This is a genomic window from Desulfobulbaceae bacterium, from assembly GCA_013792005.1.
Classification (GTDB): domain Bacteria; phylum Desulfobacterota; class Desulfobulbia; order Desulfobulbales; family VMSU01; genus VMSU01.
The window spans coordinates 1-43328 of the sequence record VMSU01000230.1 but is presented as its reverse complement, the minus strand read 5'-3'; the positions used below and the strand labels follow the sequence as shown (position 1 = coordinate 43328).

Below are 43328 nucleotides of genomic sequence, written 5' to 3'. Positions count from 1 at the left end.
TTACAGTCCGGTGAAACCCGAACGTTAAACGCTTCTGGTGAACGATTCACTCAAAAAAAGATGAGAAAATTTACAAAATTAAGTACGCTTGGTGCTGATTACTTTTTATTCAAAGCGCAAACAACAGTGCAAGCCCTGGAGAAGCACAAAACAACAAGGGAATGAGCATTATCGAGTGGCTCCTAATCGTCCGTAACAGCAACAGGAAGCAATGATTACCTCCTTCATTTTCAATAAACTCAAGCAGGCCTGCGCGGATCTGCTGCCCATTGTCCTGGTTATCGCCTTTTTTCAGATTATCGTCTTGAAACAACCGCTGCCGCAAATGGGCGAAGTGCTTTTTGGCGCCCTTCTGGTAGTGCTCGGCCTTACCCTCTTTGTCCAAGGGCTTGAGATGGGTCTCTTTCCCATCGGTGAGGCAATGGCCCACGCCCTGGCCAGAAAGGGCAGCCTCTTCTGGCTCCTCAGCTTCGCCTTTGCCCTCGGGTTCTCAACCACTGTCGCCGAGCCAGCCCTCATCGCTGTCGCTGCCGAAGCAGCAAAAATTGCCAGCGAGGGCGGGCTTATCGATCCAGGCCAGGAGACAATGAACCAGTACGCCTTTGGCCTTCGCATGTCAGTCGCCTTTTCGGTAGGGCTGGCCATCCTCCTCGGTGTGATGCGGATCATTCGCGGCTGGCCCATTCATTATTTGATCATCAGCGGTTATGCTCTCGTCATGCTGATGACCACCATTGCCCCGCAAGAGATCATCGGCATCGCTTACGATGCCGGCGGAGTCACCACCTCCACCATCACCGTACCACTGGTGGCAGCGCTGGGAGTAGGGCTGGCTTCAACCATTCGCGGACGGAGCCCTCTGTTGGACGGCTTTGGCCTGATCGCCTTCGCGTCTCTGCTCCCGATGATCTTCGTCATGGGGTACGGACTCATAATTTTCGGCTAAAAAAGAGGCTCTTGCTGTGGAATTCATACAAGATTTCAGCATAATACTGCTTGCCACCTGCAGGGATGTGCTGCCGATCATCGTTCTGATCACCGGGTTTCAGCTTCTGGTATTGCGCCAACCCATCCCCCATCTGCGCCGTCTTGTTGTCGGTGGAGTATATGTTGTCCTCGGCCTGGCGCTGTTTCTGGCAGGACTCGAAAAGGCGCTTTTCCCACTCGGCAAGATCATGGCAGCCCAACTCTCCGATCCCGCCTTTATCTATGGCGCAAACACCATTGTTTTAGAAGCCGACTGGAAGGCATACGGCTGGATCTACCTCTTTGCCGCCATGATCGGCTTTGCCACCACCATCGCCGAACCCTCTCTCATTGCTGTAGCCTTTAAAGCAAACGAAGTTTCTGCCGGGACCATCAGCCAGTGGGGTTTAAGAATCACCGTGGCAGTTGGAGTCGCCTTTGGCATCAGCTTAGGCACTTTTCGAATTGTCACCGGCACCCCACTCTATCTCTACATCCTGGTCGGCTATATGATTGTCATTTTCCAGACCCTCTTTGCCCCCAAAAGCATCATCCCCTTAGCCTACGATTCAGGTGGAGTCACCACCTCAACAGTCACGGTCCCCTTGGTAGCTGCTCTTGGCCTAGGGTTGTCCGCCACTGTTCCAGGACGAAATCCCGCCCTCGACGGCTTTGGCCTTATTGCCTTTGCCAGTCTTTGTCCAATCATAACCGTCATGGGCTACGCCCAACTGATGCACTGGCTCAGTCAACGAAAAAAATAATCCACGGAGAAAAGAAATGCGCTTTAAACTCATCCTATCCTCAGTCAAGCCTGACATCACAGATAGTATTGTTGATGCGGCTAAAGGAGCTGGAGCCACAGGGGCAACAATCATACCGGCCAGGGGTACCGGTATTAGAGAGGCGAAGACCTTTTTTGGCCTCTCACTGGAGGCACAGACCGATATCATTATGTTTCTTCTCGAAGAACATCTGGTAACAAAAGTCCTCGACACGATCAGAGAGGCGGGGCAATTCCACAAACCCGGCACCGGCATCGCCTTTGTACTCCCTGTCGAACATGTGGTAGGCCTTGAAAGCCAGATGGAAAAATTTAAAGAAGAAGTCAGGGAAAGTTACTTTTAATAAGCCACATTTTCTAGAGGAAGAATATTATGGGAACTGTCAGCACAAAAATCATCCGGGCACGAGACGTGATGCACAAAAACGTTATCTCCATTGACGGCATGGCCACAGCAAGGGAAGCTGCCGCCAAGATGCGCGCTGAAAAAATCTCATCTCTGCTGATCAAAAAACGGCATACCGATGATGCTTGGGGGATTGTGGTCGTTCAGGACTTTGTGAAAGGGGTGATCATTCCGGACCGCTCTCCCAGCGAGGTGAATGTCTATGAAATCATGACCAAACCGATAATCACCGTGCCGGCGGACATGGATATCCGATATGTGGCCCGCCTGATTTACCGGGCCGGCATCCGGCAGGCCCCGGTTGAAGAGGAAGGAAAGATTGTCGGCATGATCTCGCTCTCCTCACTGATTCTTGACAACGATTTCTTTTAGTCCCTGAACAGACAGTCCCCTGCATATCAAATAAAATGAAACGATTACTGCTACTGGCGATAACATGCTTGTCCCTGTTGACCAGCGGCTGCGAAGATGTCGACGTAATGCTGGCCACTGAGGCCGGAATAGATGCCTTTAAGGCCGCAACATTATCTGATGAAGAGGTAAAAAAACTGGCAGCGCAAACTGCGCAGTTTTCCGACAGCGCCAACACCATTGCTACCAGTCAAACGAAGCACTCCCAGCGACTGAAAAAGCTCACTGGCCAACACGTTCAACAGGAAGGTCTTGAATTCGACTTCAAGGTATACGTTAATCCGGAGGTCAATGCCTTTGCTATGGCTGACGGCACGATCCGGATCTACAGCGGACTGATGGAGATGATGAATGATGGGGAACTGCTCTTTGTTATTGGCCACGAGATTGGCCATGTAACAAAAGACCATGTCCGAAAAAAACTAAGAATAGCCTACGCAGCCCAAGCCGTGCGTAAAGGCGCCGCCGCTATCAATAATGAGTTTGGCGTCATCGCCCGTTCTCAGATCGGTGGTTTTGCAGAAAAACTGCTGAACGCTCAATTCTCGCAACAAGAGGAACGGGAAGCTGACGATTACGGACTCTCCTTTCTTGCACAGACTGGACACCAACCAGCAGCAGCCATTTCCGCCTTGCGCAAGCTTGCCACCTTGGGCAACAACCACAGTTTCCTCTCAAGCCACCCTGCTCCGGGCGCAAGGGCAGATCGCTTACAAGCCCAACTCACCCAACAAAAAACAGCAATTGGCCGGACACCCCCTCAACGAAAAAATCTCTGGGCATTTAGCACCGTTACCTTTCCCCCCCGCTGTGGGCTTCTGTGCTTGAATTTTCCAAATAGGGTTGATGGAGTTTGACCGGTGTGCCGCCACGCATGCGCAGATTAAGCATCTCAACCATCACCGAGAAGGCCATGGCGAAATAGATGTACCCCTTGGGGATATGCATATCGAGTCCATCTCCAATCAGCGCCACACCAATTAACAGTAAAAAGCTCAACGCCAGCATCTTGATGGTCGGATGTTTTTCGACAAAGACGCTGATTTTCCCCGCAAAGAGCATCATGAAAAAAACAGCGATAACGACTGCGGCAACCATGACACTGAGCTGGTTGGCCATCCCCAAGGCCGTAATGATGGAATCAAGAGAAAAGACGATATCCAACAGGAGGATCTGAACGATAACCGAAGAAAAAGTCACTCCTACTTTACCAAACGACACCTGACCATTTTCCCCCTCAAGCTTCTCATGGATTTCCATGGTACTCTTCCACAGCAGAAACATCCCCCCTGAAAGCAGGATCAGGTCACGCCCGGAGATCTCATTAGCGAGCAGAGTAAACAACGGCTTGGTAAGCCCCATCAGCCAGGAGAGTGAGAACAGCAGGGCCACCCGGACAAACATCGCCAACCCGAGACCAATCAACCTGGCCTTCTCTTGCTCTTCAGCGGGCAGTTTGCCCGCCTGAATTGAGATAAAAATGATATTATCAATGCCGAGGACGATCTCCAGGGCGGTCAGGGTCACCAAAGCCATCCAGACCTGCGGGTCAGTCAACCAATCCATGCTGTTCTCTCCTTTTGGTTCACTACAGTTAGTGAAAACTATCTTCTCATGCCGAAAGCGACTGCCTCCAATTATCTGCAAAGGCAGCCTTGGCCAAAGACAAAAAAAAACCTTTACCCCCCGGCATAGTAGCCTGGATAAAGGTCTTAAGCGCAAATTTCTCGCCCCTGGCCCAAGGCTCTCAACCGGCATGAGGAGCTGGGGTCGAGGCCTAACAGGTGGTCGATCGTGACTCTCACCTATAGGAAAAAGACTATAAAAAACGGTTGACCAACCTGTCAAGATATTTATCAGAGGATGAATCAACGGCCACTCTAAGGAGAGACCAAGGACGAGCTGATCAATTAAGTATCGGAGAAAGACCCATGATTAATTGGTCAACAATGCCATCATACTGTTTCTGTTCATCGCTCTTGGCATCGGTTTCAATGGATCTAGCCAGTTCGGCCCATGCGGTCAGACCGACATTCAAAAGGACTCCTTTGATGCCGTGGGCAACCAGGGCTAACGTCTTCAAATCACTACTCCTCGCAGCAATTTTCATTTGATCGACTTGTGTTCGTAATGTCTCTTGCAGACCGCTCACCATAGGGTCGAGTTGCTCAGCGCTCACCCCATACGTGGAAACCAGATGCGCCGTGATGAAACCAAGACTTGCCGGCGCCCGTGCCATATCCGTACTGCGCCTATTAAACTGCTCAACTGTTGGCGGTGCAACTGAGGGCAATTCCTGATCGGTTTTCCGCAGCATTCTACTGACAATCAATAAAAAATTATCGTTCACCAGCGGTTTATGTATAAACTCACGAATCCCGACCGCCTTTGCCTTCTCCTCATCAACACTATCGCTATGTCCAGTCAACATAATTACTGGAATATCCGGACGAATCGCTATCATTTTTTCAGCCAACTCAATTCCGGACAATTTTGGCATAGTCTGATCAGTAACCACCAGATCAAATCGCATTGGATCGGCAGCAAAAAGAGCCAGGGCACTCTCGCTATCTATCTCTCCAGTGACCTGGCATCCAATTTTAGAAAGAAGTCGCACCCCCAGTTTAATATTAAGATCAATATCATCAACAAACAAAATATTGGCCTTAATTGGCTCGGTAATCTTCATTGGTTTAACCTCTCCTCGAGAGCCTGCCGCTACCACTTGATTACTAATAGGTAAATAGATTGTAAAAGTACTGCCCGTTCCAATCTCACTGTCAACGGCAATGTAACCGCCATGACTTTTGACAATGCCATGTACCGTGGCAAGCCCAAGGCCCGTCCCTTCCCCCATTTTTTTGGTAGTAAAATAGGGCTCAAAAATTCGACTCATCACTTCTTGCTCAATTCCATGACCAGTATCAGCCACCACGAGTGTTGCATAGACACCAGCAGGGACCTCTGGAATCGTATCCTGACCAATCTCTTCTTCACTGAGCCTGACCTCCAAGACACCACCCGTATCACGCATGGCATGGTAAGAATTAGTGCAAAGATTCATAAGCACCTGATGGATCTGGCTGGCATCGGCCATAACCGGTCGGCACTTAGTGTCAATACTCTGCTTAATTTCTATGGTGACAGGAAAAGTACCAGCTAAAAGCTTAACTACCTCTTTAGTGATATGATGTAAAAACAGCGGTTTCATTCCTTCCTCTACCCCCTTGCTAAAGGCCAGAATCTGCCGGACCAAGGCTGCTGCCCGCTCGGAGGCTTTAAGCACTTCTTGAAGGTTCTGTGCCAACAGGCCCTCTTGGTCAAGATCACCGAGGGTGAGGGAGGTATAACCATGAATGACATTTAACAGGTTGTTAAAATCGTGAGCAATGCCACCGGACAATGTGCCTAATGCTTCCATCTTTTGAATATGATGCTGGTGCTCTTCAGCCTGTTTTCTCTGAGTGATATCCCGAACAAGATAGAGAAATCCAGCAGCTTCACCGTCGATATTTCTGATGGTGGCGCTTACCACCTCGCCGGGAAAGACCACACCGTCCTTTCTTTTGAAATTAATTTCTGCAGGAGACGAGGGCTGCTGACCAGGAGGGACAAAGGGGATGATGCCTTGCTGGCTTAATTCATCAACATGATCATAGATCAGACTGATATCCCGGCCCTGCATCTCTTTATTGGTATAACCAAAAAGTTTTAAAAAGCCATCATTAGTCATCTGGGTAAGATGCTCAAAATTGGCATAAATCATCGCGTCAGGCACGGCATTAAACATCGCCTCAAGCACTCTCTTCTGCTCCAGCATCTCATTCTCGATTGCTTTTTTGACGGTGATATCGCGATTAATTCCCCGGTACCCTGTTAAATCCCCGTGCTCGTCAAATATGGGAGAACCACTGGTTTCCACGATAATTCCGTGGCCCTCATGATGCCGAACAACACATTCAAGACCAAGAAACGGTTGCTTGCTGGCAATAATATCGTCAAAAATTTCGCGGACCTTCTCCACCTCTGACTCATCCAACAAAGAAAACAAGGTCCTGCCAATAATTTCATCGGCTTCATAACCCAACAATTGACCGACTTGGGGGCTGGAAAATATCAACGTCCCCTTGTCATCCACAATCCAAATCCAATCGCTGATATTTTCGATCAGATCCCGATACTGCTCATGGCTGCTTTCCAAACGACACACAGCCTGTTTATTGTCAATGGCCAAGGAGATTGAATCTGCAATCGACCCCAGTGTTCTGAGAATCATTGAGGAGAGAGGGTGCTGAGAGAAAAGGGCCATCACGCCGATCACCTTGCCTGCTAGCATCAAAGGATGGCCGGCAAAGGCCACCATCTTTTCCCGTTTGACCCAGTCCTGATCAACAATTTGCGGATCACCGATCAGTTGATTCGAGAAATAGGGTTGTTTGGCACAAGCTATTGCACCTATCTTATTTTTGGAATCAACCGGCTTGAATCGGGAAGCCCCATCAATTCTGGTATACATTCCGGCGCTGGCCTGCAACTCCAGCATACCCTCATCGGCCCGCATGACCCAAATTCGGGCAAACGCCGCACCCAAATGAGCGACCAGCAAGGAACAGCAGGCATCAAGCATCTCTCTGAAAGCCACATTCCGAGTCAAAGCGGCATTAACTTCAGCCCCCAGGGAGAGCAGTTTGATCTGCTCCTCCATTTTTTTTGATTGCCGCTGGCTTAAATCATCTAATATACGACTCTGCAGCCCGGAGGCAAGCTGGTCGGCGACGGACTTGAGCAGCACCAGCTGGGAGGCAAGATCTTGTTTTTCCTTAAAGCCCAGCCCAAGAACGCCAATGACTCTATCCCCTGAAACCAAGGGTAAGGCAGCAAAGGAGTGCAGGCCGGCATCCTTACATTCCGACAAAGTACACCGGGCATCAGCATGAATATCGTCAGAATAGACCAATTGGCCTTCTGCTGCGAGACCACAGAGACACTGACCAACGGCTTTATACTCGGGCATCATTACTTCCTGCTCAATGATATGAAAATGGTGCATGGCAAGAAGAGAGAGCGCCTCGTCGTACCGCAAATATATAGCTGCGACATCAGAAGAAACTAGGGTGGTAATTTCGTGTAAGGCGTTAGTGGCAAAAAGTTGAGGACTCGTTTTAAGATTAGACAGCCGGCCAAGGGCATTCAAGGTGACCATCTCGGCCATACGCCGCTGGAGCTGCGCTTGTGAGGTCTGCGTCTCAATAAGTTGAGCACCGATCAATCGCCGGTAACTCACCACCACAAAAACAATAAGCCCCAGACTAATAGCAAGCAGAACGTTCTGAACTATACGCAGCTGCCATATTTGAGCAGCGGCTAAGGTTTGCTGGTAGCTCTTTAGCTCGGAAAGCTGCTCATTAACCCCCCAAGACAGTTTGTGAATCTGTGCGTGAAGCTGATGGTCGACATCACTACCATGAACAATTTTGGTCAGTTGGGTTATAACCTGACGCCAAGCCGTCATCCTTGTCTGCAACTCAACGAACAGTTGTTGCCAACCTGTAGCGCCAGCATCAGAAGTATTTTGTGTCCCTGTTTTACCGAAACCACCCGACATGATAAGGATATCTTTCTGGGCACGGTCAAGATGCTGCCACATCGATTGATGCACGTCCGGTTGCATATCCCCGTGATCACCGTCCAAGAACTCATCAAACCTCAGCTGAACGCTCAAGATTTCTCCACCTATCCGTTCAAGCTTGGCAGCAAGTAACAAATTCCGACCCACCACCGTCTGCTCCAGGCGAAAAGCCAGGCCCAAAGACAAGATGATGCCTAAACTGTAAATTACCAACAGCCAATAGGAGTAGGCCGAATAACTGCGCTTAAATCGATCCCATAACATCTCACTCATTGCTTTTCTTATTCTTCCTTTTTAGTTGTTCGAGCAAAGAGGTTTTTGTCGAACCCTGGCTCACAGGCCTAAGAGAGGAGGAAGGTCTCTTACCTGCCGAGGAGAGGGCCGCAAGCAGTGAGGTTTTTGTTTTGGATGGAACTAGTTGCGCCGGGTGAGGAATAGGCGGTGTTGTCTCTTTACGCGCCGCTGGCTCCAGTTCAGCGCCAGCAGAATGGCTCGTTATTGTGGTCTCAGTTTTGGCAAGGGGGGCATAGTCCCTAGGCTCTGAGAGGCCAACAGGCCTTGATTCTGGCGCCTTGGGACTGACAGGATATGAGGCAGGGACATGAGGCTTTGCGGGGTTGACTTTGACTGGTGGGGCAGTGGGCCGCGTTGGCAACGAAGGCATGACATGAAGGGGTGTTGCTGCTGTCTGACCGCGTAATTGATGAAAAATCCCCTTCAGGTAACTGCGGGACTCAAAATCCGGGGCAATCCCAGTCAAGGTTTCCGAGCCACCGATGACCAGAGCACCATCCGGCTGCAAGACCCGGGCGATTTTTTGAAAAAGCCTGACCTTATCTGACTGGTTGAAATAAATTGCCACGTTGCGGCAAAATATCAGATCGAATTTTCCACCCAAATCGGCAAATGGTTTCATTAAATTCATTAACTTAAACTGGGCTAGACTCCTCACCTCATCTCTGATTCGCCAATCCGTGCCAACTTGCGAAAAAAATCTTTTCCGATAATGCAGAGGCAGCCCCCGATCCATCTCAAACTGATTGTACTTCCCGTAACTTGCCTGGGCAATAACCTTGTTAGCGATATCAGTGCCCAGGATATAGATGTCGTACCTGGACAGATCGCCAAACATTTCAATCAAGGTCATGGCAATGCTGTAGACTTCCTGGCCAGTAGAACAGGCCGCACTCCAGACCCTGATAGGTATCTTGCCGGACTGGAACACTTTCTTTCGCCGATCAATAAGATCAGGGATGATCTTGTTGCGCATCAGGTCAAAAGGGGTAGTATCCCGGAAGAAAAAAGTCTCATTGGTGGTCATCGCCTCGACAATCTCATGCACTAACTTGCCGGATTTGTCTGCCTTAGCTTGAGCGTATAATTGCATAAAGGAAGGATAGCCATGCAAACTTAGTAACGGGCTAAGCCTGGTTTCCAAGAGATAGCCCTTATCCTTGTCTAAATGCAGGCCTGAGACATCAAAGACCAGTTTAGAGATGAACTGTGTTTCTTCGGCACTGATTGATTTCATCTCAATCCCATAAATTATATGTTGTTCAAACGCCTGCTCTACTCATTGCTCAAGGCCCCGTAAACATTCAGCAGCACTGTGAACGTTTACAGTTCCGGGGTTACCTCTGTAGTTTCGGTGCCCCTGGTGAACGACTACAATGCCCCTGTGAACGCCACCTTTATAAGGTTCTGATGATAGCTCGATCAATGGAATCAAGCGGGGCGACGACATCTGCCACTCCGGCATCAATAACTGCCTTCGGCATGCCATAGACCACACACGAGGCCTCGTCCTGGGCAATGGTCAGCGCCCCGGAGGCCTTGGCCACCGTCATGCCGATCTGGCCGTCTGAACCCATCCCGGTCATAACCACGCAGGTCAATTTTGACCCGTATTCCCGCGCTGCTGAGCGAAAAAGGTAATCAACCGCAGGTTTGCAATTGTTCTCAGGAGGATCATCGGTGATGCGGATAATTTTGTCCAAGCCCACGCTGCTGGCCACTTTCATCTGTTTCCCGCCTGGGGCGATATAGACCGTATTAGCCACAACCGTTTCACCATTTTCCGCCTCTTTGACCTTGAGTTGACACTTATCATCAAGACATTTTGCCAGGGACGCGGTAAACATCGGCGGCATGTGTTGAACCAGAAAAATTGGAACACCAATATGTGCTGGTAGCTTGGGCAGCAGGATATTCAAGGCATTTGGCCCCCCGGTTGAAATACCGATGGCCACGGCCTGTGATTTTTCTGTCCGATTGGCCGCTCGCGTCGAAACGGCTAATATCTCCTTAGTCTGCAAGGCCGCAAGCGCAGCGCCAGACTTCTTGACCATGCCCTTAGTCCCCATCTTCCTTTTCAAGATAAGGCGCTGCTCAAAGATAGAGATAAATTTCCGCAGATGCGTAGTAAGTTCCCTGATATTATCTGCTGGAGTAGATGCATCAGGCTTGGTAATAAAATCAAAGGCCCCCAGGGTCAGAGCCTGCATGGTAATGGCGCTGCCTTTTTCCGTCTTTGAACTTAACATCAAGCAATCCACATCCAACCCCTGCTCGTTAATGGCGACCATCAGTTGCAATCCGTTCATCACCGGCATCTCAACATCTAAGGTGATCAGGTCAGGCTTTAAAGTTTTAATGCGGGACAGGGCAATGGCCCCGTTATTGGCCGACCCTACGACCTCGACATTGGGGAAGGTCTTTAAGATATCGCAAACAACTGTTCGATAAAAAATCGTATCATCCACGACCAACACTTTAATGGGCATTTAAAAATCCTTATTTTGCTGATGCTCAGCGATTGTCGTACCCGGCATTGCTTACACACCACCTCTGCCAGGCTCTTATAATAAGAAACTCATCTTCTTTCCTGGATCCAACTATTCTCACCTCATCGTCTCACCTCGAACGGCAAACACTTCGACCCAGATTCAAACGTCACCTGAGAATTATTAACAGCCTCCTCATACTGTAAATTGGTTAACCATGCCCTGCAACTGCTCAGAGAGTTTACTCAACTCGTTGGCGTTTTGCTGGACCTGCGAACTGGAGTTACTGATCTCATTGGCAGACTCATTGACATCGGCAATCTCTTGGGCCACCTGGCCCGCTGCCTGACTGGTCTGGGTGACATTGATGTTAATTTCGCTTATGCCTTGTGCAGTTTGGTTGATATTTTCGGAAATATCACCGGTAGCGATATTCTGCTGGCTGATAGCTGTAGAAATTGAGTTGATCAGGCCGTCAACGAGGTTGATTGAAGCCACCACCTGGTTAATATCGGCAACAGTGACGCCGGTTGCCTTCTGGATACCATTCAGCTTCTGGCTGATGTCGCCGGTGGCATCTGCGGTCTGCTGAGCCAATTCTTTGATCTCGTTGGCAACTACCGCAAACCCCTTACCTGCTGCCCCGGCCCGGGCCGCTTCAATGGTGGCGTTTAAGGCCAAGAGGTTAGTCTTATCAGATATAGCCTTGATGGTCTCGGTCACCAGGCCAATGGCCTCAGCCGCCTGACCTAAATCATTAATCTGATTCGCCGCTCTCTGAGTCAGATCAACTGCGGCGCTGGCTGAGTTTTTGGCCTCGTTGGCATTATTTACAACATTGTTGATGTTGACGCTCATCTCTTCAGCCGCAGCCGCCACCGTACTGACATTGGTCGAAGCCTGCTCCATAGAGGCAGCCACCGAATGCATGTTGGAAGTCATCTCTTCGGCTGCCGCTGCCACTGAATTGGCCTTGGCCACCGTGATCGAAGCGCCAGAAGTCATTTGACTCGCGATGGCGGCCATCTCCGTCGACGATGAGGTTAAGGTCCTGACGCCGTCGCTGATACCCTTAATCATGGCGCTGAGCTTGTCTGCCACCTGGTCAATGGCATTGGCCATCTGACCGATTTCGTCAGCACGATTCATCCTCAACCTGCCGGTCAAAATTCCTTGTCCAATATCCTCTAGCATGGCAACCCCCTTGGCCAAGGGTACCGAGATGCTGCGCGACAGCAAGACCCCGAAGACGATAGCGATAAGTGTTCCCAGTCCTATGGCACAAAGGGAGGTAAACTTACTGCGGGCGGAAGTTGTAATCGCCATAGTCTTACTCTTAGCGGCAACTTTGGTGTTGTGCTCAACAACATCATCTAAAGCTTTGTCTAATTGGCTGAATACCAATCGCTCACTGCCGAACCCTATTTCTCTTGCCTCATCAAGTAAGATGATTTCACCCCGGACATGTTTTAATGCGGTATCAAAATGTGCGCGGATGGCAGCGAGAGTCGGTTTTACCTCCTGACTGAAGATGACGTGGGCTTGATCAGTTTTGCCTTGGGACAACAAGTCATTGATCGTGTGGCCATGGCCGTGCAGCTTCTGGTGATCGGGGGTCATCTCGGAAATAATAGCATTGAACTCAGGGCTATCGGAAGTGAAGGCGAATTGCCATTTGCCAAAGCCGCATTTGGTGGGATCAAGCTGGCCGGTAAACGGTATGCCGCTGGCGATTGCAACTTCTAGAGCGTTAACCCAAAGAATATGGTCCAGCAGGCGTTGTACCAATATTGCTTCCATGGTTTCAATATCATCAAGGCGTACAGTCTTTACCTTGACCACTAGCTTGGCGTGTTCCGTGTGCCATTGGCGGGTCAGGTCAGACACCTTTGCCCATAATTCGGCTTCTTCCTTGCTTTTGGGTAGTGGCTCGTAAAGGTCGCGTCCATCGTTAAACAACTGCCAGCGCTTGACGAGATTATTGACTTCATGCTGCCGGTCCTTGTTGGTAATTGAAGACATGAGCATAGTCCTTTCCGCCGACTTAATGGCATTCATGGCCTCCATCATCCAGCCAAGGCCTTGAATGGCAGGCATTCGGACCTCGGCCACCTCAATAAGGTTCTTCTGGGTGGAGTTGATTCCTATCCAGCCAATAATGCCGACAAGAGCTGTAATAAGAGCAACAATAATAAATGATCCGGTCAGTTTAACAAAAATTTTCACGTAGTTGTTCCTTAAGTAGGATATTTTGGTCTTTAGATTATAGCTAGTTAACTAACAAAACTAGCAGTGATTACGAAATGGAGATCCCTTGCCTTCTCTGTCCTCATGTTCCTAACAGACCAAAACACGACAACTTAAACCTCACAAGATTTCGTCGATATCAAGCAAAGCCAGGAGTTCATGCTTTTCAGTCTGGATCACCCCTTTGAAAAACTTCCCCTGAGAGCCTTTGATATTGGACGGCGGTTTGGAGATGGTCTTTCTGGAGACAGTGACGACCTCTTTCACCTTGTCGACTACGACCCCAATATGCTCGTTGCCAGAACGCACAATAATGACCCGGCTCTCACCGGTTTTCTTAAATGGAGGAAAACCGATCTTCATGCCTTGATCGATCACGGTAACAATCTGTCCTCGCAAATTCATAATCCCCAGCACAAAGTCATCGGCGAGCGGCACCGGAGTAAAGGCAAGATCACCATTAATTTCCTGGACCAGATCAATGTCGATACCACAGAGGGTATCATTTAAATAAAATGTTGAAATCTGAACGTTTTCATCTTGGCTTATTGAAGAAGCCTCTTGTTCAAGCATACCCTTCTCCCATGTGTTGATTGCCGCCCTTCGGCTCCGCTCAGGGACCACCCTTACAAATCGGCTCCGCTCAGCACCGCCTTTGCAAATCAGGTTCCACTCAAGGACCGCCCTTATATTAATCGACTCTGTTCAGGGAGCAATGCACAAGCACCGCTCTCGTTCTCCAAGCAGAGCCCAAAGGAACCAGGGAGGGCGTCCCTTTAAAAGTGTAAGCTGAGAGTTACCAGAACACCCACCTTACACTTTAAACTGATTAACCATGCCCTGCAGTTGCTCGGAGAGCTTGCTCAACTCGCTCGCGCTCTGCTGGACCTGAGAGCTGGAGTTGCTGATCTCATTGGCCGATTCATTGACATCGGCAATCTCTTTTGATACCTGGCCAGCCGCTTGGCTGGTCTGGGTGACATTGGTGTTAATCTCACTCAAACCCTGCGCCGTCTGGTTGATGTTTTCAGAAATATCGCGGGTAGCGACATTCTGCTGACTGATAGCAGCGGTAATGGAGTTAATCAGACTGTCAACTTGATTGATGGCATTCACCACCTCGTTGATCTCGGTCACCGTGGTGCCGGTGGCTTTCTGGATACCGTTCAACTTCTGGCTGATATCGCCGGTGGCGTCAGCTGTCTGCTGAGCCAGCTCTTTGATCTCATTGGCCACGACCGCAAATCCTTTGCCTGCCTCGCCGGCCCGGGCTGCTTCGATGGTGGCGTTCAAGGCCAGGAGATTAGTCTTGTCGGAGATGGCCTTGATGGTCTCAGTGACCAAGCCAATGGCCTCTGCTGCCTGGCCTAAGTTGTTGATCTGATCCGCCGCCCGTTTAGTCAAGGTGACGGCGCTGTTGGCCGAACTCTTGGCCTCAGTGACATTGTTAGAGACATTGTTGATGTTGGCGCTCATCTCTTCGGCTGCCGAGGCCACGGTGTTGACGTTAGTCGAGGCCTGCTCCATGGAGGCTGCCACCGAGTGCATATTGGAGGTCATCTCTTCAGCTGCCGCTGCCACGGCGTTGGACTTAGCCACCGTGGTGTTGGAACCGTTGGTCATCTGGGTGGAGATGGCTGCCATCTCGGTGGCAGAAGAAGAGAGGGTCTTTACTCCATCGCCGATATTACCAATAAGACCTTTAAGTTTCCCTACCATAGCATTCATGGCAGCGGCCAGTTCGCCGACTTCGTCTTGCCGGTTCAGGGCCAAAGTCTGTGAGAGGTCACCGTTCGCCACACTGGTGGTAAAATCAACCCCCTTACGCAAAGGAATGGCAATGGAACGGGAAATGAAAAATCCAAGAAAAATCGCGACAAGTGCACCGGCAACTGCCAGGGAGAGCATCAGCGTCACCGCCTTGTTGGCTACAACTGTATTATTGGCTGCGGTATCCTTGGCGGCTTGAATATTTAGGTCGGTAATCTTGTCAATGAGTTCCTGCACGGCATTAGACGCCTTCATCGCATCCCCTGCCATCAGAGCTTGGGCGCCATCCTTATTCCCGGCCAGGATCATCTCGATCACTTTATCCCTGATCGGCACATAGACCGCCCGCTTGTCCACCAGTTCCTGAAAAATCCTGCGATCATCGTCGTTAATAAAGGTCTTCTCATACTCCTGCTCTGCCTTTCCTAAAGCTTTGGTCAACTCATCGATACGTTGACTAAACTCTTGTCTTTCCGCCTGGTCCTCGGTCAGCAACATATCCCGAAGATTAACCCGAATCCGATGAAAATTGGTCGAAATCGTCACCAACAGTGCTATCGGGACAGTCGTCTTCTCATACAAGAATGTGTCTTGATCATCAATATGGCGAATATTGACGACACCGACCCACCCGATACCACCAGCGATAAGGGCCATCAAAATAAAACTGGAAATAAGTTTCTTGCCTATTTTCATATCATCGAACCATTGCATAACCATTCTCCCATTTTGTTTGAATCGCAAACTGTTAATTGCTGCCGAAGACATGGAGGCCCCGGCAAACCGTTTCTATTTTCAAGAGAACTTCTTCTCTATGGTTTATATAAGATTCGGTAGACAAGCAAAGCACATCCTCCCTTCATTCACCGTGGCATCCGGGCCGCGACACTCTGAATCAGATTATCACGGTCCAACTTCACCTGATACTCGTCGATGCCGACCTTTTTGCCCTTGGCCACATCCTCCTCCCCAGCCAGCGAAGTCAGAGCGATTACCTCAAGATGGCTGAAGCGTGGATCGTTTTTGATCTTAAAAGTCAGTTCAAAACCGTTCATGTTGGGCATCTCAATATCGGTGATAACCAAGCCGATTTCAGTCGCACGCTTTTCCAGAATCGCCCAGGCCTCGACCCCATCTTCCGCCTCAATGACCCGGTACCCCGCATCTTCAATAAAATGTTTTACCTGAGAACGGAAAAACTGAGAGTCCTCAACCAGAAGAATTGACGAAGCAGCCGCTCCCCCTGCCGAGTTGGTGATAGTCGTGTCATGCTGCTGCCAGTCAGGCTTCAAGGCATAAATCACCTCAAAGATATTAACGAGCAGCGTGGTCTTGCCCTGAATGATAGCAGAACCGCTGATGCCGGTCTGGCGCAGAGTTGATTCATCAACCACCAGGTCTACTTCTATGACATCAAGCGGCGGTACCGCCAACAATCCTACCTCATGGCCGCCAATCACAAACAAAAGCACCGCCAGCTTGTCGGACTCTTCCAGCATCTCAACGCTCGCCACCTCTTCCAAGGCAAACACCGGCAGGCTGCCGCCCCGGTACTGAATAACCTTTTTGCCGCCCTTGATCTCGATATCGGAGGTCTTGATCTGCTCCACACGCAAGACTAAGCGTAAGGGGACTGCGCAATGCTCTTCAGCGCCATTCCTGAAGAGCAGGAGCGACTGTCTGGTCGATTCCTCGCTTGCGCCCTTAAGTTCTTGATGGGCCTTTTTCTCGGCATCGGAGAGCGAGCGCAAATCGGCATGACGGGCAAGGCCTGCCACATCCAGAATCAAGGAGACCCGGCCATCACCCATGATAGTGGCGCCGGCATAGACGTCGCAGTTTTTCAAGTGTCGCCCTAAGGGCTTGACTACAATTTCAATAGTGTCGTGGACCTCGTTCACCACCATGCCATACTTGAAGGCGCCAGTCTGCAAAACGACGATACAGATATCGCTTGACCGGCTGCCCCGCCGCTCAGGCATCTCAAGACCTACTGAATGTTCCTCCTTAGCTACCGGCGAAGGGGAGACACTCTCCCCCTCCTGATTGATGAGGCGATCGTCAATCAAGCGCTGCCGCCGGTCTTCACGAATGACACCCAACTTTGCATCAAAGTAGGTTTGTTGCAAGCCAAGCACATTGTTTAACTGAAGTAACGGAATCAACTCACCGCGCAGGGTAAGGACATCCGCTCCGCCTACCTTATCGATCTTTTCACGGATCTGATTGGCCGGGATGCGCAAGAGTTCGCCGACATTGACCTGGGGCAAAGCAAACCTCTGGCCGCAGCTCGACACCAAGAGGCTGGGAATAATGGCAAGCGTCAGGGGCAGCTTGATGCGGACCACGGTGCCTTTGCCGACTTGGGATTGAATTTCAACCTGACCACCCAGTTTGTCCAGATTGGTCTTGACCACATCCATACCCACCCCGCGGCCAGAGACGTCGGTAACCTTCTCGGCGGTGGAAAACCCGGGCAGCATGATCAGGTTCATCTTTTCTGCATCGGTCATGGCATCAAGCTGCTGCTCGTTAATGATGCCTTTTTCAAGGGCCTTGGCGGCCAGCTTGTCAGTATCAAGACCCTTGCCATCGTCTTCAATCTCAATAATAACCTGGCCCGACTCATGAAACGCACGCAAGACAATACGACCGCTGATAGACTTACCATGGTCCTTGCGGTGATCCGGCATCTCAATGCCGTGATCGGCAGAGTTACGCACCAGATGGGTCAGAGGATCACCCAATCCTTCAATAATGGTCTTATCCATCTCCACTTCGTTGCCTTCCAGGGAAAGTTCCATCTCCTTGCCCAGGCTCCTGGCCAAATCACGTACCAACCGTGGAAATTTATTAAAAATATTGCCCACCGGCTGCATCCTGGTCAGCATGATGGTTTCCTGCAGCTCCGAGGTGACCAGGCTGATCCTCTGACCTGCCACCTTAACACTTTGCCGATCTCCCTGGGAGAGGGCCTGCAGGAGTTGATTCCTGGCCAGCACCAACTCGCCTGCCCGGTTCATCAACTGGTCGAGCACCCCGACGCTGACCCGAAGCGAATCGGCCCCGCTTTCCGCAGATTTGACCTTAGTACTGAGCGGCTTCTTACCGAACTGACTATCACTCTCCTGGACAACAGCTCTTTTTTCCGGCCTAATCTCTTCCTGCAGTTGATGATCTACCTCTTTCTGTTCAGGCGGCTCACCCATCGAGACCTCCATGGAGTCAACGGCATCATGTAACTCCGGTTCTCCCTGCCCATTTGACTCCGCCCTTTCAACTATGGAAATCAAGCGGATATCTTCTTTATCCAAATCAAGCACTGTGCCGATCAGATCTTCTTCAATAGCAGAGGCATAGAGGACATACATCGGAATAGCGGAAGAGATTTCAGCCGAATCCAGATCACCAACCGAGGCAATGCCAATCTTTAAATCCAAAACCAACCCCAGACTATCCAGCTGCATCATCAGAGCGAAGGGTGTCTGATTCTTACGCTGCACGTCCCGGATCAAATCAAACTTGAGGATATAGACATTTTTTCCACCACGACGAGCCTGATTCAGATCAAAATCAGTCAGAGTAAATGTGGTCAAAAGATCATCTGCCAGAATCTCCTCGGTCTGAGTCGCCAATCTTTTCTCTTCAGCATTGAGATTGGCCGTGGCCAGAGCCTGCAAGGCCTCGACATGTGACGAGATATCCTTGTCACCACTATGAACCGCATCATTCAACAATTCACCCAGAAAATCAAAGGCCACCAAAATGATATTGACCACATCAGGGATTGGAACCATCTGGTAATTACGGATCATATCCAGCACGTTCTCAATCTTATGAGCAAGCTCCTTGATGGTATTAAGACCAAGGAAACCTGCCCCGCCCTTGATGGAGTGGGCGGCCCGAAACACCTTGTTGACCAAGGCCTCATCTATATTTTCGCCTTGCTGCTCAATCGCCAGCAAGTCGCTTTCAATGGTGTCTAGATGCTCTTTCGATTCCTCGATATACATCTGCAAGGTTTCATCTTCGACTATTGCAGTCATACCGCGCGTACCTCCTTGATTACATTTTTCATAAGAAAACGGCTCAGGAGATGTTGAAGTACTGATTCAACCGCATATTCTTGAGCAATGTAGCAATATCAGCGGAGACATGGATCAACTCCATCGGCGTCCCATTCTTCTTCAAAGAGTTGTAGGTGGCAATCAACAAGCCGATTCCCATAGAATCAAGCATCCTGACTTCGGACATATCAATTATCAACGAGGAAAGACCACCTTCCACAACCCCTTTCAGTTCCTTTTTCAGTTTGTCTACCCCAGAGGCGACAATATCACTGCCGGGTTTGATAGTGACAGAACCACCGTCTTGTACAATTTCACTCATGGCATAATCCTCTTTTTCGTCTTCGTCTATGATATGAAAGGCGATGGCGCACACTGAACCATCGGCCATTTACCCTACGACAGTTCGTCTAGTAGCGAGCGGGCTGACCAGCCCCCTTTACCGACAACACAATTTTATTCCCAGAGGGATTAAACTCAACTGTATCAAAATATTGATGCAATATGGCAAAACCACGCCCACCCTCGTCAGAAATATTTGCCGCCCGGTGCAATGCTTGCTGCCAGTGAAAACCCGGTCCTTGGTCTGTAACCTGTATCACTATCAACGCTTCTCGCCGGGCAAGCTCAAAGGTCACCCTCTTGTTGGGGTCACCCTGCGAGCCATGACGAACGGCATTGGTCAAAGCCTCCCGACACCCTAACACAATTCCAAAGGCAGATTCACAGAGCTCATGAGCATTGAGATATTTCTGTACTTTCTCTGCAACCGAGTCGATTGCCTTAAAAGTCGCGGGCAAAATGACCGTAAAGCCTGTTTTTGTCACTTGAGTCCGAAACACGCTGATATCAATCCCAAGCAGGAGGACATCATCCTCTGCCTTCCGGCCATCAGCAAACATGGTCCTGACAACATCATTCACCGCCTCCTGGCAAGGACAGTCCGTAGTGGCGCTACCGGCAGCCTCAAGCAACTGATACCCTTCCTCCCGGCTCATCGCCCTTCCGGAGAAGGTTTCGATCAAACCATCGGTATATAACATCAATCGATCCCCCTCCCGGACACTAATGACCTGCGTTTCAAAAACCGCATCTTGAAAGACACCAATGACATCACTATTAGCCGGCAACCAAACAGGATCGCCGGCCACCGGCAGATAGAGGATTGGAGGATGGGCGGCATTGACCAGACTGAAGGTCATGTTTTTCTTGTCAAGAATGCCATAGACCGCGGTAAGATGCTGTCCGTCAGTAAAGAGCGTAAGGAGAATCTTATTAATGATCCGAATCGTTTCGGAAGTAGAATAGAGCTGGGATGAATTTTGCCTGATCAGAGCTTTTAATGCTGAAGTGGCAAATGAGGTGCCAAGGTCATGGCCACTGATGTCGGAAACAAAATAACCGAACAGATCATCACTGATTTGCATGACATCATAAAAATCTCCCCCAGCTTCATTCACCGGCAGATAGTAAACCCCAAATTGGGCATCGGAAACAGCATCAGGAGAGACTAAAATGGCCTGCTGGGCATCAAAGATCTGCCGCAGGCGTTTGGACTGCTCTTCAATCACCATTTTATAAGCAGACTGCAACCGAAGATAGTTTTTGACCCGGGCCTGGACCTCAGCCATGTTGAATGGCTTGCAGATATAGTCCCAGCCGCCAATAGAGAGTCCTTTAACGACACTCGCCTGATCGTCAAGAGCTGAAATAAAGATTATCGGGATGTCAATTGTCGCGGCATTGGCCTTCAGCTTATTGCAGGTTTCAAACCCGTCTTCGCCAGGCATCATGATATCAAGTAAAATAAGATCCGGCTGCTCGGCTTCGGCAATCCGGCGGCCGTCTGGCCCATTCATGGCCGAAAGAACGGACAACCCTATCTCTTCCAATATCCCTTTCAACAGCAGGACGTTTAAACTGACATCATCAATGATCAATATCGTATAATTATTGCGCATTTTTTATTCCAGAATCTCAATTCACTTGAGAACTTCAATAATGCCCAGGAGAGAAATTACCCCCTTGAGACTAGAGACAAATCGATAGCTCTACGGCGAAACATGATGAATAGTCGCTATTGCCGCCTGCAAGCTTTTGGCATCAAACGGCTTGGCTGCAATACAATTAACGCCCGCCGCAATCGCCTCTCCATGCTCCTGCCGATCATTCTGGGTGGTGACCATGATGATCGGCAACTGCTCTTTGTTAAATATTTTTCGTAACGCTCGGGTCAGATCGATCCCGGTCATCTCCGGCATATTAAGATCCGTGCAGACAAATCCGACCTGATTTATCTTGAGCCAGTCAAGGGCTACCTCTGGATTGGTAAACAACTCCGACTCATAGCCCAACTCATTCAAGACACTGCGGTAGACACTGAGGATCATCCGCGAATCATCGACAGCACAAACCTTGATGCTCTCTTTGACACCTTGTTGCTTTTGAGAGTCGATGACAACTTGAGCCAAATCGGCATAGCCAGCCTCCAACAGGACCTGGAAAAAAAACGCCCTGATATCCTGATGAGCTTGGGAGGTAAGGTAGTCGATAACCAGATCGACACCAATCTCGTGACGAATGAGGTTAAGGACGATGTTCTTCGACTGACTATCCAAGACGGCCCTCACGACCTGAACTGCCTCCTGGTCCTGATTTCGTACCATATTCCTGATACCAGCGGAGAGAACATCGTCAAGAGTTCTTTCGATAGCCTTGGCTGCGGCTAACCGGATATTGCTTTCCGAGTCAAGAAGTCCGCTGGCCCAGATGTAATCGCCTTTGCGCACCGGCAGATTGGCCAAGGCCTCAAAGGCGGCAAATCTGACATTGGCGTTATGAGGTTGAGTGGTGATCAGCTTACGGATAGGCATGACTGCACTATCATCACCAATTTCCAACAACGCGTTTAAGGAGTGAATCTGCAAATCCGAGTCGGGCGAGGCAAGATTGGCAATCAAAATCGGCACAGCCTTGTTGCCAATGGCGATCAATTTACTCTTACTGTAATTCCGCAAAACAGCGGAGCGTGACTGAAGAGTCTTGTTGAGAATCTCAAGGGCCACGTCATCCTGAATAGCGGCAAAAATATCCAAAATGATCATGTCGATGGCCTCGTCTGTGCCAAGACATTCCACCAGGCGTTGCATGGCGGTTGGTGAAGCTATCTGGCCTAAGGCCTGAATCGCAGGCAAAATCAAAGAATCACTACCTGACAAGATGATTCCGGTGATGGCATTTACCGCGTCAGGACTGCCGATGACGCCGAGAGCTACAATAGCCGCCTTGAGAATAACTGGGTCGGAGTGGCTCGCCAACAGTTGAATGAGTTCCGGCACTGCCTCGCGTAAGCGAATTTTACCGACAAGCTCAATACAGTAGCACATCTCCACACCACGGCAGGAGGTCAAAAGACTCAAGAGGTCTTGGGGCTCATCCAGAACCTTGGCCAGAATGCTTTCCGCGATATCCGAATACTTCTCACGGGCCTGCTGATTTGTCGAGATGAGATACACCAGCATAGCCAAACACATCTGATCGTCACGTCTGTTCAATTCAAAAAGAATCCGACGTTGCGCCCCCTCCTCAAGATGCGAAAAATGTCCCAGAACAATTCGAGCCTTGATCAGGTCGCGACTGTCCAAATTGGCAAGAACTTCTTCCAAGGCATACCGACTATTGACCGCAGTCGTCCGCGTCATTTTTTTCGATTACAGGAAATCATGATCACCCCGCCGCGCGGGCAAATTTCAAGTCAACCAGTTTTTCCAGATCGATGATCTTGCCGACCCCCATACTGTCGAACATATACCGCTGAATCTTATCGAGATCCTCAAGCACCGGATACAGATCGCGCATCGTGATCCCCTGAGGATCTTCCAAAACTTTTTGGATTACCGCTTGCTGCAGACCAAGCGTCTTGTGCGGATCAAGAAACGGCACCGCGATTTCTGCCGCTATAGCCTTATTTTGCTCGGCATATTTCCCTGCCTGCATGAGCAAGGCGGTAAATTCATGGACCGCATCAGGATATTGTTGAATAAACTCATTGCGCATGGCCACTACACAGCAGGGATGCTCGGGCCAGAGCGACGAGGAGATAAATTGCAGATCAGCGATGCCGGCCTTGATCGCGCTTGAGCCAATCGGCTCGGCAACAATAAATCCCCCCACTTCATCATTTTCCTTCATGATCGCAGGCATCTGAATGGGAGGCGCCACCTCGAAGCGAACATTGATTGCCTTGCCGGCGCCCGGCACCCCAGGCTTAAGACCCAAGCCGCTTAAGTATTGATGGGCCAGCAGATGATGGATCGACATCTTGTGCGGGATATTAACAGCCTTATACTTATAAAATTCGGCCTCAGAGGCATAATCCAAGAATGGGGTATTGCGCGAACGGACAAAGATACTACCGTTTTTATGAGCCAGCAGGATCAGGCGAATATCCACCCCAAACCCAAAGAGATCCATGGCGATTGGCGCCAGCACAAAGGCGCCATCAACCTGTCCATTCTCCAGCGTATCCTGGACCGGGTTCCAACCCGCCATACAGAGAGACTCAAGCTCAAAATACTTTGGCGTGACCTCTCCGGTATTAATTTGATGATTTAAAACACCAAGCGCCAAGTGATCGGTAATCTGGATATGACCAATCTTCATTTTGACCTTGCCAGCCACCACCCGAGGTTGAGATTGAATTGTGGCCGTTTCGGTCGTGATCCCGAAGATCTCGTCAATCTTCAGTTTTATCTGCCCTTCATCAAAAGGCTTGGCGATATGGGAATTAGCGCCCGCCTCCATAGCAATCGAGATATTCGTCTTGTCAGCCTGGGCAGTTGCCATGATGAAAAGCACATCTTTATTCTGCTCATCCTGTCGGACATGCTTAAGTAACGCCAGCCCATCCATATTAGGGATGTTCCAGTCAGAGCGGATCAGACCAACCCGATGCTCTTTTAACTTTTCAATGGCATCCAATCCATCTACCGCTACAACAATGTTTTTGAAGCCAATTTTTTGCAAAATATCTGCAATAATTTTGCGCATGAAACCAGTATCATCCACTACTAGAATAGTCATATCCCAGTCTAATTTCATAAAATCTCCTTGCAAGAATGCTTAATATGGAAATCCATTTTCTCCCTTTTATTTCCAAAAAATTATTACACCTATTACCATCAACCGTTAAAATTTAGCGTTATCCAATGAGGGGAAATCCCAGTTACCTTTAATTTAACTAAAGGCTTATTATAGCAGCGCAAGAAAAATTACGTTCAATTTTTTTAAAAAAAATCACGCCCCAACCTCGTAAGAGATCTTTGCTAATGACGACAATGAGACAAGTCCAGCAGGGAGGGACAATCCACACCATAACCTGAAACCAAATCAAGACGACCGCCTACATTGTAACACAAATAGCATCGACTTTTAAAATTCCTGATCCACACGCTCCACTCCTATTGTTGACAATCTCGCAAAAAGTCCGGGGATGGCTAAGCAAAAGGTGCGACATACAAGACGCGGGGTGTCTTTTGTGAGTGAGGCTATACATATGGTATGCCGAACGAGCAAAACCGCCACGCAATTCAGTTCAATCCCCGCTGGTGTTGGACGGGGACGCAGTAGATCGGACTTTTTGCGACACCATCCTTGTTGACAAGGTCATGCGCCTTGACAATAAGGACCTCTTTAGTCTAACGTCGAAACTCGGCAACAAACACCATCTGCAAAACCAGAAAAATACTACGCCGAGCCGAAGTGGCAGATAAAAGTGAACCATGTGCCATCGGTCCAACGCTATTGACCGGCGCATCCCCTCGATCACGAAAGAAAGACATCATGCACTATCTCCATGTAGTTTTCTTCTGGCTCATCCTCGTCTCCGCCATTCCAGTAAATGCTCACAGCGAAAATAGCCCTAATCCAAAAACTCCGCGCCAGGCAAACGACTATCATTGGGTGCCAGGCGTAATTGATATCCGCAGCGCCATCAGCGATGGCAGCCATACACCTGACGCGCTGGCTGACCTCGGCCACCAACGCGGGCTTGGCATTCTCCTTCTCTCCGACCATGAACGCGTAGCAGTCGAGTACGGCATCTTTCCCCTGCGAAAATTCTTCAAGTATACCAAACAACTCCCCTCGGTGGAAACCTTCGGCTGGGATCAATACCTTGATATCATTGACACAGCCAATCACCGACACGACGATGTCCTGTTGATTCCCGGGGTGGAGTCCTCGCCATTTTATTACTGGTCAGGACTCCCCTTCTCCAAGACAGGTCTGACCCTCAATAATTGGGAAAGGCATCTCCTGGTCTTTGGTTTACAAAGTGTCCAAGACTTTGCAGACTTGCCTACCATAGGCAAAACACCAGGTCTAACCTGGCGAAACCAGCCCCCGGCACTGATCCTCTTTGCGGGGGCCATTCTGATCGGACTCATCCTGCTGCGCTTGAAAGGCCTACGAAGCAAGACCGGAATCATGATCACCACCCTTGGATTAATAGGTTGCATTGATGCCATTCACCTTGGGAAATCTCAGTACGATCAGTACCATGGCGACCAGAAAATAGCGCCCTATCAGGAATTCATCGATCATGTCACGTCTCGCGGCGGCCTGACGTTCTGGAATCATCCCGGCACCAACAGCGGCAAACGACTGCTTCCCCCCATCCAACTAAACACTCCACCCTATTCAGAGGTTGTAACCGAGAGTGACAACTACACCGGGATCGCCGTGTTATCCGGTGAAGCCTTTATTGACGCCGAACCAGGAGGTCGGTGGGACCAGACACTTGAAGAGTACTGCGTTGGCCGGCGACAACGCCCTGTGTGGGGGATTGCCACTGCCGACTTCCATCAGGATGGCAGACACGGAGAACACTTGGGAGATTACACCACGGTCTTTGCTATCCGTTCTCTTAACCAACAGGAAGTACTCGAAGCATTGGAACGCGGCAGGATGTATGCGGTAAAAGGTTCACAGCCAAACCAGGACAGACTTCTAAAATTTGCCCTAACCGACACCAGTAAGGTCATCCGGGCCATCAGCGGCGAAGAGATCGAGTTATCAGGCGAAAGGGCATTGATTGAGATCAGCATCAACGCCTCCTCCGGCAGCGCTCATCCATTAACTCTGAAACTCATTGAGAACGGACAAATTATTGTAACCATAACCGAAGAAACACCCGTACTTCGCCACCTCGAAATCCAACCACCATCGGGACGGAAAAATTATTACCGCCTGGACATCTCCAGTGACAACTGTAGAATCCTCTCCAATCCTATCTTCACCCGTCCGGCCTCCACAAACCCCACTGCCCACAACCGATAACGGATATTGCAATAGTTTTGTATTATGGTATATTTCACCAGACTACTCTGGTATTTTGCGCAAAAAGTGCAACAATATTTAGCTGGTAGCCGCCGTTATCTTGATTAAAATCCCTACTAATTGCGGAGCCAAGAAAAAATGAAAAACCAATGGAAACTCATCCCAGTCGTCAGGGCAGCTACGACTGGACTACTGGCTGCCATGCTGGCAGCGGGAAGCGCCTATGCAACATCAGTCCTTGATGCCCCTCACAATGAATCGCATGATGTTCACTGCAGTTCATGCCACTCCTACTCTTTATGGTGGCAATTTTCTCCTACCACTCCAGGCACTGCGGAATACGACGGACGCACCGATGATGTCTGCAACAAATGTCACGGAGCCAGCGGTTCGGAATTCCGCAAACTCCCCCACTCAGCCTTCTCCATGGGGGACTCCCACAATACTGTTTTAGGGGACGGGAGCACCAAGTGCATTGACTGCCACGACCCCCACCTCCAAGCCCAGTTCAACTGGCTCTCTGCCACCGCTACCTTTGGTGACGGCTCCTTAGCTGGCGGTCTCTACCTGGCAGAAGGAACTATCGGCGCCATTACCGACAACAATGACGGCACCACTGCCATCACCTTCACCAACGCTGCGGCAAAAGCTCCATGGCAGGACACCGAGCGTTGGAGTCAGAAATCAGGCAATACTGGCCGTGGTCTGCTCATCTCCCTCGGATACACGACCGGCGAAAAGACTTATGAGATCATCAGCGCCTCGACCACAACAGCGATTACCAACGGGGCAGCCGGCCTTGGCGAGGGAACCATCACGGTCCAAAGCGGCAGCGACCCGATTGATTCCGGCAAATACACCGGCAGCAATTTCGGCATCATCTATGGCCAGCTCGTCAAATCCAGCATCGCAACCCCAAACAGTGGCGCCAAGAGTGTGAAGTTCTTCGACTCTCAGGACGGCCTTGTCGATAGCGCCAGCGGTGCCACCACAGAAGCCATCTGCCAGGTGTGCCACACCCAAACTCATTACTGGAAAAACGATGGCACTCTGACTTCACACAACGATGGCTCCAATTGCACATCCTGCCACACCATCGCCCAAGGATTCAAACCGAACTACCCTGACCACGACGAATTCATCGCCAAACTGACCTCCTGCGTTAATTGCCACACCCAAACGAAAGTTGTTGAAGGCATTCATCAATTTGACTGTAATGCCTGCCACGCAGCCAGTGGCCCGCCAGATCTGAAGACAGTCGGCAGCAGCGCCCCGTTCCGCAAAGATCCGCTGGTCTGGCCAACCCTCACCCCACCAACAGCAAACGGCAACTGCGGAGAATGCCATGGCGCAGACTATTTCGACTTTCATCAGAACAAAAACAATCATACCGGCCAGGTTGACAAAACCGTGCTCAACTGCACCAACGCCTGCCATTTCCACAACAAAACCGACACCGTCGTCGACATCCACAAAAACCAATGTACCCACTGCCACAACATGACCCCCAATGCCGATGGCTCTTTCGGGACGAAGATCAGCCTGGCCGCTCAGTACGGGCCTGGTGACTGCATTAACTGCCATCAGATCATCGCTGACGACGTAACCTTGCACCTCAAAGCGAATGACCACGTCGGCCAAGTCGACCGCGCACCGAACTGCCTCAGTTCGACCGGCTGTCACCCTGGCAACACCGTTTTCCAGGTTCATCCACGGATGTGCATCACCTGCCATGAGCCCACCTATTTCGGGCTTAAACTGGACTTTCAATTGTACGGGATCACCAAGGCCGTAGCCATCACGGCTGGCACCTGCATTAACTGCCACAGCCAGAGAGTAAACGACGGCCATCACTCGCCGGGTTCGCCATAACCACTCTTGTTTTTCCAGCGCACAAACCAGAAAGCCTCGGCAATTAATGCCGAGGCTTTCTGGTTTTACAATACTACACCGAACAATCTTCGATAGTCGCTACAATGGAAAACTGGTTAGTCTCATCCCTTATCGCCTTTCTTCTCTTTGGCCTCTGGGGCTTCTTCCCCAAACTGGCGGTAGGCACCATCAGCCCGGCCAGCGCCATTGTTTATGGGGTGGCAGGGACTATCGTGGTCGCTCTTGTGGCCATGAAAATCACCGGATTCCGGCCCGATGTCCATCCCAAGGGTATTCTCTTTGCGGTCCTGACCGGGGTCACCGGCATGCTCGGCACCCTATTTTTCTTCTACGCAGTCAAAAACGGCAAGGTCAGTGTAGTCGCCTGCCTGACCGCCCTCTATCCGGTCATCACCATCCTGCTGGCTCGAATTTTTCTCCACGAGACCCTTTCTCCGCGACAGATGTTGGCCATGGCCATGGCCCTAACGTCCATTATCCTCTTCGCCTCCTAGCTAATAAACCCTGTCTTTAGCTGGCGAAAACACGACGTATCAGAGATATCACCCGGTCACAGGCAACCCATTTTACCAATGTTGCTTAAACCAGGTGGCATCCTTGAAATACGGTTTAGTCAACTCTTCTGTTTTCCGCATTTCCTCAGGCGTCATCGCCACGAATTTTTCCGCGATCCGAACATTCTCTTCCAGTTCATCCAGAGTTGATATGCCAATGATCACGGAGCTCACTGGAAGAGTCAGCACATACCGCATCGCGGTTTCCATCGTCACCACCCCATTTTCCCGAAAGATGCGCCCTCGGGCCGGAACTTTCATGCCGATGACCCCCATTCCTTTCTGAACCGCGACAGGTAACAAAATATCAATGAAGGACTTTTCATGCTTGTCCGCAGCATTCAAGGGCATCAGGATGGTGTTGAATGGATACTGTTCGAGCGCCTTTTTCAGGATCAATGGATCGAAGTGGCCGGTAATACCAAGAAATCGCACCATCTTCTGAGCGCGGGCCTCCTCAAGAGCCTTAATCGCGCCATCCGCAGCAAAGATCGCATCAAGGTCACTTTGAGTCCTGACATTATGGAGCTGCCACAGGTCAAGATGGTCGGTATTCAAATTCTTGAGCGACTGTTCCAAGAGCCGCATGGACCCATCGTACGACTTGGAGTGGGTTTTCGAGGCCAGGAAGACCTGCTTGCGGCGTGATTTAAGAACAGCCCCAAAATGCCGTTCACTTTGCCCATTTCCATAGGCCGCAGCAGTGTCGATGTAATTAACCCCCAGATCGAGCGCCCGACTGATAATGGCAAGAGACTCGGCCTCTGTTCCTTGCTTTTCGAGTGTCGCCTGCCCCCCCAGACTAAAAATCCTAACATCGTATCCAGTCTGCCCCAGAGGTCTGCTGGGCATTACCGGACATTGAGCTGCCTGCACAACAAGGTCCGTCAAAGGATTGGCAACCTGAGGACCAATCCCTGCAACAGCTGCGGCGCTGAGCACCCCGCCAACAAAGGTCCTTCTCGAAAACTTATCGCATCGCACCATAATGCCTCCTCCTCACGCACTCGGCAGCTCGTTAAGTTCTATCAGCCACGATTAGGAAGATCAGTTCCTTACTCCATAAGGCCTACCTAATTTATCATCAACTACAGCGCTCCTCAATCATCCGCATGATACTGGCCACCGAATCAAAATCATTCTGATCAAAGCCCTGGTCGGACAGATCCAGACCGAACTCCTGTTCTAAAAACACCACTATCCGCAACACCGCCAGCGAATCTAGAATACCGCTGATGAGCAACGAAGCGTCATCGGTGAATTCGGATGTCTCGCCATATTCAACGAGCAGTTCTTTCAAAAAATTCCGTAACGCTTCTTTCGTAGGCATGGCAATCAGTCCGGTTAAAAAGTAAAGAGACGTAACAAAAACGCAAAATTATCGTAGATAGTCAGGGAACGGTCCGGGTCATCGAATATCGACAATATACAATAAAAGCCCACGACAAGGAATGGATTGATGATATTCTTCCTGAGCCAGGACATCTCCTGCCTGTTCTTGTTCTCAAAGATCTGAGAAAGCCCGATGGCCGTCCCCAAGATCACCCCATAAAACATATAGACATGAAATGATAAAAAAGCATCCCATGGGCCTCGTTCAATAATCACCTCAATATCGCGAAGAAAATGAAACAAAACGTTACCAAATCCGGCCGCGGCCATGGTCGCAAAAAATAAACGCAGGCGAGGCGTCTTTTTCCAGTACCGCAAAAAAGCGGGGTAAAAAAAGTTTTCAACCAGCAACTCTTTAAAATAATAGTAATATCTGTTCCAGAATTCAGCGATGGTCACGGACCGCAAAGGACTATAGGTGTTCCGAAGGGCGTTGTAGCCAGCCATCCGGCACGAAGCGATGATCCCATGACCCCACACGGAGAATCCCACCAGCTTCATAAAAAAGCTGGCCACCAGGGCGGACCAGTTCAGATGCCACGGATAGGGATTGATCGGGTTGCCATGAAGTACTGCGGAAAAGGATGGGATTACCAGAGAAAAAGAGATCCCTAGATAGGAATCACCGGGACTTCCATAGAAAACTTGCCCCAGCAGTCGTTGCAGGACAGTCAAGACCAGGGCCCAATACAACAACTTAATCCCCTTGAGCTGACAGACGGCAAGCTCGGCAGGAGTTTTTGCCTCAATTTTACGCAGATAGGCAGCGCCCTTGGGAAAAGGGGCAATCGAACCACCCCAAAATGGCAGAAAATGCCCGGTCTGCACCACCAGCGGCGCAGTATCCTTGGCGTTTCGGTCCAGCAGCGCATAATTAAAAAACCACAAATACTTGCCGAAGACGATAACAAAGGCCCACAGGACAACCGCCAGAGGGCTTGGAGACGGAAGTTGTGCAACAAGCACAATCAGGACAACATACCCCACCAGCAGATTCCGGATCGGCCGCAGGCCGAGCCATCTCCCCTTCCCCTGCCTGACCGCCCGATAATAGATCGCAAATAATACCAGTACTGCTAAGACAATCAACGGTTTAAAAAACACTCCACCGGGAAGAACAAAATCTCCCTTGGTAAGATAAGCAAAATCCGGCAACCACCTGCCCCGCAGCAACCCGCCGAAGGCGGCAACAACCAGAAGCAGGGGCCTGAACTGCGGCAAGAAGGTCATCACCGCGATAACGGACGAAGTATAAAACCACGTGCTGGTATGCAGGAACAACCCGAAAGAAAAAACAACGATCATCAACACCTTGCCCGTGATTTTTTGGGCAAGATCAACACAGGAGGGATAGGTGTCAATAGGCGGGATGATCCTGAAAACGACGGACCTAGCCATGCTGTGTCTTTTCCGCTTCAAGCAGGGCGACCAGCGCCTTGCGGTCGACCTTTCCGTTCAGATTTAAGGGGAGTTGCGCAAGACAAACGATCCGCCGAGGGATCATATACGATAATAGCCGATGCCGAAGTCCCTCTTTGACGAGCTTCTGATCCAGAGCGCTATCGGTCACAAAGGCAATCAACCCTTGAGCAGTCCCATGCAGCACCGGCCAGGCAACTACCGCAACTGAATCGGATTGGCACACAGCCCGAAGATGAAACTCCACATCCTCCAACTCGACCCGCTGCCCCAGCACTTTGACCTGATTGTCAACCCGGCCCAGATAGTGAAAAATCCCGGTCGCATCCTGATACGAAAGATCGCCGGTTAAATACCAGATAGTTTCACCAAGCTCAGGATGCTGTAACCGGGGAAATCGCAAGGCGGTCAACTCCGGATTATTCCAATAGCCGGCCGATACCTGGGGCCCGGAAACAGCAAGTTCCCCGATCTCTCCAGGTCCGAGAAACTTATTTCCGGAATCAACAATGGCAGCATGCATTCCGGCATAAGGCCTGCCAATAGCGACAACACCCCGGTTCGGTGTTATTTCGTAGGGCGCTTGGTACGACTGCCACAGGCAATCCACTGTCACCTCCGTGGGACCATACAGGTTATCGACCCTGCTGTTTGGCGCAGCTTCCTGCCAGGCATCAGCCAACTCCTTAGGCAATGGCTCTCCGGCAAACAACGATATCCGTAAAGTGGGAAAAATACCTGGTTTAAGCAGTTTCATCCCTTTGAGGAAAGAGATCACCGAAGGAACGGCAAACCACACCGTCAACTCCTGCTTTCTGATGAATTCCGCCGGCGCCATGACCATGGTTTCCGGCACCACATGGACCGACGCCCCAGCCCCCCACGCCATAAACAGATCAAAGGCGATATGATCAAAGGTGATTTCCGACTGTTGGGATACCCGATCATCGGCCATTAACCGGTAACGTTCCTGCGATATCGTCAAAAAATGGGCCGCATTCGCCGTGGTCACCATTACCCCTTTCGGTTCACCAGTAGTTCCCGAGGTGAACAGGATATAGGCGATCTTCTCCCTGGGCAATTGCACCGGGGGAAGCGGGGAATACTTTGCCAGCGTCTGTCGACCTTGAATCACCACGCCGCCAAGCGCCAGATCATCCATACAGGGACCGATGAATAGCGGAGGGCAGCAGGCCATCACCTTCTCGGTCAAAGCCTTGCACCCTCCATCATCCACGACAATGGCGCTCAGTTGTGAATTCCTGATTATAGTCGCCAGCCGCTCTTCAGGATACTTAGGATTCAACGGCACAAAGGTGACGCCAGCCCAGCACGCGGCAAGGATGCCGGCAAAGGCCGGAAGCGATCGACTGGCCAAGACCCCAACCCGCGCAACCTGTCCCTGACGGGGGTCGGCAAGCAGGGCGGCCATGGTGGCCGCCAACTCACCGAGTTCTCCATACGAGTAAAATTTTCCACTAACGAAAAGGGCTGGCAGAGAGGGATTTTGTAAAGAATGCCCGTAAAAGGGCAAGGCTAAACCTTGACACATACTTATATTCTCTGGATAGAACTGCTCAGGTTAACGGTAATCAGTTATCGGTTTACGGTTAAAAGAGTCATGGCTATTCCTGAAGCATCGGATGATGCATGGTGTTATTGCATGCCCAGTCTTTGGCAGGACCACCCACCGTCAACTATCAACCGTAAACCGCTAACCTGAGTAGTTCCGAAATTAATATAGATGAAGGATTACTTCCCCCCTTGCGCCTTACCCCAGGTATCCCTGAGCCCAACCGTCCGGTTGAAGACCAGTTTCCCCTCCGCACAGGAGACTGGATCAGCGTAGAAATAGCCCTGCCGCTCAAACTGAAAATGCTTGCCGACAGAGTCAGTAGCCAGCGAAGGCTCGATAACGCAATGGGCCAGGACCGTCAGGGAATCGGGATTAAGATTGGTCTTAAAATCAATCGCCTTATCCTCCTCCGGGTCCTCCTTAAAGAACAGCCGATCATACAGCCTGACCTCGGCCCTGATCCCGTGGCGGGCCGAAACCCAGTGCAGAGTCCCCTTAACCTTACGTCCATCCGGGGCCGAACCACCGCGACTGGCCGGATCATACGTGCAATGGACTGCCACGATCTCACCGGTCACAGGGTCTTTGTCCACACTCTGACAGGTAATCAGATAAGCGGAACGCAAACGCACCTCCCGTCCCGGCGCCAAACGGAAAAACTTCGGGCACGGGTCCTCAAGGAAATCACTCTGCTCTATATAGATCTCCTTACAGAACGGCACCGTTCTCGTTCCCATCTCAGGGCGTTTGGGATGATTGTCCGTGACCATCTGTTCCAAATGGTCCTCCGGGTAATTGTCAATGATCACCTTTACCGGATTCAGAACCGCCATGGCCCGCGGGGCATTCTCGTTCAAATCGTCGCGCACGCAGTTTTCAAGCACCCCCATATCGATACGGCTATCCTTCTTACTGACCCCTATCATCTCGCAAAATTTACGGATTGACACAGGGGTATATCCACGCCGTCGAATTCCTGAGATAGTGAGCATCCGTGGGTCGTCCCAACCGCTGACCAACTTCTCGGTAACAAGCTGCAGGAGCTTCCGCTTGCTCATCACCGTAAAAGTGAGATTAAGACGGGCAAATTCGATCTGCTGAGGATGGTAAGGCGTTTGCAAAGTATCAAGGAACCAGTCATAGAGCGGCCGATGGTCCTCAAACTCCAGGGTGCAGAGGGAGTGGGTGATCTTCTCTATCGCGTCGGAGAGACAGTGGGCAAAATCATACATCGGATAGATGCACCAGGCATCACCAGTACGATGATGAGCGGTTTTACGAATGCGGTACACAGCAGGATCACGCATATTGAGATTGGGGGAGGCCATATCGATCTTAGCCCGCAGGATATGAGTGCCATCAGCAAACTCACCAGCCCGCATCCGCTCGAAGAGATCGAGGTTCTCGTCAACACTGCGCGTGCGATAGGGACTATCCTTGCCCGGCTCAGTCAAGGTGCCTCGATAGCCCCTGATCTCTTCGGCGGGCAGACTGCAGACATAGGCCTTGCCCATCGTGATCAACTGCACCGCATACTGATAAAACTGCTCGAAATAATCAGAGGCGTAGAAAAGTTTATCACCCCAATCAAAGCCGAGCCAACGGACGTCGCGCATGATCGAGTCGGCGTACTCCACCTCTTCCTTGGTGGGGTTGGTGTCATCGAAGCGCATATGGCAAACGCCACCCGCATTCTCGCCTGCCACCCCAAAATTTAAGCAGATCGACTTGGCGTGACCGATATGAAGATAACCGTTGGGCTCAGGCGGGAAACGAGTTACCAAGCGGCCATCGTTTTTACCATTACTAAGGTCTTCAGCAATCCTTGTCCGGATGAAATCTGAGGCTGAGGTCGTCATAATTGTATCTCACTCTGCCGTTGGCAGTAATTTATGCCGATGCAGGTAGTCGAAATAGAGCCTGTCTTCGGTCTGAATATGATTCTGTAACCACTCGCCAAGAAAAATAAACAGGCTGATGGCTGTTTGTTCGGGCTTATCCAACAGCAGTTGCCGATCAAAACTACGCACTTTCTCGGTAAACTCCTGATGCCTTAAACGATGAGCAGCATAGTGAGGATGCTTGGCCAGCAACTTCTCCTCGGTCGAAAAATGATAGCCAACATAGTCGATCAAGTCGTCGACCACCGACTCAACCTCACTCAACTCGACGCGTGTATTAAGCAAATGGATCAAGGTGTTGAGATCAGCGAAGAGTTTCTGATGCTGCTCGTCAATCAATTGCACAGCCACAGAATATCGATCGTCCCAGTGAAGGTCTGGCGTCGTCATCACTCGTCTCTCAAAGAAGCTCTGCTCTTCAACCACCAAAGCGGGCAAACAACTCGCCTGCCTTAGCGAGACGGGCAATCACCCGCTCCCTGCCAATTGCAATGAGCACCTCGAACATACTCGGACCGGCCAACCGCCCGGTAACCACGGCCCGCGCGCCATTGATCAAGACACCAGGCTTAACGCCCAGCTCCTCGGCCATAGCCCGCAGGAGTTCCTCCACCGCCTCAAGACTGAACTCCGGCAAGGCCTCAAGACGTTTTGCCAAGGCAGGCAGCCACTCTTTCAATTCAGGAAACTTCAAGACATTCTTTCTGACTGCCGCCTCCTCGAATTCAAAATCATCGGCAAAATAGGCCCGCCCGCCCACGGCAAAATCCTTAATCGTATGAAACCGGGCACGGATCAAGTCAAGGGTCGACAGAAACCAGTCGCGCCGAGTGGCGGCATAGGAATCGTCCCACAGTCCTTCGGCCTTGAAGTCCGCCTCAACCAAGGCGGCGATTTCGGCAATGGGCATGGTGCGGAGATAATGCTCATTGATACTGATCGCCTTGGGATCGGTGAAAAATTTGGGATCGTCCTTACGATAATTAAAGATCGAATTGGACTTATTGATCCGCTCCAAGGTAAAGACCTCAATCAACTCTTCCCGAGAGAAGATCTCCTGATCATCACCACCGGACCAACCTAAGAGAATCAAAAAATTAGCCAAGGCCCACGGCAGGAATCCACGTTGCTTATAGAACTGCACCGCGACAATTTCACCGTGGCTGCGTTTGGAGATCTTGGCCTTATTCAGGTCAAGGGTCAGCGGCATGTGAGCGAACTCAGGCACCTGAGCGCCGAGTGCCTGATAGATCAAAATCTGCTTGGCTGTATTGCCCAAATGATCCTGCCCGCGGATAACATGGCTGATCCGGTCTCGGATATCATCGACCACGTTGCACAAGAGATACAACGGCTTGCCGTTGGAACGGACAATGACAAAATCCTCAATATCATTCACCGAACGGGCCACCCGGCCAAGAACCTTGTCGTCGAAGCTGACCTCGCCGCCCTCGGCACGTGCCACCTTGAAACGCACCACATACTGCAACCCGTTGGCCTCTCTAGCCGCAATCTCATCAGCGCTCAAACGCCGACAGGTCCCGTCATAGCCGTACTCCTGCTTGGAGGCCTGGGCCACATCACGTTTCTGATCAAGTTCTTCCTTACTGCAAAAACACTTATAGGCATGACCAGAGGCGATCAGCTGATGGGCCCGCTCGACGTGCTCGGCAGCAAATTCAGTCTGAAAATACGGACCTTCATCCCAATCAATCCCCAACCACTCCAGACCCTCGATGATCCCGTCGATAGACTCCTGAGTAGAACGTTCGGTATCGGTGTCCTCGATCCGCAGGATGAGCTTGCCGTGGTGTTTTTTAGCGAACAGCCAGTTATACAGGGCCGTGCGGGCCCCGCCAATATGCAGATACCCAGTCGGGCTGGGTGGAAATCGAACTCTGACCTCAGACATTGGCACTCCTTAAGAAAAGTAGGGGATGGGAGGGATAGAACCAATAAAAAAACCTCACCGTCCTATCCTAAAAACCAGCCACACGTTTATAGCTCGTTTTTTGATTCACTTCAACAGACGTTTGCTACCATTACATGATGGAGAAGCGCAACGCCTCGATCAGCACGTGTTCAGAACCCGATTTCTGCTAGAAAACTCGGGTTTTTGGTCCAATTTTTCACCACCTTGACAAACAACTTGAGCATAACCTTGCACTCAGTCAACTCCTCGATATCCCGCCTGGCCGCGGTGCCGATCTCTTTTAGTTTAGCCCCATGCTTGCCGATCACGATCCCCTTCTGGGAATCCCGCTCCACGATGATGGTGGCGTCGATTGTAATCAAACTCTCCCCTTCCTGGAATCGATCAATCATAACCGCGGCGCCATAAGGCACTTCCTGGCCAGTGAGCAGAAAAACCTTCTCTCGAATCATCTCAGCGGCAATGGAGCGGACCGTGGCATCGGTAGGGATATCGTCAGGAAAATAGAGCGGTCCTTCCGGCAGCCTGGCCACAAGCTCGTCGAGCACCCGATCCGGCCCATCTCCACGCAGAGCAGAAATAGGGATGATAGCGGCAAAGTCGTGTAGAAACTGATAGGCTTGAATCAAGGGCAGAATTTTTGCCCGCCCGATAAGATCGATCTTGTTGATCAGCAAGATAACAGGGGTAGTGCGACCGGCCAGGCACTCGGTCAAATCGCTATCGGGCCGAGGCGGCGGCATGGTGGCATCGACCATGAACACGATAATATCCACCTCGCTTAAGGTCTCCATGGCAACCTTCAACATCTCCACGTTCAAGAGAATGGTGCCCTTATGCAAGCCGGGGGTGTCCACCAAGACTACCTGATACCCAGGTCCGTTAACAATTCCTAAAATCCGGTTGCGGGTAGTCTGCGGTTTAGGCGAGACAATGGAGATCTTCTGCCCCAGCAAGGCATTGAGCAAGGTGGATTTACCAACATTGGGAGGACCGACTAAGGCGACCATTCCCGATTTTATCAGTTCATTTTGTTGTTGATTCATGGTAGTCTCTAAAACTTTGGCTATTGCCTATTAACCTGAACGCGTTTACGTCAGTTGCCCCATAAGCCTGATTATAGGCTGAACATGCCCAAGCGCCATAGAGTTATCCGGATTTTTCCTTCCCCTCACGCCCTAGCATCTAACAGACTTCTTCTCTTGCTACGCGGTAACTACAGAAAGTCGATTAGAGACTAATAGACAAAAAGAGGACTGAGAATGTCAGGGGAATTAATCTCTAAACGTAGCTCTAAACTATTTCCAGCTTTTTTATTGGCAACCGTACCACGGTTTTTTATCCTGTTCCCTGAGCGGAGCCGAAGGGAACAGGGCATTGAATATGAGTTCTTGTTCATTTCCTTCGGAAGAGTTAGCTGAGAATAGTTAAGAGCCACGTCTCTAAATAAGTAATCCTTCAGCCTGAATCCCGTCAGACTATTACGCTGAATAGCTCATTGTATAGCAGGTTATCGGCAAAAGGGCATTGCAAAAACCTATAACCTGGCCGCATCATTTCTTTTTTGATCTAAAACACCAACCGTGAGTTCTATGCAGGGAAAAATTATCGAATATGTCGAGCATGGCAAGTTTATCTGCGCAGCAATCATGGAGGACGTCCACCAACGCCTCCGCCTCCTCAACCAGAACGGACGAGAGGTCAATCTGCCCCAAGCCAGAGTGGTCCATCAATCCCGGCAAGGCCTTAACATCAAGGCCGCCCATGACCTGATCATCAAAGAGCTGCAGGATACTGCCAAAATCCGGCAGCAGATGACACTGCCGGTAGCATTGCAGGATGTCTGGCAGTTGGCAATCGAAGAGAAAGAGTTATCCTTCTCCCCTCAGTTTCTTGCAGACCTCTGCTTTGGCGGAACCGCAAACGACGACCAGATCTCAGCCATGATCCGAGCTGTTTTTGCCGACCCCATCTACTTTAAATACCGCGACGACCAAATCCAGGTTCATACGCCGGAAGTGGTTGAACAACTATTAACCAAACAGGAAACAGCCCGCCAGCGCCAGAACATGCTCCTGGTCGGCGCCGAGGCGATAAAAACCCTCTGGGCCGGCGGCATCCCCACTGCCTGGCCAGAACAAGACTGCCTGACCATCATTGGCGATCATTACCTCTTCGACAAAGAGACGCCCCATTGGGAAATGGCCCGCGAACTCCTCAAAGAGGCTGGGCTGACCAGACCCCACGACGCCTTCCATCTCCTGGTCAAGGCCGGACGCTGGCAGGCAAATGAAAATATCCCCCTGCTCCGCCATCAACCGCCGGTGGAATTTTCCGAAGCCAGCATGGCTCAGGTCAAGACCATCGTCGATGCCAGTCAAGTCATGGCTACCACAGGACGCCTTGACCTAAGAGAGCTTCCGATCATCACCATCGACGGGGCGTCAACCCGAGATTTCGACGACGCACTTCATCTCAGAGAAACAACGGACGGGCTTGAGGTCGGCATCCACATCAGCGACGTGGCGTGCCATGTCGCGCCCGGCACCCCCCTGTTCAAAGACGCAGAACAGCGGGCAACCTCCATCTACTTCCCGGATGCCATCGTCCCCATGCTGCCAAGGGAGTTATCGGAAGGGGCTTTAAGCCTGATCAAGGATCAAGATCGGGCCGCGCTCAGCTTCCTGGTTACCCTGTCCCGGGACGGTGAAATCAAACAGAGCCGGATCGTCCGCAGCCTGATCCGAGTCAAGCGCCAACTGAGCTATTATGAGGCAGAATCACAAATCAACTCAGACCGGGAACTGGCGCTCCTTGCTGATCTCAGCAAGAAACTCTTACAGCGACGGATTTCTGCCGGCGCCACGATCATTCCCATCCCCGATGTAGTCTTCCACTTCACCGAGGGCAGAGTTGATGGCATTCGCCTAATGGATGTTGACACCATCATGCGAACCCTGGTTTCTGAATTCATGGTCCTTGCCAACACCCTGGCAGCAAGCTTCCTCGCTGACCGCCAGGAACCGGGCCTCTACCGGACCCAGGAGCCGCCGCGTAAACGTCTGGTCCAGCAACCAGAGCACGACATCTACATCAATTTCAAACAACGTCGTTTCCTGGCGAGAGGTATGCTTCTCGCTACTCCGAAACGTCACGCCGGAGTCGGCGTCGAACAATACACCACCACCACCTCTCCCATCCGGCGATTTCTGGATCTGGTCATCCAGCACCAGATCAGCTCTATCCTGGCAGGCCAGGGCGCCCGCTTCAGCGAACGGGAGATGAACGAATTCTCAAGCCTGATCGCCAGCGCCCAGACCAAGGTCAATCTGGTCCGTCAGCTCCGCCACCGCTACTGGCTGTTCAAGTTCCTGGAGAACAAAAAAGGCGAGTATCTGCCCGCCTTGGTATTAGATGTTAGAAACAATAAGGTACAAGTGGTGTTGCAGGACTATCTCTTCGAAGGGGATCTCCCCGCCAACCAGGCTATCCGCCCCGAACCCGGCGACACCGTACGGGTGAGGATCGCCAAGGTAAGCCCGTTGGACGATACGATCAGCTTTGAGTGGTAATGAAGGAACTACAAAGGAACGACCAGCAGGCACAAGGTCTTTCGTGACGGATCCTAAACGCCTGGCAACTCGAAGTTGCCAACCAGCCGGGAAAAAAGTCCGGGAATCTGCGCATCAAAACGAAGTCGTGCTCCACTCACGGGATGGGTGAAGGAAATCGTGTAAGCATGCAGCGCCATTTTAGAATGTGAAGGGTGGCCCTTGGCGTACTTTCGGTCACCGACTACAGGATGACCCTTGTCGGCGAAATGTACCCGGATTTGATGCTTTCTTCCAGTGATCAGATGAACCTGCAGCAGGCTAAAATCTTTCGACTCTTTTACGAGGGTATAAGCCGTATGCGACAACCTGCCCTTGGCCGGGTCAGGGGTGGAATAGACCGAGAAGGCGGCATTCTCGACCAAATAACTGCTGATGGTCCCTTCTTGGGGGATAGTGAGATGGCCGAACACCACGGCCAAATAGATTTTGGTGGTATTTTCCCAGTCTGACTGCAGCGACAACTTAGCTTTGTCGTTTTTAGCAAACAGCAAAATTCCGGAGGTGTCACGATCCAGCCGATGCACGATATACACCCGGTTTCGTGACTTATGGCAACCCTTGCGGACGTAGTCATTAAGGGCCGATTGCACGGTATGCGATTTGTCTCGCTCGGTACCCATGGTCAAAAGACCGCTGGGCTTATTAACTACGAGGATATCAGCATCCTCATACAGCAATTCAACCCCTTTGGGCTGATGTTTTAATCGTGGAGCCGACTTTTTTATAGTTGTATGCATTACAGCCTTTTTTTTATGCCAAAAGCGGCAAAGTGGTCATAACGGTTGATTGGTCTCCGGTCACACCATAATTACAGTAGGTTGGGTTAGCAAAGCGTAACCCAACACCCAAAGCGCCATTATTGTTGAGTTACAGCCTGACGACCTAACCCAACCTAGGGACAAAACGATAGCCTGAATCGTTATGGAAGTCCAACTCTTTCCGGCAAGCTTTACTTGGGTATAAAAATAGATCGAACACCCGTAGAACAGCAGATGGGCTCCACAATCTACGCCCCCGTGCGGGGAGCGACATCCGGTTCTTGATCGATCATGGCACTCAGAAGGTTTCAATCCACGCTCCCCGTGCGGGGAGCGACCCGCCGCTTTCCTGCGTGGGATTGGTGATAGGCCGTTTCAATCCACGCTCCCCTTGCGGGGAGCGACGTCGTAGGTGAGGCAAATAAATACAATTCCGAAGTTTCAATCAACGCTCCCCATGCGGGGAGCGACGTTTATTGTCACTGGTTGAGAGGTATCCATCTTCTGTTTCAATCCACGCTCCCCGTGCGGGGAGCGACCTGTTGATACCATTAATTTTCTGGACGCGCTGGAGTTTCAATCCACGCTCCCCGTGCGGGGAGCGACTATGGTTACCACTGCCAGGGCGATTGGCTGGGTTGTTTCAATCCACGCTCCCCGTGCGGGGAGCGACCTAACTTTTTCCGTTGTTCGGCCGATCCCTCGTTGTTTCAATCCACGCTCCCCGTGCGGGGAGCGACGCTGTAGCGCCTTCTTTGTATGAGTGTATCCCTGTTTCAATCCACGCTCCCCGTGCGGGGAGCGACACGACTTTGAGTCTGAGTTTTACCATGAGGAGATGTTTCAATCCACGCTCCCCGTGCGGGGAGCGACCCCAGATCGCGTTGATCTCCGGGGTATTCTTAGGGTTTCAATCCACGCTCCCCGTGCGGGGAGCGACTAGGGTCCTCAATCACGTCAGCGTACTCTGTTTCGTTTCAATCCACGCTCCCCGTGCGGGGAGCGACGTATCCAGCAGCTACAGGCGGAGCTACAGGCGGAGTTTCAATCCACGCTCCCCGTGCGGGGAGCGACGCGCATAGCATACCCACCAGCATCATTCCCATCGGTTTCAATCCACGCTCCCCGTGCGGGGAGCGACGCACAGGCTCTACCCACGTTTCCACAAATGTCCGTTTCAATCCACGCTCCCCGTGCGGGGAGCGACCAGTAATTCACCGTTGTTCCTGCTACCGTCTCGTGTTTCAATCCACGCTCCCCGTGCGGGGAGCGACGCCCAAGGCCATCACTACCCGGCCTAACCACGGAGGTTTCAATCCACGCTCCCCGTGCGGGGAGCGACTCACCCTCACCCCAACCCTCTCCCACTAGGGGAGTTTCAATCCACGCTCCCCGTGCGGGGAGCGACACTGCGGGACATGACCACCGTGGTGCTGGAGTCGTTTCAATCCACGCTCCCCGTGCGGGGAGCGACCCATCCGTCCATAGTCTGTTATAAACGGGATGGTGTTTCAATCCACGCTCCCCGTGCGGGGAGCGACCCCGGTACGTGATCCCCGATTCATTGTGACAATGTTTCAATCCACGCTCCCCGTGCGGGGAGCGACTTGGTTGCGATGCGAAGGGGGTAGGTTATGACAAGTTTCAATCCACGCTCCCCGTGCGGGGAGCGACGGAGTGTTGCTCAGATCAATTTGGCTTGTTGGAGTTTCAATCCACGCTCCCCGTGCGGGGAGCGACCGTCATCGCTTCCCTTAGTGACTATGTGTCTGATGTTTCAATCCACGCTCCCCGTGCGGGGAGCGACGGCAGATTTGACACGCCCTGGAAGTGGGGTTTTGGTTTCAATCCACGCTCCCCGTGCGGGGAGCGACTTATAAAGGCAAG

Annotated in this window: 30 protein-coding genes and 1 CRISPR repeat array; of the genes, 9 read left to right on the top strand and 21 right to left on the bottom strand. The window is 51.0% G+C overall.

Features of this window, described 5'->3' with window-relative positions; genetic code table 11:
* Nucleotides 1-211 precede the first annotated feature (211 nt).
* Genes FP815_15080 through FP815_15060 form a run of 5 tightly spaced genes read left to right on the top strand, consistent with a single transcriptional unit; the run spans nt 212 to nt 3424 of the window.
* Nucleotides 212-946, top strand: coding sequence for a DUF1538 domain-containing protein (locus FP815_15080; GenBank protein ID MBA3016253.1), 735 nt, complete (start codon nt 212-214; stop codon nt 944-946).
* A 16-nt stretch (nt 947-962) separates the two neighbouring features.
* Complete coding sequence (locus tag FP815_15075; protein ID MBA3016252.1) at nt 963-1730, top strand: DUF1538 domain-containing protein; 768 nt, start codon at nt 963-965, stop codon at nt 1728-1730.
* Between the two features lie 16 nt (nt 1731-1746).
* On the top strand, nt 1747-2094 hold the full coding sequence (locus FP815_15070; GenBank protein MBA3016251.1) for a P-II family nitrogen regulator: 348 nt from the start codon (nt 1747-1749) through the stop codon (nt 2092-2094).
* A gap of 29 nt (nt 2095-2123) precedes the next feature.
* On the top strand, nt 2124-2528 hold the full coding sequence (locus FP815_15065; protein MBA3016250.1) for a CBS domain-containing protein: 405 nt from the start codon (nt 2124-2126) through the stop codon (nt 2526-2528).
* A 35-nt stretch (nt 2529-2563) separates the two neighbouring features.
* Nucleotides 2564-3424, top strand: coding sequence for a M48 family metallopeptidase (locus FP815_15060; GenBank protein ID MBA3016249.1), 861 nt, complete (start codon nt 2564-2566; stop codon nt 3422-3424).
* Here the strand turns inward: FP815_15060 and FP815_15055 are convergent.
* The 12 genes from FP815_15055 to FP815_15000 all read right to left on the bottom strand — a co-directional run bounded on the left by FP815_15055 (nt 3360) and on the right by FP815_15000 (nt 24163).
* The gene (locus FP815_15055) at nt 3360-4133 is read right to left on the bottom strand and encodes a TerC family protein (protein MBA3016248.1); all 774 of its coding nucleotides are present in this window, start codon (nt 4131-4133) and stop codon (nt 3360-3362) included. The genes FP815_15060 and FP815_15055 overlap by 65 nt on opposite strands.
* Before the next feature lie 340 nt (nt 4134-4473).
* Nucleotides 4474-8469, bottom strand: a complete 3996-nt coding sequence (locus tag FP815_15050) for a PAS domain S-box protein (protein MBA3016247.1) — start codon at nt 8467-8469, stop codon at nt 4474-4476.
* Nucleotides 8462-9727 (bottom strand): methyltransferase domain-containing protein, encoded by a 1266-nt coding sequence (locus FP815_15045; GenBank protein ID MBA3016246.1) that lies wholly within the window; start codon nt 9725-9727, stop codon nt 8462-8464. Before FP815_15045 ends, FP815_15050 begins: the two co-directional genes overlap by 8 nt.
* 160 nt (nt 9728-9887) lie before the next feature.
* A complete protein-coding gene (locus FP815_15040) occupies nt 9888-10979 on the bottom strand; it encodes a chemotaxis response regulator protein-glutamate methylesterase (protein ID MBA3016245.1) in 1092 nt (363 codons plus the stop codon).
* Nucleotides 10980-11174: 195 nt separating this feature from the next.
* Nucleotides 11175-13205, bottom strand: coding sequence for a methyl-accepting chemotaxis protein (locus FP815_15035; protein MBA3016244.1), 2031 nt, complete (start codon nt 13203-13205; stop codon nt 11175-11177).
* Between the two features lie 141 nt (nt 13206-13346).
* A complete protein-coding gene (locus FP815_15030; GenBank protein ID MBA3016243.1) occupies nt 13347-13799 on the bottom strand; it encodes a chemotaxis protein CheW in 453 nt (150 codons plus the stop codon).
* A 240-nt stretch (nt 13800-14039) separates the two neighbouring features.
* Nucleotides 14040-15764, bottom strand: coding sequence for a methyl-accepting chemotaxis protein (locus FP815_15025; GenBank protein ID MBA3016242.1), 1725 nt, complete (start codon nt 15762-15764; stop codon nt 14040-14042).
* Nucleotides 15765-15859: 95 nt separating this feature from the next.
* Complete coding sequence (locus tag FP815_15020; GenBank protein ID MBA3016241.1) at nt 15860-19042, bottom strand: response regulator; 3183 nt, start codon at nt 19040-19042, stop codon at nt 15860-15862.
* Between the two features lie 43 nt (nt 19043-19085).
* On the bottom strand, nt 19086-19454 hold the full coding sequence (locus tag FP815_15015; protein ID MBA3016240.1) for an STAS domain-containing protein: 369 nt from the start codon (nt 19452-19454) through the stop codon (nt 19086-19088).
* A 19-nt stretch (nt 19455-19473) separates the two neighbouring features.
* Nucleotides 19474-21024 (bottom strand): SpoIIE family protein phosphatase, encoded by a 1551-nt coding sequence (locus FP815_15010; protein MBA3016239.1) that lies wholly within the window; start codon nt 21022-21024, stop codon nt 19474-19476.
* 90 nt (nt 21025-21114) lie between these two features.
* A complete protein-coding gene (locus FP815_15005; protein ID MBA3016238.1) occupies nt 21115-22764 on the bottom strand; it encodes a response regulator in 1650 nt (549 codons plus the stop codon).
* A 25-nt stretch (nt 22765-22789) separates the two neighbouring features.
* Nucleotides 22790-24163 (bottom strand): response regulator, encoded by a 1374-nt coding sequence (locus tag FP815_15000; protein MBA3016237.1) that lies wholly within the window; start codon nt 24161-24163, stop codon nt 22790-22792.
* Between the two features lie 660 nt (nt 24164-24823).
* On the opposite strand from FP815_15000, the gene FP815_14995 reads away from it, so the two are divergent.
* From FP815_14995 to FP815_14985, 3 genes are all read left to right on the top strand, one after another.
* On the top strand, nt 24824-26401 hold the full coding sequence (locus tag FP815_14995) for a hypothetical protein (protein ID MBA3016236.1): 1578 nt from the start codon (nt 24824-24826) through the stop codon (nt 26399-26401).
* Nucleotides 26402-26539: 138 nt separating this feature from the next.
* Nucleotides 26540-28273, top strand: coding sequence for a hypothetical protein (locus tag FP815_14990; protein MBA3016235.1), 1734 nt, complete (start codon nt 26540-26542; stop codon nt 28271-28273).
* Between the two features lie 104 nt (nt 28274-28377).
* Nucleotides 28378-28788 carry an EamA family transporter gene (locus FP815_14985; protein MBA3016234.1) on the top strand — a complete coding sequence of 137 codons (411 nt, stop codon included), beginning with the start codon at nt 28378-28380 and terminating at the stop codon, nt 28786-28788.
* 72 nt (nt 28789-28860) lie between these two features.
* On the opposite strand, the gene FP815_14980 is transcribed toward FP815_14985, so the two are convergent.
* The 8 genes from FP815_14980 to FP815_14945 form a co-directional block, all read right to left on the bottom strand.
* The gene (locus tag FP815_14980) at nt 28861-29835 is read right to left on the bottom strand and encodes an aldo/keto reductase (GenBank protein MBA3016233.1); all 975 of its coding nucleotides are present in this window, start codon (nt 29833-29835) and stop codon (nt 28861-28863) included.
* Nucleotides 29836-29932: 97 nt separating this feature from the next.
* Nucleotides 29933-30178: an acyl carrier protein gene (locus tag FP815_14975; GenBank protein MBA3016232.1), complete on the bottom strand. Its 246-nt coding sequence runs from the start codon at nt 30176-30178 to the stop codon at nt 29933-29935.
* 14 nt (nt 30179-30192) lie between these two features.
* Nucleotides 30193-31638 (bottom strand): hypothetical protein, encoded by a 1446-nt coding sequence (locus FP815_14970; GenBank protein ID MBA3016231.1) that lies wholly within the window; start codon nt 31636-31638, stop codon nt 30193-30195.
* Nucleotides 31631-33211 (bottom strand): D-alanine--poly(phosphoribitol) ligase, encoded by a 1581-nt coding sequence (locus tag FP815_14965; GenBank protein ID MBA3016230.1) that lies wholly within the window; start codon nt 33209-33211, stop codon nt 31631-31633. The genes FP815_14970 and FP815_14965 overlap by 8 nt, the downstream gene beginning before the upstream one ends.
* Nucleotides 33212-33411: 200 nt before the next feature.
* Entirely contained in the window at nt 33412-35094 is a 1683-nt protein-coding gene (locus tag FP815_14960) for a glutamine--tRNA ligase/YqeY domain fusion protein (protein MBA3016229.1), read from the bottom strand.
* A gap of 9 nt (nt 35095-35103) precedes the next feature.
* Nucleotides 35104-35526: a bacteriohemerythrin gene (locus FP815_14955; protein MBA3016228.1), complete on the bottom strand. Its 423-nt coding sequence runs from the start codon at nt 35524-35526 to the stop codon at nt 35104-35106.
* A gap of 28 nt (nt 35527-35554) precedes the next feature.
* A complete protein-coding gene (locus tag FP815_14950) occupies nt 35555-37048 on the bottom strand; it encodes a glutamate--tRNA ligase (protein MBA3016227.1) in 1494 nt (497 codons plus the stop codon).
* A 170-nt stretch (nt 37049-37218) separates the two neighbouring features.
* Nucleotides 37219-38115: a GTPase Era gene (locus tag FP815_14945; protein MBA3016226.1), complete on the bottom strand. Its 897-nt coding sequence runs from the start codon at nt 38113-38115 to the stop codon at nt 37219-37221.
* Nucleotides 38116-38661: 546 nt separating this feature from the next.
* Here FP815_14945 and FP815_14940 point away from each other — a divergent pair.
* A complete protein-coding gene (locus FP815_14940; protein ID MBA3016225.1) occupies nt 38662-40641 on the top strand; it encodes an RNB domain-containing ribonuclease in 1980 nt (659 codons plus the stop codon).
* Between the two features lie 53 nt (nt 40642-40694).
* On the opposite strand, the gene FP815_14935 is transcribed toward FP815_14940, so the two are convergent.
* Nucleotides 40695-41420, bottom strand: coding sequence for an RluA family pseudouridine synthase (locus FP815_14935; protein MBA3016224.1), 726 nt, complete (start codon nt 41418-41420; stop codon nt 40695-40697).
* A 260-nt stretch (nt 41421-41680) separates the two neighbouring features.
* A CRISPR array of direct repeats spans nt 41681-43315; the repeat unit is 33 nt; unit sequence GTTTCAATCCACGCTCCCCGTGCGGGGAGCGAC.
* Nucleotides 43316-43328 lie beyond the last annotated feature (13 nt).

Excerpts from the sequence above, each read along its gene's own strand:
- FP815_15080 (MBA3016253.1), top strand. The coding sequence starts at position 212 with ATGATTACCTCCTTCATTTTCAATAAACTCAAGCAGGCCTGCGCGGAT.
- FP815_15070 (MBA3016251.1), top strand. The coding sequence starts at position 1,747 with ATGCGCTTTAAACTCATCCTATCCTCAGTCAAGCCTGACATCACAGAT.
- FP815_15065 (MBA3016250.1), top strand. The coding sequence starts at position 2,124 with ATGGGAACTGTCAGCACAAAAATCATCCGGGCACGAGACGTGATGCAC.
- FP815_15060 (MBA3016249.1), top strand. The coding sequence starts at position 2,564 with ATGAAACGATTACTGCTACTGGCGATAACATGCTTGTCCCTGTTGACC.
- FP815_15055 (MBA3016248.1), bottom strand. The coding sequence starts at position 4,133 with ATGGATTGGTTGACTGACCCGCAGGTCTGGATGGCTTTGGTGACCCTG.
- FP815_15050 (MBA3016247.1), bottom strand. The coding sequence starts at position 8,469 with ATGAGTGAGATGTTATGGGATCGATTTAAGCGCAGTTATTCGGCCTAC.
- FP815_15045 (MBA3016246.1), bottom strand. The coding sequence starts at position 9,727 with ATGAAATCAATCAGTGCCGAAGAAACACAGTTCATCTCTAAACTGGTC.
- FP815_15040 (MBA3016245.1), bottom strand. The coding sequence starts at position 10,979 with ATGCCCATTAAAGTGTTGGTCGTGGATGATACGATTTTTTATCGAACA.
- FP815_15030 (MBA3016243.1), bottom strand. The coding sequence starts at position 13,799 with ATGCTTGAACAAGAGGCTTCTTCAATAAGCCAAGATGAAAACGTTCAG.
- FP815_15025 (MBA3016242.1), bottom strand. The coding sequence starts at position 15,764 with ATGTCTTCGGCAGCAATTAACAGTTTGCGATTCAAACAAAATGGGAGA.
- FP815_15020 (MBA3016241.1), bottom strand. The coding sequence starts at position 19,042 with ATGACTGCAATAGTCGAAGATGAAACCTTGCAGATGTATATCGAGGAA.
- FP815_15015 (MBA3016240.1), bottom strand. The coding sequence starts at position 19,454 with ATGGCCGATGGTTCAGTGTGCGCCATCGCCTTTCATATCATAGACGAA.
- FP815_15010 (MBA3016239.1), bottom strand. The coding sequence starts at position 21,024 with ATGCGCAATAATTATACGATATTGATCATTGATGATGTCAGTTTAAAC.
- FP815_15005 (MBA3016238.1), bottom strand. The coding sequence starts at position 22,764 with ATGACGCGGACGACTGCGGTCAATAGTCGGTATGCCTTGGAAGAAGTT.
- FP815_15000 (MBA3016237.1), bottom strand. The coding sequence starts at position 24,163 with ATGAAATTAGACTGGGATATGACTATTCTAGTAGTGGATGATACTGGT.
- FP815_14990 (MBA3016235.1), top strand. The coding sequence starts at position 26,540 with ATGAAAAACCAATGGAAACTCATCCCAGTCGTCAGGGCAGCTACGACT.
- FP815_14985 (MBA3016234.1), top strand. The coding sequence starts at position 28,378 with ATGGAAAACTGGTTAGTCTCATCCCTTATCGCCTTTCTTCTCTTTGGC.
- FP815_14980 (MBA3016233.1), bottom strand. The coding sequence starts at position 29,835 with ATGGTGCGATGCGATAAGTTTTCGAGAAGGACCTTTGTTGGCGGGGTG.
- FP815_14975 (MBA3016232.1), bottom strand. The coding sequence starts at position 30,178 with ATGCCTACGAAAGAAGCGTTACGGAATTTTTTGAAAGAACTGCTCGTT.
- FP815_14970 (MBA3016231.1), bottom strand. The coding sequence starts at position 31,638 with ATGGCTAGGTCCGTCGTTTTCAGGATCATCCCGCCTATTGACACCTAT.
- FP815_14965 (MBA3016230.1), bottom strand. The coding sequence starts at position 33,211 with ATGTGTCAAGGTTTAGCCTTGCCCTTTTACGGGCATTCTTTACAAAAT.
- FP815_14960 (MBA3016229.1), bottom strand. The coding sequence starts at position 35,094 with ATGACGACCTCAGCCTCAGATTTCATCCGGACAAGGATTGCTGAAGAC.
- FP815_14955 (MBA3016228.1), bottom strand. The coding sequence starts at position 35,526 with ATGACGACGCCAGACCTTCACTGGGACGATCGATATTCTGTGGCTGTG.
- FP815_14950 (MBA3016227.1), bottom strand. The coding sequence starts at position 37,048 with ATGTCTGAGGTCAGAGTTCGATTTCCACCCAGCCCGACTGGGTATCTG.
- FP815_14945 (MBA3016226.1), bottom strand. The coding sequence starts at position 38,115 with ATGAATCAACAACAAAATGAACTGATAAAATCGGGAATGGTCGCCTTA.
- FP815_14940 (MBA3016225.1), top strand. The coding sequence starts at position 38,662 with ATGCAGGGAAAAATTATCGAATATGTCGAGCATGGCAAGTTTATCTGC.
- FP815_14935 (MBA3016224.1), bottom strand. The coding sequence starts at position 41,420 with ATGCATACAACTATAAAAAAGTCGGCTCCACGATTAAAACATCAGCCC.